67 protein-coding genes, 1 tRNA gene and 3 pseudogenes (1 of these 71 cut by a window edge) are annotated in these 52,741 nt (G+C 66.5%); 42 read left to right on the top strand and 29 right to left on the bottom strand.

The genetic code is table 11. The annotated features are described in order from the left end of the window. The 6 genes from FV217_RS07990 to FV217_RS07965 all read left to right on the top strand — a co-directional run. Window positions 1-91: the 3' portion of a formate dehydrogenase subunit gamma gene (locus FV217_RS07990; protein ID WP_147816661.1), read on the top strand. Its footprint begins 383 nt before the window's first position; only the last 91 of its 474 coding nucleotides appear in the window; the start codon falls outside the window, past its left edge; it ends in the stop codon at window positions 89-91. After that, window positions 88-1,647 (top strand): formate dehydrogenase beta subunit, encoded by a 1,560-nt coding sequence (locus FV217_RS07985; RefSeq protein ID WP_147816660.1) that lies wholly within the window; start codon window positions 88-90, stop codon window positions 1,645-1,647. The genes FV217_RS07990 and FV217_RS07985 overlap by 4 nt, the downstream gene beginning before the upstream one ends. A 10-nt stretch (window positions 1,648-1,657) precedes the next feature. Continuing rightward, on the top strand, window positions 1,658-4,519 hold the full coding sequence (gene fdhF, locus FV217_RS07980) for a formate dehydrogenase subunit alpha (RefSeq protein WP_147816659.1): 2,862 nt from the start codon (window positions 1,658-1,660) through the stop codon (window positions 4,517-4,519). Window positions 4,520-4,528: 9 nt separating this feature from the next. Then, window positions 4,529-4,819: a formate dehydrogenase subunit delta gene (locus FV217_RS07975; protein ID WP_147816658.1), complete on the top strand. Its 291-nt coding sequence runs from the start codon at window positions 4,529-4,531 to the stop codon at window positions 4,817-4,819. A gap of 105 nt (window positions 4,820-4,924) precedes the next feature. Further along, window positions 4,925-5,860: a LysR family transcriptional regulator gene (locus tag FV217_RS07970; RefSeq protein WP_147816657.1), complete on the top strand. Its 936-nt coding sequence runs from the start codon at window positions 4,925-4,927 to the stop codon at window positions 5,858-5,860. 145 nt (window positions 5,861-6,005) lie between these two features. Then, on the top strand, window positions 6,006-6,578 hold the full coding sequence (locus FV217_RS07965; RefSeq protein ID WP_147816656.1) for a helix-hairpin-helix domain-containing protein: 573 nt from the start codon (window positions 6,006-6,008) through the stop codon (window positions 6,576-6,578). Between the two features lie 38 nt (window positions 6,579-6,616). On the opposite strand, the gene FV217_RS07960 is transcribed toward FV217_RS07965, so the two are convergent. Next, on the bottom strand, window positions 6,617-6,997 hold the full coding sequence (locus FV217_RS07960; RefSeq protein ID WP_147816655.1) for a hypothetical protein: 381 nt from the start codon (window positions 6,995-6,997) through the stop codon (window positions 6,617-6,619). Window positions 6,998-7,617: 620 nt separating this feature from the next. Here FV217_RS07960 and FV217_RS07955 point away from each other — a divergent pair. Together FV217_RS07955 and FV217_RS07950 are read left to right on the top strand one after the other, a co-directional pair. Continuing rightward, window positions 7,618-7,875: a hypothetical protein gene (locus FV217_RS07955; RefSeq protein ID WP_147816654.1), complete on the top strand. Its 258-nt coding sequence runs from the start codon at window positions 7,618-7,620 to the stop codon at window positions 7,873-7,875. Between the two features lie 127 nt (window positions 7,876-8,002). Then, a complete protein-coding gene (locus FV217_RS07950; RefSeq protein ID WP_147816653.1) occupies window positions 8,003-8,332 on the top strand; it encodes a hypothetical protein in 330 nt (109 codons plus the stop codon). On the opposite strand, the gene FV217_RS07945 is transcribed toward FV217_RS07950, so the two are convergent. Next, window positions 8,329-8,622, bottom strand: coding sequence for a hypothetical protein (locus FV217_RS07945; RefSeq protein ID WP_147816652.1), 294 nt, complete (start codon window positions 8,620-8,622; stop codon window positions 8,329-8,331). The genes FV217_RS07950 and FV217_RS07945 overlap by 4 nt on opposite strands. A gap of 270 nt (window positions 8,623-8,892) precedes the next feature. Between FV217_RS07945 and FV217_RS07940 the strand changes: the two genes are divergently transcribed. The 7 genes from FV217_RS07940 to FV217_RS07910 are packed head-to-tail and all read left to right on the top strand — an operon-like array spanning window position 8,893 to window position 13,086. Next, window positions 8,893-9,357 (top strand): Na+/H+ antiporter subunit E, encoded by a 465-nt coding sequence (locus FV217_RS07940; RefSeq protein ID WP_147816651.1) that lies wholly within the window; start codon window positions 8,893-8,895, stop codon window positions 9,355-9,357. Next, window positions 9,354-9,614 carry a hypothetical protein gene (locus tag FV217_RS07935; RefSeq protein WP_246682738.1) on the top strand — a complete coding sequence of 87 codons (261 nt, stop codon included), beginning with the start codon at window positions 9,354-9,356 and terminating at the stop codon, window positions 9,612-9,614. Before FV217_RS07940 ends, FV217_RS07935 begins: the two co-directional genes overlap by 4 nt. Further along, on the top strand, window positions 9,611-9,904 hold the full coding sequence (locus FV217_RS07930) for a monovalent cation/H(+) antiporter subunit G (protein WP_147816650.1): 294 nt from the start codon (window positions 9,611-9,613) through the stop codon (window positions 9,902-9,904). The genes FV217_RS07935 and FV217_RS07930 overlap by 4 nt, the downstream gene beginning before the upstream one ends. Beyond that, entirely contained in the window at window positions 9,901-10,152 is a 252-nt protein-coding gene (locus tag FV217_RS07925) for a DUF4040 domain-containing protein (RefSeq protein ID WP_147816649.1), read from the top strand. Before FV217_RS07930 ends, FV217_RS07925 begins: the two co-directional genes overlap by 4 nt. Next, window positions 10,149-10,919 (top strand): MnhB domain-containing protein, encoded by a 771-nt coding sequence (locus FV217_RS07920; protein WP_147816648.1) that lies wholly within the window; start codon window positions 10,149-10,151, stop codon window positions 10,917-10,919. The genes FV217_RS07925 and FV217_RS07920 overlap by 4 nt, the downstream gene beginning before the upstream one ends. Beyond that, on the top strand, window positions 10,916-11,320 hold the full coding sequence (locus FV217_RS07915; protein WP_187272478.1) for a cation:proton antiporter subunit C: 405 nt from the start codon (window positions 10,916-10,918) through the stop codon (window positions 11,318-11,320). Before FV217_RS07920 ends, FV217_RS07915 begins: the two co-directional genes overlap by 4 nt. Then, window positions 11,317-13,086: a proton-conducting transporter membrane subunit gene (locus FV217_RS07910; RefSeq protein WP_246682737.1), complete on the top strand. Its 1,770-nt coding sequence runs from the start codon at window positions 11,317-11,319 to the stop codon at window positions 13,084-13,086. The genes FV217_RS07915 and FV217_RS07910 overlap by 4 nt, the downstream gene beginning before the upstream one ends. Window positions 13,087-13,174: 88 nt before the next feature. On the opposite strand, the gene FV217_RS07905 is transcribed toward FV217_RS07910, so the two are convergent. Next, window positions 13,175-13,357, bottom strand: a complete 183-nt coding sequence (locus FV217_RS07905) for a hypothetical protein (protein WP_147816647.1) — start codon at window positions 13,355-13,357, stop codon at window positions 13,175-13,177. A gap of 670 nt (window positions 13,358-14,027) precedes the next feature. On the opposite strand from FV217_RS07905, the gene FV217_RS07900 reads away from it, so the two are divergent. From FV217_RS07900 to FV217_RS07885, 4 genes are all read left to right on the top strand, one after another. After that, a complete protein-coding gene (locus tag FV217_RS07900) occupies window positions 14,028-14,333 on the top strand; it encodes an iron transporter (RefSeq protein ID WP_147816646.1) in 306 nt (101 codons plus the stop codon). Further along, window positions 14,330-15,910, top strand: a complete 1,581-nt coding sequence (locus FV217_RS07895) for a PepSY-associated TM helix domain-containing protein (RefSeq protein WP_147816645.1) — start codon at window positions 14,330-14,332, stop codon at window positions 15,908-15,910. Before FV217_RS07900 ends, FV217_RS07895 begins: the two co-directional genes overlap by 4 nt. Window positions 15,911-15,917: 7 nt before the next feature. Continuing rightward, window positions 15,918-16,256 (top strand): DUF3325 domain-containing protein, encoded by a 339-nt coding sequence (locus FV217_RS07890; protein ID WP_147816644.1) that lies wholly within the window; start codon window positions 15,918-15,920, stop codon window positions 16,254-16,256. Between the two features lie 166 nt (window positions 16,257-16,422). After that, complete coding sequence (locus tag FV217_RS07885; protein ID WP_147816643.1) at window positions 16,423-16,788, top strand: hypothetical protein; 366 nt, start codon at window positions 16,423-16,425, stop codon at window positions 16,786-16,788. Window positions 16,789-16,807: 19 nt separating this feature from the next. On the opposite strand, the gene FV217_RS07880 is transcribed toward FV217_RS07885, so the two are convergent. Together FV217_RS07880 and FV217_RS07875 are read right to left on the bottom strand one after the other, a co-directional pair. Continuing rightward, the gene (locus FV217_RS07880) at window positions 16,808-17,821 is read right to left on the bottom strand and encodes an NAD-dependent epimerase/dehydratase family protein (protein WP_147816642.1); all 1,014 of its coding nucleotides are present in this window, start codon (window positions 17,819-17,821) and stop codon (window positions 16,808-16,810) included. Window positions 17,822-17,888: 67 nt separating this feature from the next. Beyond that, window positions 17,889-19,526: an inorganic phosphate transporter gene (locus FV217_RS07875; RefSeq protein WP_147816641.1), complete on the bottom strand. Its 1,638-nt coding sequence runs from the start codon at window positions 19,524-19,526 to the stop codon at window positions 17,889-17,891. A gap of 434 nt (window positions 19,527-19,960) precedes the next feature. On the opposite strand from FV217_RS07875, the gene FV217_RS07870 reads away from it, so the two are divergent. Beyond that, window positions 19,961-20,194: a hypothetical protein gene (locus FV217_RS07870; RefSeq protein ID WP_147816640.1), complete on the top strand. Its 234-nt coding sequence runs from the start codon at window positions 19,961-19,963 to the stop codon at window positions 20,192-20,194. Window positions 20,195-20,225: 31 nt separating this feature from the next. On the opposite strand, the gene FV217_RS07865 is transcribed toward FV217_RS07870, so the two are convergent. Further along, window positions 20,226-20,945, bottom strand: coding sequence for a hypothetical protein (locus FV217_RS07865; protein ID WP_147816639.1), 720 nt, complete (start codon window positions 20,943-20,945; stop codon window positions 20,226-20,228). Between the two features lie 339 nt (window positions 20,946-21,284). On the opposite strand from FV217_RS07865, the gene FV217_RS07860 reads away from it, so the two are divergent. Then, window positions 21,285-22,868 carry a CHAD domain-containing protein gene (locus FV217_RS07860; RefSeq protein WP_147816638.1) on the top strand — a complete coding sequence of 528 codons (1,584 nt, stop codon included), beginning with the start codon at window positions 21,285-21,287 and terminating at the stop codon, window positions 22,866-22,868. Window positions 22,869-23,078: 210 nt separating this feature from the next. Here the strand turns inward: FV217_RS07860 and FV217_RS07855 are convergent, their stop codons facing one another. Continuing rightward, a complete protein-coding gene (locus tag FV217_RS07855) occupies window positions 23,079-23,891 on the bottom strand; it encodes an RNA methyltransferase (RefSeq protein ID WP_147816637.1) in 813 nt (270 codons plus the stop codon). A gap of 142 nt (window positions 23,892-24,033) precedes the next feature. Between FV217_RS07855 and FV217_RS07850 the strand changes: the two genes are divergently transcribed. The 5 genes and pseudogenes from FV217_RS07850 (at window position 24,034) to FV217_RS07830 (ending at window position 27,998) form a co-directional block, all read left to right on the top strand. Beyond that, window positions 24,034-24,108, top strand: a tRNA-Glu gene (locus FV217_RS07850). 105 nt (window positions 24,109-24,213) lie between these two features. Further along, window positions 24,214-26,004, top strand: a complete 1,791-nt coding sequence (locus FV217_RS07845) for a site-specific integrase (RefSeq protein WP_187272477.1) — start codon at window positions 24,214-24,216, stop codon at window positions 26,002-26,004. Window positions 26,005-26,658: 654 nt separating this feature from the next. Beyond that, window positions 26,659-26,922, top strand: coding sequence for a hypothetical protein (locus FV217_RS07840; protein WP_348641950.1), 264 nt, complete (start codon window positions 26,659-26,661; stop codon window positions 26,920-26,922). Next, window positions 26,904-27,719, top strand: a pseudogene (locus tag FV217_RS07835) (IS3 family transposase); the annotation flags it as partial. The gene FV217_RS07840 and the pseudogene FV217_RS07835, both read left to right, overlap by 19 nt. Before the next feature lie 72 nt (window positions 27,720-27,791). Continuing rightward, window positions 27,792-27,998, top strand: coding sequence for a transposase (locus FV217_RS07830; protein WP_147816634.1), 207 nt, complete (start codon window positions 27,792-27,794; stop codon window positions 27,996-27,998). A 465-nt stretch (window positions 27,999-28,463) separates the two neighbouring features. Here FV217_RS07830 and FV217_RS07820 read toward each other — a convergent pair whose 3' ends face one another. Together FV217_RS07820 and FV217_RS07815 are read right to left on the bottom strand one after the other, a co-directional pair. After that, window positions 28,464-28,853, bottom strand: coding sequence for a heme utilization protein (locus tag FV217_RS07820; protein WP_246682736.1), 390 nt, complete (start codon window positions 28,851-28,853; stop codon window positions 28,464-28,466). Between the two features lie 86 nt (window positions 28,854-28,939). Continuing rightward, entirely contained in the window at window positions 28,940-30,247 is a 1,308-nt protein-coding gene (locus FV217_RS07815) for a DUF2254 domain-containing protein (protein ID WP_147816633.1), read from the bottom strand. A gap of 103 nt (window positions 30,248-30,350) precedes the next feature. Here FV217_RS07815 and FV217_RS07810 point away from each other — a divergent pair, with 103 nt between their 5' ends. Then, the gene (locus FV217_RS07810; protein ID WP_147816632.1) at window positions 30,351-31,604 is read left to right on the top strand and encodes a sodium:proton antiporter; all 1,254 of its coding nucleotides are present in this window, start codon (window positions 30,351-30,353) and stop codon (window positions 31,602-31,604) included. A gap of 17 nt (window positions 31,605-31,621) precedes the next feature. Here the strand turns inward: FV217_RS07810 and FV217_RS07805 are convergent, their stop codons facing one another. Continuing rightward, window positions 31,622-31,840, bottom strand: coding sequence for a hypothetical protein (locus FV217_RS07805; protein ID WP_147816631.1), 219 nt, complete (start codon window positions 31,838-31,840; stop codon window positions 31,622-31,624). A 209-nt stretch (window positions 31,841-32,049) separates the two neighbouring features. Between FV217_RS07805 and FV217_RS23350 the strand changes: the two are divergent. After that, window positions 32,050-32,238: pseudogene (locus FV217_RS23350) on the top strand (hypothetical protein); the annotation flags it as partial. 99 nt (window positions 32,239-32,337) lie between these two features. Here FV217_RS23350 and FV217_RS07795 read toward each other — a convergent pair. From FV217_RS07795 to FV217_RS07785, 3 genes are all read right to left on the bottom strand, one after another. Next, window positions 32,338-32,523: a ribosome modulation factor gene (locus FV217_RS07795; protein ID WP_147816629.1), complete on the bottom strand. Its 186-nt coding sequence runs from the start codon at window positions 32,521-32,523 to the stop codon at window positions 32,338-32,340. A 125-nt stretch (window positions 32,524-32,648) separates the two neighbouring features. Next, window positions 32,649-32,849, bottom strand: a complete 201-nt coding sequence (locus tag FV217_RS07790) for a DUF3606 domain-containing protein (protein WP_147816628.1) — start codon at window positions 32,847-32,849, stop codon at window positions 32,649-32,651. Between the two features lie 48 nt (window positions 32,850-32,897). Further along, a complete protein-coding gene (locus FV217_RS07785) occupies window positions 32,898-33,557 on the bottom strand; it encodes a hypothetical protein (protein ID WP_147816627.1) in 660 nt (219 codons plus the stop codon). Window positions 33,558-33,629: 72 nt separating this feature from the next. On the opposite strand from FV217_RS07785, the gene wrbA reads away from it, so the two are divergent. Both wrbA and FV217_RS22775 read left to right on the top strand, forming a co-directional pair. Next, window positions 33,630-34,277 (top strand): NAD(P)H:quinone oxidoreductase, encoded by a 648-nt coding sequence (gene wrbA / locus FV217_RS07780; RefSeq protein WP_147816626.1) that lies wholly within the window; start codon window positions 33,630-33,632, stop codon window positions 34,275-34,277. A gap of 94 nt (window positions 34,278-34,371) precedes the next feature. Beyond that, on the top strand, window positions 34,372-34,536 hold the full coding sequence (locus FV217_RS22775) for a hypothetical protein (protein ID WP_187272476.1): 165 nt from the start codon (window positions 34,372-34,374) through the stop codon (window positions 34,534-34,536). Window positions 34,537-34,903: 367 nt separating this feature from the next. On the opposite strand, the gene FV217_RS07775 is transcribed toward FV217_RS22775, so the two are convergent. The 6 genes from FV217_RS07775 to FV217_RS07745 form a co-directional block, all read right to left on the bottom strand. Then, window positions 34,904-35,278, bottom strand: coding sequence for a VOC family protein (locus FV217_RS07775; protein ID WP_147816625.1), 375 nt, complete (start codon window positions 35,276-35,278; stop codon window positions 34,904-34,906). Between the two features lie 60 nt (window positions 35,279-35,338). Beyond that, a complete protein-coding gene (locus tag FV217_RS07770) occupies window positions 35,339-35,809 on the bottom strand; it encodes a CAP domain-containing protein (protein WP_147816624.1) in 471 nt (156 codons plus the stop codon). A gap of 269 nt (window positions 35,810-36,078) precedes the next feature. Next, complete coding sequence (locus FV217_RS07765; RefSeq protein WP_147816623.1) at window positions 36,079-36,405, bottom strand: hypothetical protein; 327 nt, start codon at window positions 36,403-36,405, stop codon at window positions 36,079-36,081. A gap of 145 nt (window positions 36,406-36,550) precedes the next feature. Then, complete coding sequence (locus tag FV217_RS07755) at window positions 36,551-36,751, bottom strand: hypothetical protein (protein ID WP_147816622.1); 201 nt, start codon at window positions 36,749-36,751, stop codon at window positions 36,551-36,553. Between the two features lie 7 nt (window positions 36,752-36,758). Then, entirely contained in the window at window positions 36,759-37,628 is an 870-nt protein-coding gene (locus FV217_RS07750; RefSeq protein WP_147816621.1) for a hypothetical protein, read from the bottom strand. 12 nt (window positions 37,629-37,640) lie between these two features. Continuing rightward, window positions 37,641-38,321, bottom strand: coding sequence for a hypothetical protein (locus FV217_RS07745; RefSeq protein ID WP_147816620.1), 681 nt, complete (start codon window positions 38,319-38,321; stop codon window positions 37,641-37,643). Between the two features lie 171 nt (window positions 38,322-38,492). On the opposite strand from FV217_RS07745, the gene FV217_RS07740 reads away from it, so the two are divergent. The 3 genes from FV217_RS07740 (at window position 38,493) to FV217_RS07735 (ending at window position 39,258) form a co-directional block, all read left to right on the top strand. Then, window positions 38,493-38,669, top strand: coding sequence for a transcriptional regulator (locus FV217_RS07740; RefSeq protein ID WP_246682735.1), 177 nt, complete (start codon window positions 38,493-38,495; stop codon window positions 38,667-38,669). A gap of 2 nt (window positions 38,670-38,671) precedes the next feature. Next, window positions 38,672-38,845, top strand: a complete 174-nt coding sequence (locus FV217_RS22770; protein ID WP_187272475.1) for a hypothetical protein — start codon at window positions 38,672-38,674, stop codon at window positions 38,843-38,845. Between the two features lie 83 nt (window positions 38,846-38,928). Then, a complete protein-coding gene (locus tag FV217_RS07735; RefSeq protein ID WP_147816619.1) occupies window positions 38,929-39,258 on the top strand; it encodes a hypothetical protein in 330 nt (109 codons plus the stop codon). 72 nt (window positions 39,259-39,330) lie between these two features. Here FV217_RS07735 and FV217_RS07730 read toward each other — a convergent pair whose 3' ends face one another. Genes FV217_RS07730 through FV217_RS07720 form a run of 3 tightly spaced genes read right to left on the bottom strand, consistent with a single transcriptional unit; the run spans window position 39,331 to window position 41,391 of the window. After that, entirely contained in the window at window positions 39,331-40,344 is a 1,014-nt protein-coding gene (locus FV217_RS07730; RefSeq protein ID WP_187272474.1) for a pilus assembly protein TadG-related protein, read from the bottom strand. Window positions 40,345-40,372: 28 nt separating this feature from the next. Then, window positions 40,373-40,894: a TadE/TadG family type IV pilus assembly protein gene (locus FV217_RS07725; protein WP_147816617.1), complete on the bottom strand. Its 522-nt coding sequence runs from the start codon at window positions 40,892-40,894 to the stop codon at window positions 40,373-40,375. After that, complete coding sequence (locus FV217_RS07720) at window positions 40,894-41,391, bottom strand: TadE/TadG family type IV pilus assembly protein (protein ID WP_147816616.1); 498 nt, start codon at window positions 41,389-41,391, stop codon at window positions 40,894-40,896. The genes FV217_RS07725 and FV217_RS07720 overlap by 1 nt, the downstream gene beginning before the upstream one ends. Before the next feature lie 867 nt (window positions 41,392-42,258). Here FV217_RS07720 and FV217_RS07715 point away from each other — a divergent pair. From FV217_RS07715 to FV217_RS07710, 3 genes are read left to right on the top strand one after another with little or no spacing between them, the layout of a single operon-like run. Continuing rightward, complete coding sequence (locus tag FV217_RS07715) at window positions 42,259-43,260, top strand: SDR family oxidoreductase (protein WP_147816664.1); 1,002 nt, start codon at window positions 42,259-42,261, stop codon at window positions 43,258-43,260. A gap of 36 nt (window positions 43,261-43,296) precedes the next feature. Then, window positions 43,297-43,854 carry a hypothetical protein gene (locus tag FV217_RS23750; RefSeq protein WP_348641952.1) on the top strand — a complete coding sequence of 186 codons (558 nt, stop codon included), beginning with the start codon at window positions 43,297-43,299 and terminating at the stop codon, window positions 43,852-43,854. After that, a complete protein-coding gene (locus FV217_RS07710) occupies window positions 43,803-44,159 on the top strand; it encodes a hypothetical protein (RefSeq protein ID WP_147816615.1) in 357 nt (118 codons plus the stop codon). The genes FV217_RS23750 and FV217_RS07710 overlap by 52 nt, the downstream gene beginning before the upstream one ends. A gap of 10 nt (window positions 44,160-44,169) precedes the next feature. Here the strand turns inward: FV217_RS07710 and FV217_RS07705 are convergent, their stop codons facing one another. The 5 genes from FV217_RS07705 to FV217_RS07685 form a co-directional block, all read right to left on the bottom strand. Beyond that, window positions 44,170-44,565, bottom strand: a complete 396-nt coding sequence (locus tag FV217_RS07705) for a DUF393 domain-containing protein (RefSeq protein ID WP_147816614.1) — start codon at window positions 44,563-44,565, stop codon at window positions 44,170-44,172. Window positions 44,566-44,596: 31 nt separating this feature from the next. Beyond that, entirely contained in the window at window positions 44,597-46,453 is a 1,857-nt protein-coding gene (locus tag FV217_RS07700; protein WP_210245126.1) for an ABC transporter ATP-binding protein, read from the bottom strand. A gap of 33 nt (window positions 46,454-46,486) precedes the next feature. Further along, on the bottom strand, window positions 46,487-47,122 hold the full coding sequence (locus FV217_RS07695; RefSeq protein WP_147816613.1) for an NAD(P)H-binding protein: 636 nt from the start codon (window positions 47,120-47,122) through the stop codon (window positions 46,487-46,489). Between the two features lie 16 nt (window positions 47,123-47,138). Next, complete coding sequence (locus FV217_RS07690; protein WP_147816612.1) at window positions 47,139-47,345, bottom strand: hypothetical protein; 207 nt, start codon at window positions 47,343-47,345, stop codon at window positions 47,139-47,141. Between the two features lie 89 nt (window positions 47,346-47,434). Next, entirely contained in the window at window positions 47,435-47,620 is a 186-nt protein-coding gene (locus tag FV217_RS07685) for a hypothetical protein (protein WP_187272473.1), read from the bottom strand. 502 nt (window positions 47,621-48,122) lie between these two features. Here FV217_RS07685 and FV217_RS07675 point away from each other — a divergent pair. The 3 genes from FV217_RS07675 to FV217_RS07665 are packed head-to-tail and all read left to right on the top strand — an operon-like array spanning window position 48,123 to window position 50,127. Continuing rightward, window positions 48,123-48,359, top strand: coding sequence for a hypothetical protein (locus FV217_RS07675; protein WP_147816609.1), 237 nt, complete (start codon window positions 48,123-48,125; stop codon window positions 48,357-48,359). Beyond that, on the top strand, window positions 48,356-48,808 hold the full coding sequence (locus FV217_RS07670) for a S24 family peptidase (protein ID WP_147816608.1): 453 nt from the start codon (window positions 48,356-48,358) through the stop codon (window positions 48,806-48,808). Before FV217_RS07675 ends, FV217_RS07670 begins: the two co-directional genes overlap by 4 nt. Next, the gene (locus FV217_RS07665; protein WP_246682734.1) at window positions 48,805-50,127 is read left to right on the top strand and encodes a Y-family DNA polymerase; all 1,323 of its coding nucleotides are present in this window, start codon (window positions 48,805-48,807) and stop codon (window positions 50,125-50,127) included. Before FV217_RS07670 ends, FV217_RS07665 begins: the two co-directional genes overlap by 4 nt. 26 nt (window positions 50,128-50,153) lie before the next feature. Here the strand turns inward: FV217_RS07665 and FV217_RS07660 are convergent, their stop codons facing one another. Both FV217_RS07660 and FV217_RS07655 read right to left on the bottom strand, forming a co-directional pair. Then, window positions 50,154-50,456, bottom strand: a complete 303-nt coding sequence (locus FV217_RS07660) for a hypothetical protein (protein WP_187272472.1) — start codon at window positions 50,454-50,456, stop codon at window positions 50,154-50,156. A gap of 106 nt (window positions 50,457-50,562) precedes the next feature. Next, window positions 50,563-51,006, bottom strand: coding sequence for a DMT family transporter (locus FV217_RS07655; RefSeq protein WP_147816605.1), 444 nt, complete (start codon window positions 51,004-51,006; stop codon window positions 50,563-50,565). Between the two features lie 167 nt (window positions 51,007-51,173). Here FV217_RS07655 and FV217_RS07650 point away from each other — a divergent pair, with 167 nt between their 5' ends. From FV217_RS07650 to FV217_RS07640, 3 genes and pseudogenes are all read left to right on the top strand, one after another. Beyond that, window positions 51,174-51,476: a hypothetical protein gene (locus tag FV217_RS07650; protein WP_147816604.1), complete on the top strand. Its 303-nt coding sequence runs from the start codon at window positions 51,174-51,176 to the stop codon at window positions 51,474-51,476. A gap of 55 nt (window positions 51,477-51,531) precedes the next feature. Continuing rightward, the gene (locus FV217_RS07645; protein ID WP_147816603.1) at window positions 51,532-52,179 is read left to right on the top strand and encodes an SOS response-associated peptidase; all 648 of its coding nucleotides are present in this window, start codon (window positions 51,532-51,534) and stop codon (window positions 52,177-52,179) included. A 147-nt stretch (window positions 52,180-52,326) separates the two neighbouring features. Continuing rightward, window positions 52,327-52,741, top strand: a pseudogene (locus FV217_RS07640) (IS481 family transposase); the annotation flags it as partial.

The raw sequence follows: 52,741 nt of genomic DNA, 5'->3' as shown, positions 1-52,741 counted from the left end.
CAACGGCCCTGCCGCGATGATCGGCGAGGAGCCCCTCGCGCGCCTCAGCGCCGACAGCCTGGACGCCGCTTTGAAGGAGTCCCGGGCATGAGCATTAAGATCTTCGTCCCCAAGGACGCCGTCGCCCTCGGCCTCGGCGCCAACCGCGTCGCCCGCGAGATCTTTTCCGGCGCCGAACAGCGCGGTCTCGACGTCGAGATCGTCCGCACCGGCACCCGCGGCATGCTCTGGCTCGAGCCGATGATCGAGGTCGCGACGCCGGAGGGCCGCATCGCCTACGGTCCTGTGACCCATGCCGACGTCGAAGGCCTGCTCGATGCCGGCCTGCATGAGGGCGGCGCGCATGCGCTGCGCCTCGGTAACCCGGAAGAGATTCCCTTCCTCAAGCGCCAGCACCGCCTGACCTTCCATCGCTGCGGCGTGGTCGATCCGGTCTCCGTCGAGGATTACCGGGCGCATGGCGGCTATCGCGGCCTCGAAGCCGCGCTGAAGCTCGAGCCGGCGAAAGTCGTCGAGCAGGTCAAGGATTCAGGGCTGCGCGGACGCGGCGGCGCCGGCTTCCCGGCCGGCATCAAGTGGAACACGGTGATGCTCGCCGAGAACGAGCGCAAATACGTGGTCTGCAACGCGGACGAAGGCGATTCCGGTACCTTCGCCGACCGCATCATGATGGAGGGCGACCCCTTCAACCTGATCGAGGGCATGACCATCGCCGCCGTCGCCGTCGGCGCGACCCGCGGCTACATCTATTGCCGTTCGGAATACCCGCAGGCGTTCCGCACCATGCGCGACGCCATCGCCAACGGCGTCAAGGCGGGCACCCTCGGCGAGAACATCCTGGGCTCCGGCAAGACCTTCCACCTGGAGGTTCGCCTCGGGGCCGGCGCCTATATCTGCGGCGAGGAGACCTCGCTGCTGGAGAGCCTGGAGGGCCGCCGCGGGCTCGTGCGCGCCAAGCCGCCGATCCCGGCCCTCAAGGGCTTCATGGGCAAGCCGACGCTGGTCAACAACGTCATGACCTTCACGGCGGTGCCGTGGATCCTGGAGCACGGCGCCAAGGCCTATGCCGAGTACGGCATGGGCCGCTCGCTCGGCACGCTGCCGATCCAGCTTGCCGGCAACATCAAGCAGGGTGGCCTGATCGAGTACGCCTTCGGCATCACGATCCGCGAGATCATCGAGGATTTCGGTGGCGGCACCTTCTCCGGCCGGCCGGTGCGGGCGGTGCAGGTCGGCGGCCCCCTCGGCGCCTACTTCCCCGACAACCTCCTCGATACGCCGCTGGACTACGAGAAGATGGCGGCGGCCAAGGGCCTCGTCGGGCATGGCGGCATCGTCGTGTTTGACGACACCGTCGACATGGCCAAGCAAGCGCGCTTCGCCTTCGAGTTCTGCGCCACCGAATCCTGCGGCAAGTGCACCCCCTGCCGCATCGGCGCGACGCGCGGCGTCGAGACCATGGACAAGGTCATCGCGGGCAACCGCCCCGAGGCCAACATCGAGCTGGTCAAGGATCTCTGCGAGATCATGACCGACGGATCGCTCTGCGCCATGGGCGGGTTGACCCCCATGCCGGTGATGAGCGCGATCACGCATTTCCCCGAAGATTTTACGCGCGGCAGCTCGCTGCCGATCGCGGCCGAGTGAGGAAGCAGCCATGAGCCTCATCAAGGAAATCGACTACGGCACGCCGATCCGCGTCAGCGAGAAGACGGTGAGCCTGACCATCGACGGCGAGACCGTCACCGTGCCCGCGGGCACCTCGGTGATGTCGGCTGCGATGCACATGGGCACCAAGATCCCGAAGCTCTGCGCGACGGATTCGCTGGAGCCGTTCGGGTCCTGCCGGATGTGCCTCGTCGAGATCGAGGGCCGCCGCGGCACGCCGGCCTCCTGCACCACGCCGGCCGAGGACGGCATGGTGGTGAAGACACAGACGGACAAGCTGCACCGCCTGCGTAAGGGCGTGATGGAGCTCTACATCTCCGACCACCCGCTCGACTGCCTGTCCTGCGCGGCCAACGGCGATTGCGAGCTGCAGGACACGGCGGGCCAAGTCGGCCTGCGCGGCGTCCGCTACGGCTACGACGGCGAGAACCACGTCAAGCCGACCTCCGAGAAGTACCTGCCGAAGGACGAGTCGAACCCTTACTTCACCTACGATCCCTCGAAGTGCATCGTCTGCAACCGCTGCGTCCGCGCCTGCGAGGAGACGCAGGGAACCTTCGCGCTGACGATCTCGGGCCGCGGCTTCGACAGCCGCGTGGCGGCGGGTCCGACCAACTTCATGCAGTCCGAATGCGTGTCTTGCGGCGCCTGCGTCCAGGCCTGCCCGACCGCGACCCTGCAGGAGAAGTCGGTCCACGAGTTCGGCCAGCCCGATCACTCGGCCGTGACCACCTGCGCCTATTGCGGCGTCGGCTGCTCGTTCAAGGCCGAGATGCAGGGCGACAAGGTCATCCGCATGGTGCCGTTCAAGGACGGCAAGGCCAACGAGGGCCATAGCTGCGTCAAGGGCCGCTTCGCCTACGGCTACTCGACCCACAAGGACCGCATCACCAAGCCGATGATCCGCGACAAGATCACGGACCCCTGGCAGGAAGTCTCGTGGGAGGTCGCGATCGATCGCGCCGCCTCCGAGTTCAAGCGAATCCAGGCGAAGTACGGCAAGGACTCGGTCGGCGGCATCACCTCGTCGCGCTGCACCAACGAGGAGGCCTACCTCGTCCAGAAGCTCGTGCGCGCCGCCTTCGGCAACAACAACGTCGATACCTGCGCCCGCGTCTGCCATTCGCCGACCGGCTACGGCCTGATGTCGACGCTCGGCACCTCGGCCGGCACGCAGGACTTCAAATCCGTCGAGAAGTCCGACGTGATCCTCGTCATCGGCGCGAACCCGACCGACGGCCACCCGGTCTTCGCCTCGCGCATGAAGAAGCGCATCCGCGAGGGCGCCCGGCTCATCGTCGCAGATCCGCGCAAGATCGACCTCGTGAAGTCGCCGCACATCAAGGCCGATTACCACCTGCCGCTGAAGCCCGGCTCCAACGTCGCGTTCATCAATGCCTTCGCCCACGTCATCGTCACCGAAGGCCTGATCGACGAGGCTTACGTCCGCGAGCGCTGCGACCTCGCCGAGTTCGAATCCTGGGCCCGGTTCATCGCCGAGGAGCGCAACTCGCCGGAATCGGCCGAGGCCTTCACCGGCGTCAATGCAGCGGACCTGCGCGCCGCGGCGCGCCTCTACGCCACCGGCGGCAACGGTGCGATCTATTACGGCCTCGGCGTCACCGAGCACAGCCAGGGCTCGACCATGGTCATGGGCATGGCCAACATCGCCATGGCCACCGGCAACATCGGCATGGTCGGCGCCGGCGTGAACCCGCTGCGCGGCCAGAACAACGTGCAGGGCTCCTGCGACATGGGCTCGTTCCCGCACGAGCTGCCTGGCTACCGCCACGTCTCGGACGATTCCACCCGCGAGAGCTTCGAGGCCCTGTGGGGCGCAAAGCTCGACAACGCGCCGGGCCTGCGCATCACCAACATGCTCGACGAGGCCGTCGATGGCGCCTTCAAGGGCATGTACATCCAGGGCGAGGACATCGCGCAGTCGGACCCCGACACGCATCACGTCACCTCCGGCCTCATGGCCATGGAGTGCATCGTGATCCAGGATCTGTTCCTGAACGAGACCGCGAAATACGCCCACGTCTTCCTGCCGGGCGCCTCGTTCCTCGAGAAGGACGGCACCTTCACTAATGCCGAGCGCCGCATCTCCCGCGTGCGCAAGGTCATGGCGCCCAAGGGCGGCTACGGCGACTGGGAGGGCACGGTGCTGCTCTCCAACGCGCTGGGCTACAAGATGGAGTACAACCACCCCTCCGAGATCATGGACGAGATCGCGGCGCTGACCCCGAGCTTCGCCGGCGTCAGCTTCGCCAAGCTCGACGAACTCGGCTCGATCCAGTGGCCGTGCAACGACAAGGCGCCCCAGGGCACCCCGATGATGCACGTCGACCGGTTCGTGCGCGGCAAGGGCCGCTTCATGATCACGGAATACGTCGCCACCGAGGAGCGCACGGGGGCGAAGTTCCCGCTGATCCTGACCACCGGCCGTATCCTGTCGCAGTATAATGTCGGCGCGCAGACCCGCCGCACGGAGAACTCGCGCTGGCACGAGGAGGACGTGCTGGAGATCCATCCGTTCGACGCGGAGGTGCGCGGCATCGTCAACGACGATCTCGTCGCCCTGGAGAGCCGCTCGGGCGACATCGCGCTCAGGGCCAAGATCACCGAGCGCATGCAGCCGGGCGTGGTTTACACGACCTTCCACCACGCCAAGACCGGCGCCAACGTGATCACCACCGACTTCTCGGACTGGGCTACCAATTGCCCCGAGTACAAGGTGACCGCGGTCCAGGTCCGCCGCACCAACCGCCCGTCCGATTGGCAGGCGCGGTTCTACGAGGAGGATTTCTCGTTGACGCGCATCGCCGAAGCCCAGCAGGCGGCGGAGTAAGCCCCGGCGATGAGTGCGCTCACCAACGATGAAAAGCTCGTCCGCATGGCGAACCAGATCGCCACGTTCTTCCGGACCTATCCGGAGGACGAGGCGGTCGCGGGCATCCACAAGCACCTCGTCGCCTTCTGGGCGCCGAAGATGATCCGCGCGCTCACGGCGTATTTGCCGGCGGGGGGCGACAAGGTCGATCCGCTGGTGGTCAAGGCACTTTCGGAGGAGCCGAAATCCGAGAGCCCGGTGCGGCCCGCCACGCGCGATCCGCAGCTCGTCGGCGAGGGCGCCAGCGACGCGGGCTGACCCCGACGCTCAACAGGCCGCGCCAAGCAGCCTGTTGAGCGCACCACGGCATCGCTCTACCACCGTCGGGTCCGCGCCTGCGGGCGGGCCGGCGCGGTGGACGGGGTGATCGAGAAGCTGGACTACCTGCTCGCGCTCTCCCGCGAAGAGCATTTCGGGCGGGCTGCGGAAGCCTGCAACGTCACGCAGCAGACCCTGTCCGCCGGCGTGAAGCAGCTGGAGAACCGCTTCGGCGTGCAACTCGTGCTGCGCGGCTCGCGCTTCCAGGGCTTTACGCCGGAGGGCGAGCGGGTGCTGGCCTGGGCCCGCCGCATCGTCGCCGACGCCCGCGCCATGCACGAGGACGTCTCGTCCCTGAAGCGCGGACTGACCGGCAACCTGCGCATCGCTGCGGTTCCGACCGCGCTGCCGATGGTCGCCGCGCTGACAACGCCCTACCGCAAGCGCCATCCCGGCGTACGCTTCACCATCGAATCGACGACCTCGGCCGACATCTTCCAGCTGCTCGACGATCTCGAGGCCGATGCCGGCCTGACCTATCTCGACAACGAGCCGACAGGCCGGGTGATCGCGGTCCCGCTCTATACCGAGCATTATCGTCTGCTCACGGCAGCCGGCGGCCCCTACGACGACCGTGACTCGATCACCTGGGCGGAGGCTGGGCGTATGCCGCTCTGCCTGCTGACGCCTAACATGCAGAACCGGCGCATCATCGACCAGCAGCTCCGTGCCGCGGGGGGCGAGCCGGCCCCGACCCTCGAATCGAACTCGATGATCGTACTGATGACCCATGTGCGCACCCTTCAATGGGCGAGCATCATGCCGGCGATTCTCGCCGACGCCCTGGGGCCGACGGAGGGTGTGCGCTCGATCCCGATCGTCGAGCCGGATCTGACGCATGTGATCGGCCTCGTCGCGCCACGCCGGGACCCTGCGACGCCGATGGTGACGGCCCTCGTCGCCGTGGCGCGAACCATCGCGGGCACCCTCGACGGCACCGGATCCAGCGGCGTGCGCCGGGCCGGAATCAAGCGGAGCTGACATCCGCAAATCCGGCTCGGACCGGGACTGTGTCGGCCGCGAACCGTTTGCCGGCCGGGGTGGCGTCGATCGGTGGTCTGCCAGATAAGCCCGTGCAGACGCGCGTGTCGCGCCCGACCCTCCAAGAAGGACTCGATTGCCGCCTATGAAGGCTTCCACGCTGTTTCTCGGGTTCACCCTCGTGGCGCTGGCCGCGGCGCTCGCCGGTTTGTGGCAGGCCTTCGGTCCCCGCTCCGCGACGACGCAGGCCGCCGTGCCGCCGCCCACCGTCGAAGCGCCGGCCCGTCGGCCGAAGCCGATGGAGCCGACGCTCGCCGAGCCGACGGAGCCCGGCGTGCGCTCTGTCTATCCGGGCGGCCGGCCGACGGCGGCGGCTCGGCCCCAATCGCCCGAGAGTGCGCCCCCGCCCGCAATGAGCCGGCAGGCACCCGTGGACACCGCACCTGCGCCGGCCGCGCCGGCACCGGAGCGTTCCGCCGCGCTCACGCCGCCCAGTCCCGACACGCCCGCCGAAGCGCCGATCGAGGCACCGGTAGCCGGCGAAGGTATCGACTTGAACACCGCGCCGGTGGAGGCGCTCAACGCGCTCGGCGCCGGGATGATCGGAAAGACGATCATCGCCAACCGGCCCTATGCCGCCCCCGAGGAGCTGCTCACGCGGCGCGTGCTCAAACGCCAGGACTACGAGACCATCAAGCCGAACGTCGTCGTGCGATAGGGAGGCTGCCGGGTGCTTGCCCCGGCGGCACGGGTCGTTCAGTGCAGGGCGAGCGAGGGACGAGGCGCTTCGGCTCCCGGCACCGACGGATCGGCGGCGGCGGACAGCCTCAGCGCATCGGCCGCCCGATGAATGCGCAGCTCCGCTTCCGTGGCGCGGGCTTCGAGCATCTCGGCCAGCCGTTCGCCGGCCTCGACCTGCTCGCGCAGGGAGCGGATCGTCTCGGCTGATGCCTGCGCGGTCTCCTCGGCCTGGTCCAGCTCGGTCTGCAGGGCTGCGTTCTCATCGGACAGCGCGTCGAGCATCAGGCTCATCCGCTCCGCCCGGCTCTCGGCCTGCGCCGTGCGCGCGTTGGCGGCGCCGACGCGCTCGACGACCATCGTCAGCAGCCCGAGCAGCTCCTGCATCCTGGCCTTCATCGAGGGATCTCCCGCAGCCGTTGTACCCCGCCGCACGCGACACAATCCATGGCATGCGCGATCGTGCTCGGCCAAGCTTCTGCCTTCGAAATCCCGTATTGCCGTCGATGCGGGTTGCGCTGCGGTCACGAATGGCTAAGCTTCTTTTGCGCTCCGGCGCTTTCGACCACCGATTCGACGGGGAGAGCCCCATGCTCGACGGGACGTGTCCGAAGCAGGACCGCGCCGACCCGGCGCTTCGCGACCCTGGGGGCTGATGCCTCAGCCAGGTTCGCAACCGGCCTTCTGGCTGAATCGTGTTCTCGAAACGCCGGATGAAACCCGGCGCTCGGAAACGCATTGACGCTCACACCCTGAATCCGTCCGCGGGTTCTCGTCGGGTCGCGCATGCGCCCCGGCCTTCATGAGCGAGGCGTTCGCGTTTCCGGCATGCCGGGCCGCGAGCGCAGAAGACTGTGTGCAACGATCCGTCCGGCTGCCGTCGACGTCATCAGGACGTCGCTGGCGGCAGGTGTGTGTCGGGTCCGGGCACGATCTGCCGGCGCCGGCCGGGTTACGACCCGCTGCGCAACCGTATCCGCGTCCCACCCCCTTGAGACTTCCCGAACGAAGGAGCCAGCATGCCCCTGCATTCCCGACGTCTTCTGAACAAGGCTGCCGTCGCCATCGAAGGCCGCATCTCGATCAAGCAAAATCCGGACCGCGACTGGCCGCGCGACCATGCCCGCCTCCGCGTTCTCGAACGGAACGGCAACCTGCGCTGGGTCGGCACCCAGGCCGGGCCGCATCTCGGCGGCACCTTCGCAACCTGGCAGATCACCGACGAGGGCCGCCATCGCGTCGCCGCCTGGGAGCCGCCGGTCCTCGAGATCGGATGATCGGGACCTGACGGAGCGGACGATCGCGGATTACCCCACGACCGTCCTCTTCGCCGGCCCTGAGACATCGCCCCGAAATGAGCGAATTCACCCGGCACCGTCGGCGCGAGTCGGTGGAGATGTCTTCATGCGGATGACGATCGGTGTGGCGGTGCTGCTCGCGGGTTGCGCCGGCGTCTCGGCGCAGGACGTGGATACGGGCCCCCGCCCGTCGGGCGGCCTGTCGCCGCTGCGGGCCGCGCCCTCGGCCCTGCCGCGGGCGAACGAAGACGCGCTCAACCGGCAGGTCGCCATGGACAGGCGCATGGATGCACGCACCAAGCGCGTGATCGGATCGGTCTGCCTGGGCTGCGGCGGCGCCGAGCGCCGGACGCACGGCAGGTCCGGCAACGGGGCGACAGACCCGGCGGCGGGCGAGGCCCCGGTCGCCGATCCGGCGGAGGCTCCGCTGGATTAGGCCGCACTCGCCGTGTCGGGGGCTTTCATTCCGGCCGGTGACGAGCGGAACAGTGCCGTGCAGGCCGTGTCGCGGTGCATGCTCAGGATCGAGGCGCGGTCGATGTCGGGATTGGCCGCGAGCACGCGGCGCACATCCTCGACGACCTTCTGGTAGCGCACCGGATCGTAGTCCTTCTCCAGCGGGCTGACGGCAATATAGGCCTCGACGACGAGGATACGTTCGCAGCGGTCGTGATCGAGTTCGACTGCGATCCAGGCGGATTTGATGAGACGGTTGGCGGCGAGCATGGGCGTTCCTCCAAGGCTGGAGCGCTTTCCGGCGACGGAGCTGCCGGTTCGTCGGCAGAAAGCGCGGCTCCCGTGGCCGCTTCTGTGGCGGCGTGTCGGGCAAGCATGAACCCTGCCGGATCAGGTGCCAAGGGTCATGCCCGGACCGATCACTGATTTCAGGGCCGTTCTGTTCTTGAGGCTGCCGGGCCTGGCCGGTCGGGACAGTGCGGAACCGTTCGAGGACAAGTCCGTTGCAGATCGCGAGCGTTGCCGGAGCGGGTCCGCCGGATGGTCGAGCTGGGTCGTGTCTGGGTCGTGCTCGCGGGCGTCTATCTCGTCCTCGCCGGTAGCCTGAATGTGAACGAGGTCGGCGCGGCCGTCCTCTGCGGGGGCCTCGGGGCGATCTGGGTCTGGCAGATCGGCCGTTGCGGCGATCATCACCTCGTGATCCGCGCCTCCGCCTTGAAACCGCTCCTGACCGCTCTCGCGAGACTGCCCGGAGAGACGTGGCGTGTGGGTGTCCACCTGATGCGGGCCATCGTGCGGGGCGACGTCGCCGGGGAGGACCGGGCGATGACGTCGGCTCGCGCCGCGCACTGTCCCCTCGACGGCGAGGGCCCACAGGTGGCCGGTGCCCGCGCCATCGCCGTGCTGGCGACCTCGCTGTCGCCGGACACCTACGTGCTGCGGCTCGAACCGGACCGCGGCTGGATCCGCGTCCACGCGATCCTGCCCACGGATGGCCGCGCGTGAATCCGCCGCTGCTCTGGGTCGCCGCGCTCTGCGCGCTGCTGCCGCCTCTGGGCATGGCCGTCGCGGCGGCCCTGCGCGGCACCATCGCGCAACGCTTCGCGGCCGCGCAGCTCGCGACCACGGTGACGGTGTTCGCCGTCGTGCTCACCACCTTCGCCATCGACCAGCCGTCTTCGATCGATCTCGCGATCGCCCTGGCGCTGCTCGGCCTGCCGGGCTCGCTCCTCGTTGCGGTCTTCGTGGAACGCTGGCTGTGAGCGGCAGCAATCTCCTGCTTTGGGCCGTCCTCGTCCCGACCGTCGCGTCGGTCTGGCTCGGCTGCCTCGCGACCCTGCGCCTGCCGACGGCGCTCGACCGTCTGCATGCGGTGAGCTTCGTCAACATCGCCGGAGGCGGAGGCCTGACCCTCGCCTGCTTCGTCGCCGACGGCGTCTCGGTACGCTCGATGAAGGTGCTCGGCCTGACGCTCCTGTTGATCGTCGCGGGCGCGGCGCTGTCGCACGCCACCGGCCGCGCGCTTTTGATCCGCGAGGGCCGCAAGGCGTGAGCGTGCTGCTCGCCCTGCTCCTGCTGCTCGCGGCGGTGACCGGCACCTGCATCGTGCTGGTGCGCGAGCCGCGCCGGCAGGTTTTCGCCATCTCCGTCAACGGGCTGGTGCTGACGCTGCTCTTCCTGGCGCTCCAGGCGCCCGACGTCGCGCTGTCGGAGCTCGCCGTCGGCACCGTCGTGGTGCCGCTGCTCTTCCTCGTCGCCATCGCCTCGGTGCGCACCAGCCGGCGGGGGGATGACGCGTGAGCCTGCGCTTGCGTCTGATCCTGCTCGGGCTCGCCACCCTGGTTCTGGTGCCGTGCTTCGGCTCGGTGATCGGGCACATCCCCGGCTTCGGCAGCGAGATCCCGGCCTATGGCGAGTTGATCAACCAGATCGGGCCGGCCGAAAGGCGGGTCGCCAACATGGTCAGCGCGATCAACTTCGACATTCGCGGACTCGATACGCTGGGCGAAGAGTTCATGCTGCTCGCGGCCATCGCCGGCACGGTCGTGCTGCTGCGCGGCCAGCGCGGCACTGATACCGCCGACACGGCGATCCGCCTGCCCGGCAGGCCTCTCGTGCCGCGGGCCGAGGCCGTGACGCTCGTCTGCCGGATTTTCGGACCGCTGATCGCGGTGTTCGGCCTCTACATCGTGCTGCACGCCACGGTGACCCCGGGCGGCGGCTTCCAGGGCGGCGTCATCCTCGCATCGGGCACGATGCTGATCTACCTCGGCGAGGGCTATGCCGGCTGGCGGCGCAGCGTGCTCAGCGGCTGGCTCGACGCCATGGAGGGCGGCGGCGCGCTGGTCTTCACGCTCTGCGGGCTCGGCCCGATGCTCGTCGGCGCGGCCTTCATGGAGAATGTGCTGCCGCTCGGGACCTACAAAAATATGCTCTCCGGCGGCCTGATCCTCATCGAGAATCTCGGCGTGGCGCTCGCCGTCACCGGCGGTTTCACGCAACTTTTCCTGGAGTTCATGGAGGAGACGCGCGAGCCGGCCGAGGGCGAGGATACGCCGAGCGAATGACTCCCATCATGAGCGGCCTGCCCTTCGTCGTCGCCGCCTGGCTGTTTACGGTCGGGCTCTACGGCATCGTCACGAGCCGCAACTACATCCACCTCGTCGGCTGTCTCGGGGTCTGCCAGTCGGCGACCTACGTGCTGCTGCTCGCGGTCGGCTATCGCTGGGATTCCGTCGCCCCGATCTTCTACGACCACCCGCCCGGGACACCCGCGGTCGACCCGGTGGTTCAGGCGCTGGTCCTCACCGACATCGTTGTCGGCGCGACCCTGACGGCGCTGCTCCTGGTCATGGCGATCCAGGTGCACAAGCGCCGCGGCACCCTCGACCCGGAAGAGCTCGCCCCGATGCAGGAGCAGCAGGCGACGGATGCCTGCAAGGGTCGGATCGAAAGACCGCAACGGTGAGCCTCCTCGACGCGATCCCGAGCAGCGTGCTGCCGCCGCTGCCGGTGGCGATCCCGCTCGCGGTCTGCGCCCTGATCCTGATGCTGTCGAAGCGCCTGCATCACTACATGCCCGACATCCTCGCGACGATCACGGCGCTCGTCGCCTCGGGGCTCTGCGTGCTGATCGCGCTGCGCGCAACCGAATCCGGACCGCTGGTCTACTGGTTCGGCGGCTGGACGCCGCGGGACGGGCATGCGGTGGGCATCGGCTTTCAGATCGATGCGGCCAGCGCCTGGATCGCGGCCTTCATCGGCCTGCTCTACGCCGCCGCCTTCGTCTTCGCCTGGGGCTACTTCACCAACGTGCACGGGCACTTCCAGGTGCTGATGCTGCTGTTTCTCGCGGCGATGACCGGCTTCTGCTTCACCCGCGACCTGTTCAACCTGTTCGTCTGGTTCGAGGTGATGTCGGTGGCGGCCTTCGCGCTCACCGCCTACCGGCTCGAGGGCTCGGCGCTCTCGGGCGCGCTGAACTTCACGGTCACCAACAGCCTCGCCGGCTTCATGATGCTCGGCGGCATCGGCCTGATCTACGCCCGTGCCGGCACCCTCGATTTCGAGGGCCTGCGGTTGGCGGTGGCGGCGAATGCCCGCGATCCGGTCGTGGCCGCCGCCTTCTGCCTGATCGCGGTGGCGCTGATGATCAAGGCCGCGATGGTGCCGTTCCAGTTCTGGCTCGCCGACGCCCATGCGGTCGCGCCGAGCCCGGTCTCGGTGATCTTTTCCGGCGCGATGGTCTCGCTCGGCTTGTTCGGTCTCGCCAAGCTGACCTGGGTCGTGTTCTCCGGCAGCGACCGCATCATGGCGGCGCTTGCGGACGCGATGATCGGGCTCGGCTCGCTCACCGCGATCCTTGGTGGGGTGATGGCGTTGCGCCAGCGCCACCTCAAGCGGATGCTGGCCTTCTCGACGATCAGCCATGCCGGCATCATGATCCTCGGCATCGGCGTGCTCTCGCAGGCCGGTGCCGGCGGGTTGCTCGTTTATCTCGTCGGCCACGGGCTGGTGAAGGGCGCGCTGTTCATGGTGGCCGGCATCCTGCTCGCCACCCGTGCCAGCATCGACGAGATCGGCCTGCGCGGCCTCGGGCGCGGCATCGAGCCGGCCGGCATCGCCATGGCGCTCGGCGGGCTGCTGCTCGCTGGGCTTCCCGTCGGGCTGCTCGACCAGGGCACGCATCTGATGCAGGGCGCGCTGGACGAGCGCGGCCACCGCGTCGCACTGGTCGCTACCGTCCTCGGCTGCGGCCTGACCGGGGCGGCGGTGTTGCGCGGGGCCGGCCGGATCTTCCTCGGCTGGGGCGCGGTCGCGGGCGACGAGGCGCGCGCCCCGAGCGAGGATGAGCAGGAGAAGGCGGACCGCCCGCTCTGGCTGATGCTGGCGCCCTGCCTTGTCCTGCTGGCTCTCAACCTCGCCGCGCCCGCCGGGCCGGTCGAAGACCTCGTGCGTAACGCCGTGCCGAATTTTCTGCACTTGACCGAGCCGCAAGCCGCGCTGCCGCACGGCATCGCCTGGCTGCCCTGGCTCTCGGTGGTGCTGGCCGTCGCGCTGGCCGGCTACGACCTCTCGCGCGGCCATCTGCCGAGGGCCTTGCTGAAGCTCGGCGGCGCTACGGCCAGCCCGTTCCGCCTGCTCGACGTGGCCCATAGCGGGCTCATCGGCGACTACGTCACCTGGATCGTCGTCGGCCTGGCCCTGCTCGCCGGCCGGCTCGCCCTGGCCTGAGCCCGCTCACGAGAGCGGCCCGGCTCCGAGGCGACGGAGCGGGCCGAGTGGATGCGGGGACGAGCCCTGACGACGTCAGTGCACCTGGTCAGTGCGCCTGGGCGGTCCGCATCGGCGCGAAGGTGACCACGTTGTCGTTGCTCGAAGGCTCGGGGGCCGGCTTGCCGGGCTCGTCCTTCGCGGCCTGATTGTGGCCGATCCAGCGCACGACCTTCTCGTCGCTGTGCCGGACGAGGCGGCGGCTGCGCTGCCGTGCCGCCCACGCGGGCAATGTCTCCAGATATCGCATCGGTCCCAACCCCATCGCCGTCGATGATCCGTCAAAGCATGCGAAATTGCGTGTTTCATCACCCAGATGGGGGATGCGGCGACGTCCCGGACGTGCGTCGACGCGCGATGCGCGAGAATGGGGTGTGGTGTGACCACGATGCCGACGCCGTGTGGCACCGCCGGGCGCGCGCCCGCGATTCCCGATCCGAGCCGGCCTGATGTGACGCGGCGGCGCAATTCGTCGGCTTCGGCGCTGGGCGCAGGGCCGCCGGAAACATTCGGGAATCATTCGCGGCGTAGCTTGACCATTACGAAGCGCCCCGAGATCCCCCCAGTCGGGTCGCGGAGTGGTCGGCGGACCTGACGGGGCTTTTCAGCTCCGCCGGTCCGTCGGCTCCGCCTTGCGCGACGTGCCTGCAGTCCGATCCGGCCACGCACAGCTGTGCTGCTCCCCGTCGCCGCGTCCGAGGGAGCCGTTCGCCCCGGCCGCAGACCGATCCCGGCGCAAAGCCTTAGAATCGTTCCATGAAATTCCTGTTGCGGGGTGCCCGAGCGGGCTGGTACCGCACGATCCACGCTGGCGTGGATGCCGACGGATCGCCCGAGCCGGAGACCTGCCGTCGACGCGCAGGAGCTTCGTCGGCGGTGCCGGTCGGCCTGTGGTGGAGCCGATGGGCACAGGACGGAGAACGGGGCGGGGATACCGTGCGGGGGTCGCAGGCCGCGTGCTGCTCGCCATCGTCGGCGGCTATGCGCTCGCGGCGCTCGCCACCGCCGTCCTCTCGCTGACGCTGCCGCTCGAACCGGCCGAGGCCGTGACCGCGGCGACGCTGCTCAGCTTCACCGTGATGGCCGTCGCCGTGCTGTTCGTCTTCGTGGCACGGTCGCTGCGGGTCGCGACCCTGTGGCTCGCGCTGCCGGTCGGCGCGCTGAGCCTGGGGCTCTGGGTCCTCATGCGGGCGGGAGCCTCGGCATGAGGAACGGCCTGCGCCAATCGATGGCGTGGCTGCACAGCTGGGCCGGACTCGTCGCCGGCTGGGTGCTGTTCTGCATCTTCGTGACCGGCACGGCCACTTACTACCGGGCCGACGTCTCGCGCTGGATGCGGCCCGAACTGCCGGTCGTCCAGCAGGTCCCGACGCCGGACGACCTCGCCCGCGCGGCCGAGACGGCGGTCGCCCATCTCAAGGGTGCGGCCCCGAACGCCATCGCCTGGTACGTGACCCTGCCGAGCGCCGCCGACCCGGCCGTGGCACTGATGTGGTTCACGGATTTCGCGCTGCCGCCGGGGACGGCCCGGCTCGACCCCGCGACGGGCGGCCCTCCCGCCGTTCGGGAAACCTTCGGCGGCGACTTCTTCTACCGCTTCCACTTCGAGCTGAACCTGCCCTCGACGATTGGGCGCTGGATCGCCGGCATCTGCGCCATGATCGGGCTCGTGACGCTCCTGTCCGGCATCATCACGCACCGACGGATCTTCGCGGATTTCTTCACCTTCCGGCGGCACGCGAAATCGGCGCAGCGCAGCTGGCTCGATGCGCACAACGTCGCCGGTGTAGTCGCGATCCCGTTCCACCTGATGATCACCTACACCGGCATCGCGACGCTGGCGCTGATCTACATGCCCTGGGGCGTCCTCACCGCCTACAAGGGCGACGCGATGCGCTTCTATGGGGAGACGGGCCAGATCACCGCTCCCCTGGCCCCGGCCGGCAAGCCCGGCACGCTCGCCCCCGTCGGCCCGATGGTCCGCCAGGCGCTCGAGCGCGTCTCCGAGCCCCTCGAAATGGTCATCGTCGAGATGCCGGGGGATGCCAAGTCCAAGGTCGTCGCGGTGTTCGAGGAGCCGCACGGGCTCTCCCACCAGCATCCGCAGGTGGCGTTCGCGGGCGCGACCGGCACGCTGCTGCAGGTGCTGAACCCGAACCTCAAGCCGGCGTCCAAGACCTTCACCACCATGGTCGGCCTGCACGAGGCGCATTTCGCCGGGCCGGCCCTGCGCGTGCTGTTCTTCCTGTGCGGCCTGACAGGCGCGGCGATGGTGGGCACCGGGCTGGTTCTGTGGAGCGTCGCGCGGCTGCCGACGCCCGGCGCGGCGCCGTTCTTCGGCCTGCGGCTGGTGCGGGTGCTCAATCTCGGCACCGTCGCCGGCCTGCCCGCCGCGGTCGCCGCCTACTTTCTCGCCAACCGCCTGCTGCCGGTGGGGCTCGGCGCGCGGGCCGATTGGGAAGTGGGCGTGTTCTTCGCGGTCTGGATCCTGGCGGCCGTCTATGCGGCCTTGCGTCCGCAGGCCGCTGTCTGGCGGGAGATGCTGGGCGCCTGTGCCGCCCTGTTCCTTGCGGTGCCGGTGGTGAACGGCCTCGCGACCGGACGCCATCCGCTGGCGAGCGCGGCCGCGGGCGATGCCCTCTATCTCTGGTTCGACGCGGCGATGCTCGCTCTCGCCGGCCTGTTCGCCATCGCGGCCTACAAGGCCCGCAGCGTCGAAGCCCCGGGACGGCGGCGGCCTCAGGCCGTCGCTCCCCTTCGAAGAAACGCCCTGGAACAGGCCTGAGACCAGCATGACGCCGATCGTCCTCCTCGCGAATCTCGCGCTGAGCTTCGCCGCGCTCGCCGCGCTCTGCCTGAGCATGAACCGCCACCACGCCGCGGCGTTCACGGCCAAACCCTCGCGGCGCACGATGCTCGGGCTGAGGGCGGCGGGCTGGGCCGGCATCGCCCTGTGCTTCGCCGTCGCAGTCATGGCGGAGGGCTGGAATTTCGGTCCGGTGCAGTGGCTCGGCTCGCTCTCCGGCGGGGCGCTCCTCGTTGTAGCGCTCGCCTCGTACCGCCCATCCTGGATCCGCCCGGCCGCGCTGCTCGCCCTGCCGCTGGCGCTCGTGGCCGCTTTCACTCTGTGAGACCGGGCGGCGACGAGCGTCGCTCATCGCCGTCTGCCCGCGCGACGGCGACTGTCTGCCGGACGCATGGATCCCGACCATCGGTCGGGATCCATGCACAAGGGTAGGACACGATCGTTGCTGCACCGCACTTGACCCGGCACGGTCGTACGGGTCACCAGAGACGATGCTCAAGCTCGCGCGCCTGATGTGCTGGACGCTCGTCGCTGCGCTCGTCTTCGTGACGCTGGCGCCGATCGGCCTGCGCCCCGTCGTCACCCAGGATGCGGACATCGAGCGGGCTCTGGCCTATGCGCTGCTCGGTTTTCTGCTGGCCCTGGCCTATCCGCGGCACTGGCTGCTCGCCTTCTGCGCCGGAATCGGCATCGCGGCCGGGCTGGAATTCGGCCAGGTCTTCACCGCGAGCCGCCACGGTCGCCTCGCCGACTTCGTCGTGAAGGCCGCGGCGGCCGGCATCGGCGTGGTCGCCGCGCAGGGGCTGCTCGCGCTGCGGTCCCGCTGGACGCGCCGGCGGGTCTGCCCAGGCGAGTAGACTCGCCCGGCCATCGTCCTCAGACTCCGTAGAAATCCCGGTACCAACGCACGAAGGCCGGCAGGCCGACCTCGATCGGGGTTTCCGGCACCGTGCCGACCAGGGCCTGCAGCAGCTCGGTGCTCGCCCGCGTGGCGGAGACGTCGCCCGGCGGCAGGGGCAGGGAGATTCGCTGCGCCGTCCGGCCGAGGGCCGCTTCAAGGATCTCGATCATCCGGTCGAGCCGCACCGGCCGGCCGCCGCCGACGTTGACGAGGCGATAAGGGGCCACCGGGCTCAGCGTATCCGCCGCACAGACCGGAGCGCCCGCGCCGGGCTGTGCCGGGATGCGGTCCATCACCCGGACCAGCGCTTCGACGAGGTCGTCGATATAGGTGAAGTCCCGCGTCGCCGAGCCGCCGGAGAACACCTCGATCGGCTCCCGCGCCAGGATCTTTTTCGTGAACAGGAACAGGGCCATGTCCGGCCGGCCCCACGGCCCGTAGACCGTGAAGAATCGCAAAGCCGTCGTCGGAACTTCGAAAAGGTGAGCGTAGGAATGCGCCATCGCCTCGGTGGCGAGCTTGGTGGCGGCGTAGAACGAGACCGGCGTGACGGCCCGGTCGGTCTCCCGAGACGGCGACTGCGTGTCGCCGCCGTAGGCGGAACTCGTCGAGGCCAGCAGCAGGTGGCGCACCGGATGCGCCCGCACGGCCTCCAGCAGGTTCGCGGTGCCGACCAGGTTGGATTCGACGTAGGAGCGCGGGTTCTCGATGCTGTAGCGGACGCCGGCCTGAGCCGCGAGATGGACGACGATTTCGGGGCGGGTGCGCGCCACCGTGTCGAGCAGCGCGCCTGGGGTTTCGAGCCGCGCCTCCACGGCTTCGAAGCTGGGGGAGGCGGCGAGTTCGGCGTGGCGCGCGCGCTTCAGGCCGACGTCGTAATAGTCCGAAAACGCGTCGAAGCCGGTCACGGCATGGCCGTCGCCCAGAAGGCGGCGGCTCAGGGCGTGGCCGATGAATCCGGCCGAGCCGGTGACGAGGACGCGTGTCATGCCGTTCCGCCGCTGAGAAGGAGCGCTCTCTTCCCTCACGCGGCGGCGAAACGCAAAGTCCCGGGCGTCAGAACACGTGGCGCAGGATGAAGAACAAGCCGCCGGCCAGCGTGATCGCGGCGGGCAACGTCAGCACCCAGGCGAGTGCCATGTTGCGCACCGTGGAGGCCTGCAGGCCGGAGCCGTTGGCCGCCATGGTGCCGGCCACGCCGCTCGACAGGATGTGCGTCGTGGAGACCGGCAGGCCGTAGACCTCGGCGAGCCCGATGGTGCCGGCGGCGACGAGTTCCGCCGAGGCGCCCTGGGCGTAGGTGAGGTGGGTCTTGCCGATCTTCTCGCCGACGGTGACCACGATGCGCTTCCAGCCGACCATGGTGCCGAGGCCGAGCGCCAGCGCCACGCAGACCTTCACCCAGGAGGGAATGAAGCGGGTGCCCTCGTTGAGCAGGTTCGCGTAGGTCTTGAGGGTGCCCTTGTCCGCGTCCGACAGGGTGGCGCCGGAGGCCGGGAGCAGGCGCACCGCGTCCGAGGCGAGGTACATGTCGTTGCGCACGTTCGAGGTCGCCGCCGCCGGGACCTGGCGGATCGAGCCGTAATTCTTCACCGAGGCCGCGATGTCGTTGGAGAGTGTCGCGAGGGCGGCGAAGACGTCCGGCGTGTTCAGGTGCTTGGTCTTCAACGCGTCGCCGACGACCTTGCGCGCCGCGGCGGCGTCGGTGGAGGCGGACAGGCCATCGGCGTGGCTCGCGAACACCGCGCTCGCGCCCTGCGACTTCTCGATGAAGGCCGGGGTGGTCTCGTCCGACATGGTGCGGTTGAGGGCGTAGGCCGTGGGCGCCGCGCCGATCAGGATCAGCATGATCAGGCCCATGCCCTTCTGGCCGTCGTTGCCGCCGTGGAAGAACGAGACCAGCGTGCAGGTCAGGATCAGCAGGCCGCGAATCAGGAGCGGCGGCGGCGCTTCGCCCTTCGGCGCCTCGTAGAGCGTCTTGTTCCGCACGGTGTATTTCAGGGCGAGGAGCAGCAGGGCGGCGGCCACGAAGCCGATCAGCGGCGAGAACAGCAGCGCCTGGAACACCTTGAAGGCCTGGGCCCAGTCGACGCCCGAGGTGCCGTCGCCGCCGCCCATCAGCTGGTTGGCGAGGCCGACGCCGAGCACGGAGCCGATCAGGGCGTGCGAGGACGAGTTCGGCAGGCCGAGCGCCCAGGTGCCGAGGTTCCACAGGATCGCGGCGATGAGCAGCGAGAAAATCATCGCATAGCCCGCCCCCGAGCCGACCTGGAGGATCAGCTCCACCGGCAGCAGCGTGACGATGGCGTAGGCCACCGCGCCGCTCGACAGCATCACGCCGAGGAAGTTGAAGGTGCCGGACCAGACCACCGCGACGAGCGGCGGCATCGAGTGTGTGTAGATTACGGTCGCGACCGCGTTGGCGGTATCGTGAAACCCGTTCACGAACTCGAAGCCGAGCGCGATCAGCAGGGCGAGGCCGAGCAGTGCGAAGGCGCCGACGGCGAGCGGCGATTCGCCGACCGCGTTCATATCGGCGATGAGGCTGACGACGGCGTAACCGAGCCCGGCGATCAGAATCAGCAGGAAGACGATGACGCCGCCGGGATGGATGCCATGATCCAGGCGCGGCCCGCCTTTGCTCTGAGCGGGTTGGCGCGCGTGGGATGACCCGGCGGCGATGGCGTCCGACATGATGGGCAGTGTCCGTCCGAAGTGATGCCGGTGGCCTACAGCCGCCGCATATCAGTTCGGTGACGAAAGCCGCCTGTGCTGCACTTCGGCGGGGATGAAAAGCGCGTGTGATTCGCATTCGCAGAACAGTTGACGGTTAAGCATCGGCACGGGCCGATCCGCCCGTCAGCCATGCGCCTGCTGCGGAGCATGATCGCCAAGTCTTTGTGTGCACCGCACGCTTAAGCAGTCGGGACTTGTTTCCCGGAGCAAGAACCCCAGCTATAACAGCATCATGACACCTGTGCGCTCGGTTTGGCGCGGTTTCGGTTTTTCGGCGTTCCCCTGGAGCGTCGAACAATCCCGTAACCGGCTTGGAGCAGGACAGGCGAATCTCTACGCGCCACCGGGACGGGTCCCGGGGCATTCCGATCATCTCCGCGAGTCCAACCTTCATGAACCAGCTTGTGCGCATGTCGCAGATCAGCGAGGCCGATCCGATCGCAGAGCCGTCCGCCAAGCTCCGTGTGCCGTTCGCGCAGTCGGGTGCTTTCGTCTGCAAGTTCATCATCGGCGAGCCGAACGATCAGGCGCTCTGCTGCGGCGCTCCCGTCGCCGACGGCAAGAGCTGGTGCGCGTTCCACCGGCGTATCGTGTTCGAGCCCGCCCGGCCCGGCCGGCTTCGCTGAACCGGATTAAGGACCGCCCGGCCCGGACCTCTCAGTCGAGGTCTCCGAACCCTCCGCCGCCGAATGGTGACAGGCGCTGCACACGGGTCCCGTCCGGGTACTCGTAGGTTCGCATGCGCATCACCGTGTAACCGGCCTCACGGGCTCGGGCGGCTCGGCTTGCGCGGTCTTCGTCGATCAGCCCGCCCCAGCCCGCCAGACGCCGGTTCGAGGCCGTGGCGGCGTAGGCCCGATACGGGCTGTAGGGTGCCTGGGGTTCCGCTGCGAAGGCGCGGCTGCTGCCGACGGGGCCCGACCTGTATTGCTGTGCCAACCGGCGCGCGGGGCGTTCGACGATCCGCGCTGGCCGCCGGGAGATGACCAGCGGCTTCTCGACCATGCGCGGCCGCACGACGGGGCGGCGCGACCGGTTCGACGCTTCGGATCGCCGGCTTGCCGCGACCGGCTTGACGCCGAGGCTGGCCGCCGCCCGCTCTGCGGGAGTCGTGGCCGGCGCCGAGGCCGTCTCCTGCGTCGGCTTTGCGGCGTCGGTTGGCGCCGTCGTCCCGGCCTTGCCCTCCACCGGCGTGACCGGGCCAGGTGTCTCCTTGACCGTGGAAGGTGCCTCGGGCCCAGCCGAGCCACGCACCGGCGGGTCGGTCCACGACGAGCCGGACGTCTCACCCGCCTTCGTCTGCGCGAGGACCGGGGCTGCACCGAGAAGGAGGCCCAGCATGAGGCTGAAGGCCCCGCACCGCGTTACGACCGACATGGCCACTCTCCCGAAACGTCGCGCAAGTCCCAGGCCGCCAAAAGGTGCCGTACCGTGGCGGAACGGCGTCGGGCTCGGGTGGCGAACGATCGTGAGATCATAACCAAAACCGGACCAGAGGTCCATCGAATCGGGTGGATGCGGACATGGAATTCGGCTGCCCGCGAGCCGTCCCGGCGTGAATGGCTGTGGCCGCGCCGGCCCGAGCCGTCCGGGCGGTCTCGCCGAACGGCCCCTGCCGCGCTAGACGGACAAGGACACCGTCGGCGAACGCGTCCACCGCAGCGGCAACCCTGCCGCCGGGGGCGTGCCGACGGCCAGCGGAGAACGGGCCACGGCATGCAGACGCCGCGTGAGATCGAACTGAAACTGGAATGCGACGGCCCTGACCTCACCGCGCTGGCCGGCCACCCCCTGCTTCAGGCCGGGGAGGCCACGACCGGCATCCTCGACACCACCTATCTCGACACGCCGGAGCGCGACCTCCACGCGGCCGGCCTGTCGCTGCGCCTGCGCCGGGAGGGCGAGCGTACCATTCAGACCCTGAAATCGGCCGCAGCCGTGGCGATCGGCCTGTTCGACCGGGCCGAATGGGAATGGGACGTCTCCGGCCCGGAGCCGGATCTCGCTCTGCTCGCCGACACGCCCGCCGCCGCGATCCTGGCCGCGGCGAAGTCGCCGGACCTGACGCCGTTGTTCCGCACCATGGTCGAGCGCAGCCGCCGGCCGATCCGCCATGGCGAGTCCCGCATCGTCGCGACGCTCGACGTCGGCCGGGTCGAGACCGCCAACGGCGACGTGCCGCTCTGCGAGGTCGAACTGGAGCTCGACGAGGGCAGCCCCGCCGACCTCTTCGCGTTGGCCAGGACGCTCAGCGAGAGCGCGCCGCTGCGCCTCGGCGTGCTGAGCAAGGGCGAGCGCGGCTACGCGCTGATCGCCGAGCGCCTGCGCAAGCCGAGCAAGGCCGAGCCCCCCGCCCTCGCTGAAGACATCCTCGCGGGCGAGGCCTTTGCGGCGATCGCGAAGGCCTGCCTGCGGCACTTGCGCCTCAACGAAGACGTGTTTCGGCACGGCCGCGCGCCGGAGGCTCTGCACCAGATGCGCGTGGCGCTCCGCCGCCTGCGCTCGGCTTTCACCCTGTTCAAGCCGCTGCTCCAGCACGACGAGACGGCGCAGGGGCTTCGCGAGACGATCAAGCGGGTCACCGAGCCGTTCGGCACCGCGCGCAACCTCGACGTCTTCCTCGGCGAGACCCTGCCCGCCGAGATCGAGCGCCGCCCGGACGAACCCGGCCTGCACGACCTGAAGGAGCGCCTCGGCGCCGAGCGCGAGGAGGCCTACGCGGCCGTGTTCGCGATCCTCGACGGCGCGCCCTGGCGCGGCCTCCTCATCGACCTCGTGATCTGGATCGAGGCCGGCCCCTGGCGCGCGGGCAAGGGTGTCGCCGGCCGCGATCGTGCGGCCCGCGATTTCGCCGCCACCGTACTGGAAAGGCTGCGCCGCCGCGTGAAGAAGCACGGCCGCCATCTCGCCCGGCTCGAGCCCGAGGCGCGCCACCGCGTGCGCATCGAGGCGAAGAAGCTGCGCTACGGCGCCGAGTTCTTCGGTCCGCTCTTCCCCGAGAAGAAGGCCGCCAAGCGCCACAAGACCTTCGTCGGTGCGCTGTCGGACCTGCAGGACCATCTCGGCGCCCTGAACGACCTCTCGACCGCGCATGAGATCGCCCACCGCCTCGTGGCGGCCAGGGACGGCGAGGGAGAGGACAAGGTGGGCGGAGGTGCCGAGCCGCCGACGGGCGCCGCTCTGTTCGCCGCGGGCCTCACCGCCGCGGACGCCGAGGCCGACGTCCACGCCGGCGCGCTCCTCCGGAAGGCGGACGCCGCGCACGAGGCCCTCGTCGACGTCCGGCCGTTCTGGCGCTGACCTAGATCACGCTGCGGTTTGATCGAATCGATCAAACCGCAGAAAACGTGATCGATTCAAAAGTTGAGAGCACGCTTCGCGCGAAAAACCGTTGCCACTTTTTCGCAGCCTGCTCTTGGACGCGACGCCTCAGTGCCTTCGACATCTGCGCGTCGCCGATGATCCCGCGGACGGCCGTGCGGCATCGCGACCGCGGGCCGTCCCGCGGTGTCAGCCGTTCCGGCCGCGGGTTAGGGCGTAGAGGCTGATCGCGGCGGCGTTCGAGACGTTCACGCTGCGGATCGCGCCGGTGAAGTCGATCCGGGCGAGCACGTCGCAGCACTCGCGGGTGCGCTGGCGCAGGCCCTTGCCCTCGGCGCCGAGCACCACGACCATGCCGGCCCGCTTCTCGACGGCATCGAGCGGCGTCTCGGCCTCCGAGTCGAGCCCGATGCGGGCGAATCCGCGGTCGCCCAGGGCGATCAGCGCCTCGGCGAGGTTGCGCACCACGATCAGCGGCACGTGCTCCAGCCCGCCCGAGGCGGATTTCGCCATGACGCCGGTTGCGTTCGGTGCATGGCGCGCCGTGGTGACGATGGCGGTCACGCCGAAGGCCGCGGCCGTGCGCACGATCGCGCCGACATTGTGCGGGTCGGTGATCTGGTCGAGGGCGACGAGCAGCGCGTCCTCGGGTACGGAGTCGATCGCCGGGGCCGGCAGGTGCTCGGCCTCGAGATAGAGCCCCTGGTGGACCGCGTCGGCCCCGAGCAGCGCGTTGATCGCGCTCGGCTTGACCAGCTCGGGCCCGATGCGCAGCGTGCCGAGTTCCTCCTTCAGCCGGGCGATGCCGTTCTCGGTCGCGAGCAGTCGGTGCAGTCCGCGCGCCGTGTTCGCCAGCGCCTCGGAGACCGGGTGCCAGCCGTAGAGTACGACGTGGTCGAGCCCCTCGCGGGCCGCCGGCCCGCCCGGCCTGTGGCCCTGTGGCCGGTGCCGGTACTTGGCTGCGCCCTGGAACCGGGGCGGGCCGTCGCGTCGGGAAGTCATGAACCGCTCGTGAAAAATGATGCCGTGCGGCGACAGACCGGCATCCGCCGCCCGCGTCAAGCCGCCCTCTCGTGCAAGAACCCGCCACGAGGCCGTTGCCGTAGCCGCCCGGGCCGACTATAGACCGATCCGCCTAGAGCAAGCGCCCTTCGTCTATCGGTTAGGACGTCAGCCTTTCACGCTGAAAAGGCGGGTTCGATTCCCGCAGGGCGCGCCACACAACGCCGAACGCGTTGCAATCTCAGAAGATATTGTTTTTCAGGTGCTTGCTGTCCGGCGCGTGCTACACTCGCGTGCTACGGGACCAAGTACGATGGGCCGCATGAAGTTCGTTCAGCGCCGCGCTGGCCGTTACGAGTTTCGCTTTCCCCTGCCCGACGATCTCGCCGGCAAACCGGTCCCGCATTTCTGGCCAGAAACTCTTGCAGTTCTGGTCAACGTACGGTCGGGCCGCTTCAAGACCGAACTCATCCGCTCGCTTCAGACCAACGACGGCCCGACTGCCGACCGGCGCGTGCTCTCCCACATCGCCGAGATGCACCGGCTTGTCGATCAAGCTCAGCGCTTCTTTCGCGACGGACCATCGCCTGGCGTTAGCCCTGATCAGATCACCGCGATGGCCCGTGACCACGAGATCCACCTTCTTGGCGCTGACGAGGCGATCCGAACGAAGGGCATCGGCCTCGACATGGCTCGCGACGACGGTCTGGCACCCCACGATGGGTTGGGCATGACCGACGACGACTTGGGCGCCTACCGAATGCTCGTCGACGAGCTGGATCGTTATACTCGGGAGCAGGCCGCGCAGATGCGGCCCGGCGAGTCCACTAGTTCGTTCGTCAACCGCGCCGTTGAGGCCCGCGGCTTCGTCCTGCACCCGGACGATCCGGCGTGGCGGCAACTTGAGCTCGCCTTCGTCAAGGCGCAGCGTAGCGCCCTCTCCGGCATCAGGGCACGCCTCGCCGGCGACGAGGTGCTAGCCCCGGAGCGAGATAGCGAGCCGACCGCCATGGTTCTGACCGCGGCCTTGAGGCTGTGGAAGGAAGCTGGCGGCGCCGGGGCAAGGAAACCTCAGCCATCCTCCGTCGCTGAGGCCGAACGGGCTGCTCGGCGCTTCGTCGAGCTGCATGGTGACTTGTCGATCACCGCCGTCACCAAGGCTCACGCCCGAGCGTTCCGTGATGCCCTGGCCCGGCTGCCAAAAGCGTTGCCGGCCCGGCTCAGCCGGCTGCCCCTGCCGAAGCTGCTAGAGCAGGATCTGAGCAAATACCCACGGCGCAACGCCCAGACGGTCAACAAGACACTCGCCCTACTCAGCGGCGTGCTCGCCCGCGTCGAGCGCGACGGCTACTTCGAAGCTTTGCCGGCGTGGTCGAATCCCTTCCATGTTGGCTTCGACGTCGCTCCGGCCGAGCACGCGCCATACGAACCGTTCAGCACGGCGGAGTTGCAGCGCCTGTTCTCGTCACCGGTGTTCGGAACCGGCGAGCGGCCGCTCGGCGGACGGGGTGAGGCGGCCTTCTGGTTCCCGATGATTGCGCTGTTCAGCGGCGCCCGGCGCACCGAGATCGCGCAACTGAAGGTCGGGGACATCCGCCAAGGCGAGGGTGGGATCTGGTACCTCGATATCACCAACGAGGGCACCGATCAGAACTTGAAAACCGTCTCTTCCGCCCGCTCGGTGCCAGTGCATCATGAGTTGACCCGGCTCGGGCTTTTGGATGTGGTTGCGGCGCGCGCCAAGGCGCAGCCTACGAACGCGCCGCTATGGCCGGCGTTCGCCCCGCCCATCGACCCGAAGGCAAAGGCGTGGACGAAGTGGTTCGGGCGCTACCTCGGCGTCCACGTCGTCGATCACCCGGCCAAGACGTTTCACTCGTTCCGTCATACCTTCAAACGCGCTTGCCGGGAGGCGGGGTTAAGTGAGGAGGTGCATAACTCGCTGACCGGTCACGCTGGCGGCGGGGTAGGCAGTCGCTACGGGCGTGAGCGGCGTGCAGATGGCACTCTCGACCGCGGGATATCGCTAGCTCGTCTGCAGGCTGAAATCGACAAAATCGGCTATCGCAATGTGTCACTTCCAGCATCATTGCTGCCCATCATAGAAGTTTAGCTAGTGTCCCATCCTTTCCTGGGCACCACTTTGATGGTGTTTCTACCAAGAATATCAGATAGTTAGGCCCTGACAGATGGTGCTCGTGGTGACACACGAGGTGACACACCGTGTCTCGATGGCTCCTTGATACCGGTCTGATTCGCGTGACGATTCGATACGTCAAAGCTCTCAAGCCAGACGGTCCGCTGTTCTATGATCGGCGCATCCCTAAGCACGCTCAGCCACACTACGGTGGCAAGGGACGCTTCCGAAAAAGCATAAAGACCCGAGACATCCACGAGGCAGCCCGGAAGGCCGCGAAGCTCGCCAAAGAGCATGATTCGCTGTGGCGCTCTCTCGGCTCCAAGGAGGGCCAGCGGGCAGCTTTGACGACCCCGGAGAACCGTGACGCCGCTAGGGCGCTGCTGGCATCTTTCAGTCTCCAACCTGGGGCACTGTCTTCGGGCGCTCCACGAGAAGTGGGCCACGACCCCTCGGACATTTTGGATGCGTATTTAGAGCGCACTCACGGCGATGCGTATCTAAGAGCACGGCACGAACCCGAACGGACACCTCGAATAACCGCGTAATTGCGCGGTCTGGCCGTTGGTTTGACGCGGCCGGCAGCTTTTGGCGTGATCGGACTGGCTTTCTGGCAGTCTGGTGGTGGTCATGAACGGGCTCGGGGGCCCATCCCAGATCCGGATCTGGGTCGAGAAGTATCAGGCTGGTGGCCTGGATGAAGACGTCGCCGCCGCTGATCTTCTTCAGGTCTACGAGGCTCGCATTGCTGCGCTCGAGCGGCTGGTCGGACGGCAGGCCCTCGAACTGGAGCTTTTAAAGGGGGCTCTGCGGCCCGCAGCCCGTCCGAGAAGCGGGCCTACCTCCGCGATCATCGGCCCAGCGGACTCAGCCTCGCTGCGGGATGCAGGCTGATGGGACTGGCTCGCTCCACGTTCTATGATGTGCCGGTTCGCGCGGTGGACGACACCGCCATCGTCGAGGCGATGGCGGTGATCTGCGACGCGTTCGAGCACTATGGCTGGCGTCGCGTCCAAGCGGCACTCCGTCAGAATGGCCTGCAGGTCAATCACAAGAAGGTCCGCCGCCTGATGCGCGAGCATGACCTTCAGCCGAAGATGCGCCGCCGCGTCACGAAGACGACCGACAGCGATCACGATCAGTCGATCTTCCCAAATCTGGCAAAGGAGGCGAGCATCGACGGTCCCGACCGGCTGTGGGTGGCGGACATCACCTACGTGACCATCATCGGCGGCTTCGTCTACGTCGCCGTCATCCTCGATGCCTGGTCAAGGCGGGTCGTCGGCTTCGCCCTCAGCCGCGCGATCGATGCGCGTCTCACCCTGGCCGCCCTCAGCATGGCGATCGAGGCCCGCAAGCCTTCAAAGGGTTGCATCCATCACTCCGACCGTGGATCGCAGTACGCTGCCAAGACCTACCGCGATCATCTCGCCAAGAACGGCCTCGCCGGTTCAATGGGACGACGCGGCAATCCATACGATAACGCCAAGGCCGAGAGCTTCATGAAGACGCTCAAGGTCGAAGGCGTTTATCCCATGGCCTTCGAGACGTTCGCCGACGTACTCGAAAGCTTGCCGCGCTTCATCAAAGAGACCTACAATACGCGACGGCTTCACTCAGCGCTGGGCTATCTCAGCCCCGCGCAGTTCGAGGATCAACAGACCCGGCTGACGGTCAAACTATCAACCTGATCCCGTCCACCCCGAGGGGCCCACTCCACCTTCACGGCCGAGCGCTGCCAGGAATGGTGCCTCGTCCATGGCATGCGCCACCGCGTCGTCGAGAAGTTGCCGGACCAGAAGGGCTTCGTCGTCTTGGAGCGGCGCTGGGTCGTCGAGCGCACCTTCGGGTGGCTCAGTCACTGGGGCGGCCTACACCGCGAGCGCGCCGGCCGCCTCGACGTCGCAACGGGTCGCCTCGCCTGCGTTGCCAGCCTCATGGCCGCCAACGCCCTCAACAACCCAGCCTGAAAAGAACCGCATCAAACAGGCTCTGAGGGGGCGAGCCTTACCCTGTCCGCCGACCCTGCTCGGCCTGCGCCCGCCACGCATCACGCTCGGCGCGGGCCTGGGCGAAGTTGACCTGCAGCTCTTTCATCCGAGCATGCAGCCATGTCTGCGTTAGTTCACTGTGTCTGCCGCTGGCGGTTTCGCCGCCCCCTCACCGGAGGCCGCGAACGATCCATGCACTCCCGGTAGAGGCGGGCGCCATGGTTGTAGAGCGACAGCCCCTCGGGGTTGGGCGCACTGAAGAGCCTGGACCGAGCCTCGTCGCGGCATGCCGCGTCCTGCGGACTGGTAATCGGCTCATTCTGCGCTGAGGCGGTGCCGACGAGGCCAAGGAATAGGAAGACGATCAGGGTTGAGCGCATGCCCGTCAACGCAGGCGAGGTGCGATCTTCGACCAGAGGATGTGCCAAGCCAGACCTCCGAACCCTAGCCTGCACGCCGAGCGTTCCAGCTACCGCTACACGCGACCAGCCCACCGCTGGTGCGCCACGTACCGGTCCCGACGCCTTGCCGTTTGAGCCTGCCGGTGATCGGTACCGTGTTCGACCCTTTGGTGATCGTTGCCCGCACGGCGCCGTTGGCTGAGACGCCGCCAGCGATGTCGATCTCATCGCCTGGGATCGAGGCATCACTGCCCTTGATCTGCACCTGATAGCTCGTGCTGACCGAGCATGGCCCATCGCTGGTGACGGCCGTAATCGTCCATGAGCCGTCGAATTGGGCTGGTACCCGTACTTTTCTCGTAGCCGCGTCGGCCGTGGTCTGGACGCCTAAAATCAGCGCGGCCGTCGTCATCGCGATGAGGATACGTGGCATATGGGGCTCCCGCACGAGGGCGGGGGGAAACCCGACCAGCCCAGGACGCTACGTTCCGAACGCGTGAACGGTTTCGTCGGCTACCGCTATACGGCCGCGCGAGCATTGCCGAGCATATGGCGGCAGCGTCCATATCGGTTTTCCAAGTCAGCAAGGTCATCAGGATCGTCGACGTCGCGGCGGGCGGCGGCAATAACGAGATCTGCATGCCTGCGGAGTTCGGCGGCCCTGTTCGTCAGTCGCTCGACTTCGGCAACTCGGGTGAGCACGTCGAGCATCCGGGCCAGCACGTGCACTGAGCCGGCGGCATTCTGACGGATCATGTGGAACATGGCATCGCATAGGCCATCGTAGTTGGTCACCGGCACGACGAGCACGGCCTCGCCGTCGCGCGTGACCGTCCCGGTCGGCAGGTGACGTGACGCCACACGGCACAAGGAGTCGCCGAGGTGGTCGACGACGCTTCCAGCCGTGAACGGGTCGTTGATGCCCGGTGAGAGCGCCCGGACCGCGATCTCGACGAGCTGCCGGATTGAATATTCCAGGTCCTGGAGGGCAGCCGGGCGGCGACCAAAGGTCAGCGCCCGGCGAATGGCCTTGTCGGCGTCGGCGTCGGCGACGCCGGCCGAGAGATGGGCGACCGGGATCCCGCTCGGCACGTAGTCGCCGGGCCGGATCCGCAGCGCGACAACGACGCCATGCTCGTGCGCCCAATCCGCCAGGCCTTCCTCGTCCACGGCTTGAAGGTACCCGCTGCCGGACACGGTGACCCCGCCTCCCTCCGGGGGTCGTGCCGAGCACGTGATGCCTGCGCTGTCGCGGGTGCGAGCCTCGACGGCGGAGCAAAGATCGCGATGGACCGCATCGACCACCGTCTCGACGTTGATGCTGGTCGCGATGTGGTGGACGAACCAGACCAGGGTGGCGAGCGAGAGCAGCGCGAGCACCATTGCCCCGGTGATCGCGAGGTGCGGGACGAACGGGCTCTCCTGCACCGTGCGTACCGTGCGCAGGACCATCAGGGCATAGGCAAAAGTGCCGAGGAAGATGCCCAGGACAACCTGATTACGGGCATCCCGCGTGAAGTTGCGCAGCAACCTAGGGCCCATCTGGCCGGAGGCGAGCGTCAAGGCCGCGATGGTGATCGAGAAGGTGGTACCCGCCACCCCAATGGTCGAGGATGCTACAGCACTGAGGAGCGCCCGCGCCCCCTCGGCGCCGCCGGAATAACCCCAATTCTGATCAGGTGAGGAGGCATCATAGCCGGCGATGTGGGCCGTCTCCAGCCATACCGCGAGCTGAGCCAGTCCGACGCAGCCGAGAACGATCAAGGTGGGTCGAAGCCAGAACTGGTCACCCAGGAACTCAATCCAGGCTCGTAAACGCGCCTTCATGCATACTCCTGACGTTCGCCTGGGGCCTTCCGCCGATTGGTTAAGCTGCAGGGCGGACCCGCCGCCCCGTGTTGCACGTTGAGGCGCGGGAAGGACCATAGCCTTGATCTCGGTCTTCGATTTGGCGGCAATGCTGCTGACGCTGTCTGCGCTGTTCGGCTGGCTGAACCGTCGCTTCCTGCGCATGCCGCATACCATCGGCCTGCTCGTTATGGGGCTGCTCGCCTCGCTGGCTCTCGTCGGCCTCGACCTCGCCTTCCCAGGCCAGCACCTCTACGACGACCTCATTAAGGTCCTTGGGCAAGTCGACTTCACCAGCGTGGTGATGAACGGCATGCTGGCCTTCCTCCTTTTCGCCGGGGCCATGAGCCTCGATCTGCGGGCCCTTCGTGACCGTGCCCTGGCAGTGGCGACCCTCGCCCTCCTCGGCACGCTGATCTCGACCGTTTTGGTCGGGGGCGCCTTCTGGGCCGCCACCCAGGCGCTGGGCAATCCGATGCCCTTTGCCTGGGCGCTGGTGTTCGGGGCGCTCATCAGCCCGACCGACCCGGTTGCGGTGCTGGCCACCCTCAAGAACGTGCAGGTCCCCGAGGCCCTTGAGATCGAGATGCAGGGGGAGGCCCTGTTCAACGACGGCATCGGCATCGTGCTGTTCACAGTCCTCGTCGCCTTCGCCTCCGGGTCGGGGGGAGAGGCGACCGGCGCGGGCGGCGTCGCGACGCTCCTCCTGCACGAGGCCGGGGGCGGCTTGGTCCTGGGAGTGGTGACCGGATACGTCGCCTACCACGCGATGCGGGCCATCGACGACTTCCCGGTCGAGGTGCTGATCACCCTTGCACTCGTCACCGGCACCTACGCGCTCGCCCAGAAGCTCGGGGCGAGCGGACCGCTGGCGGTGGTCGCGGCCGGCTTGCTCATCGGCGAGCGCGCGCCGCGCCACGCGATGAGCGATACCACGCAAAAATACGTCTCGGCGCTCTGGACCCTGATCGACGAGGTCCTCAACTCGGTCTTGTTCCTGCTGATCGGGCTGGAGGTCCTTGTGCTCCGGTTCCAGGTCTCGGGCCTGACGCTCGCCGCCTGCGCCGTGCCAATCGTGCTACTGGCCCGTCTCGTGGCCGTAACGGCGCCGGTTGTGCTCTTCCGCTGGGGCGGCAACCTCTGCCTTGGCAACGTCCCGTTCCTGACATGGGCGGGGGTGCGCGGCGGCATTTCCGTGGCGCTGGCGCTCTCCATTCCCGAGAGTGACGCCAAGCCGGCCATTCTGGCGGCGACTTACGCAGTGGTGCTCTTCACTATCATCATCCAGGGCTCGACCCTCGGCATGGTGGCGCGCCGGACGCTGAAGCACAACTGAATCTCCAAACGACCGAACTATCCAGCTCGTCGCCCTCGCTCCGCCTCTACCCGCCATGCATCCCGCTCGATGCGGGCCTCGTCGAGGTCGGCCTGCAACTCTTCCATACGGGCGTGCAGATCGCCGGCATCCACGGCCGTCTCGATGAGCAAGTCCTGCGCTTCGGCAAGCTGGCCACGTAGCTCTGCGTTCTCGACCGCGAGGGCGAGGATCAGGGCGGCCGTGTCGTCGCTCATACCGTCCTCGAACCAAGCAGGGCAGGTCCGATAGCAGGCGGTGCAGGGGCGACCTTGCTTCGAGTTGGCGCGCGTTGCCAAAAAAGCGCGGACAAGGGCGAGCGGATGCCGGCGAAGGAATCCATCAAGCTATTAACCCAAGCTGTTGAGCGCCTCTTAGGACCTTCTCGCTATCCCTGGTTGCGGATCAGCAAGCAGGGGAATGTGCCGTGGCACTCACCGGACGGTTCTGGTTCAAGAAGACTTGGAGAGGCAGGCTCGTCCTTCTCGTCGAGGAAAAGCGTCCTCGGTGGTTCAGCAGGAGTGATGCCTTCACGTTGCGGTGGCGCGATGCTACGCTGATGGACTTCGCAGAGTCGGCGCTGCGGCCTTTGCTCAACCTAGAGCATTCGTTACGGCCACCAACGTCGATGACGCGGGCTCCGGGCTTGCACGTCATTGATACCCCGAAGCCCAGTCAGCTCGCTGCAGCGGCTTAGCGAATTCCGTTTCGGCCTTCAGGTCCGGTGATCGTCGCGATCGTCAGGCGCCTCACCCCGTACGGCCGCATCGTAGCCGGCAAGCCAGAGATCGTGTGCCTCAATCCCCTCGGCATAGGGACAGGCCTCCCGGCTGATTCCCTTGCCGGGCGCGTAGAAGCCAAGCGCGTAGTGATCCAGATTGTCGTCCGGCGGCTCTGTCACGGGCTTCCCATCGAGTAAGGTTTCTGAGCGCGACTCCTGGCTGCAACCTGAAGGTTTCCATCCAGAGGGGCAGTGCGGTAGCCTTCAGCAACTGTTGCACAATCCTAAAGCGAGTTCGGCCAGCCTCAAACGATGCCGTTGCTATGAAACGGCCAGGGCTTTCCGAGATGTGCCGCGACCTTCGCGGGCTCATGTCCGACGGCCTTCACAGCCGCTTCGATCTGCTCGGTCGGCACCTCGAGGCGCCGGGCCCAGTAGGCCAGGGTCCAGGGCTCCGAGACGTTGACGGTCGTCGGCTCGTGGTCGGCTTGCGCGCTCTCGCTCATCGTGATCCTTGATCGCTTGTCGGCGCTAACGCGTGCCGGCCCTGAAGGTCACGCCTTGTCGGTTAGAATGTTGGGAGCCGCCGCCTCCCATTCCCGCTCCCGCAGCATCCTGGCACTCAGCGCCTCCGCGGCGTCCTTGGTCGGCTCGCCCTCTGGCGGCGAGGTGCCAAGGGCCCGTCGGGGCCTACCGTGCGATAACGCGTGGACGAAGGCGGTGACGACCTCGTCGAGTTCGCCGGCCGTCACCGCATTGGTCTTCAGGCAGTCGCGCCGTCCGCGCAGCGCGAGGGCGAGGCTGCCCACGCAGGCGCAGCCGAGTGCCGTACGGGCTGCAGCCGAGAGCGGAAGACGCTCCGCAGGCAGGCTGCGCAGGCGGTCTATCCGCCGGGCCGCAGTAGTCTCAGCCGCGTGGAAGGTGCGGGCGTCCGGGAACATCTTGGCGAGCTCGGCCAGGATGTGAGCCCGGATCGCCGCGAGGCGGATCGGACCGATTTTGCGAACCGTCGTTAATTCGGCCGGCGTCGCGAGGGCCATTCGGCCCATGTCGGTGAAGCCCGCTTTTCGTAGGCGTCCCCGCACGGTTGCCGTCAGCAATCCCCGGCCGAGACCGGCGGCGGCGAGCCGCTCCGGCGCATCCGCAGGCAGGTTCTCGAACAGCGGCAGTCTCGCGCAGGCCTCATCGAACAGCACCGGCTGGGGCATCGTCATGCGGCTCTTTAGCAGGCGCCGGCCGGATCAACCCCCACGGCCCTAACTGGGAAGCTCATCAGGATATTCGCCTTGCCTCATTCCGCGCCCGAGCCCGTCCGTCTGCTGATCGCGTTCTATTCGCGATCCGGATCTGTCGAAACTCTGGCTGTGGCGGCCGCGGAGGCGGCGCGGCAAGCCGGTGCCACGGTACGCCTGCGGCGCGCTCGCGAAGTCGTCGATCGCGAGACCATGGCTCAGGTGAAGGGTTGGGCCGAAGAGGCCGAACGTCAGAATGCGCTCTACGCGGCCCCGACCCACGAGGATGCGGAATGGGCCGACGCGATCCTGTTCGGGACGCCCTGCTATTTCGGCGCGATGGCCACCGAGCTGAAGGCGTTTCTCGACCAGCTCGGGCCACAATGGAAGCGCGGCGCGCTGGCGGGCAAGGTCGGCGGGGCCTTCGCGGTCGCCTCCTGGCCCCATGGCGGATCGGAGGTCGTGACGCTCTCGCTCTACGCTCCGATGGCGCATCTCGGCATGGTAATTCTGCCGCCGGGCTATACCGATGCGGCGATGCTGGAAGCAGGCTCGCCCTACGGCGCGTCAGCGATCGTCGGCGCCGAGAACCACGACCCGCGCCCGGAGGATCTTGATGCGATCCGGCATCAGACCCGGCGCACGGTCGCGATCACCGGCGCACTCGTCTCTGCCGGCGAGATGCCGAGTCATCGCGCCTGATGTATGCTTCCACGTCTGGCCGCTGGCCGCCGGATTGCTGGTCTTGGGGTTCGGATCCTTTCGCTCCGTTGACACGAGCATCCGCGGCGCCGCGATGAAGCCCAGCACGGTCGCCGTCCTGCTCGGAGCCGCCTGTGCGATGGTCGGGCCTGCCATCGTCCACGCCTTCACCAACGATCCGTTCGATCAGGCTGTGCTCTCCCTACTGATCGCCGGGTCGTTCGTCATTGCAGTGCTGTTCGGGGTCCGGCGCTTATGATGGGTCGAATGGCCGCCTACTCGCAGCGTGGTCTGTGCCTTCACCTCCGCTAACTGGGTGAAGATGCCTCGCCCCTTTCTCCTTCTCATTGCCTTCATCGCCCTCGGCATTGCCGTGCTCGGCTCGCTTTTCATGCGAACCGGGCCAACCGATAATCAAGCGAGGAGCCCGCACGAGATTGGACGACAGGAAAATGGGTTGGTCAAATAGCAGCGCCAGAGACAAGGCGTCATGTCATTCGCGGGTAAGACCGTATCGCGCCGTGACACACCGGTTAATCTACATCGACGGCGTGCCCCGCGAACTCTTCGGCCTGCGCCCCAACCGAATGCGCGCCGTGGCCGGGCCGGGCTGGAGCGTGCTCACGTCACCTAGTCGGCTGACTCCGTGCGGTAAGCTTGTTTCCGTCCGGATCGCGAAGGTAAGCGACGAAAGACCCGTTCGGGCGCTCGGACGGTGGGCTCTCGATCGCCGCACCACCATGCGCGGTGCCGGCCCCGTGCCACGCAAGAACATGATCACGGCTTGCCGCGGCGATACCGACGGTCCCACCGTTGGCTGCCGTCGCCGGGTTGCCATCGATCGGTTTTGTGATCATCAACCGACCGCCCTCGTGGAAGTAAATCAGCCTTCCTCTGGCATCCATCTCGCCGGGCTCGCCTCCCAGAGCGGCGAATGTAGCATCGTAAAAGCCTCTGGCCCGCTCCAGGTCGTTGCTGCCAATCATGACGTGAGTGAACATGCTCTCCTCCCCAAAGAGACACGGCGATCACCATCGCGATCGGGTCGCATCCAGCACGGCCTACTGCGAGACCACCAGGGCCCAGAACCGGCCGTAGGACGATCCCGGCGCATCGGCGTGGGCAATCCCGATCCGACGAGCCTGGGGCAGCAGCAGGTTCGCGTTGTGGCCAGATGAGGCCTGCCACATCGCAAGCGTCTGATCGAAAGTGGCGGTCCCGGCTCCCAGGTTCTCGGCCTTCAGACTCCTTCCAAGCCCGGTCAGCGCCATGCGCGCCTGGAACGAGCCGCCGGCATCGTGGCTAAGAGACCCAGCCGCGGCGTTCGCTCTCGCAGCATAGGCTGCGGCTCTGGTTAGGCCTGTGTCGACCTGGACAGGGCCAAGGCCATATTGCGCCCGGTACCGGCTGATCGCCGCCGCGGCGGCACGTTCGTTCAGTACCCCGATACGGCTTGGGGCCCCGGTGGCCGCGAACGCTCCGCTCGTGGCGATGACGACTGGGATAAGCAGGGCTACGAGGCGTCGGCGCATGGAGAAAGGCCACCTTAGCATTGAATCGCGCTTGCGAAGTGCCCCATCCTGAAACGGTGACCCTTCGAAAATCTTTACGGCGATTACGCGCCGTCGGAACGGCAGGCGCGAGGCGATCTCTGGTGCAGACCGGAACGGACGACGACTTTGCTATTTGCCGCCATCGGCTTCAGCGAAGCCGGCGTTCCGCTTTTTGATCTTGTTCGAGCGGTCAGCAAATTTCGCCTATCGAACCGTGGGTTTTGTCGTCCCGCAAGCTCGTGAGCAACTCAGGCGATCTTAGGCCCGCGACTGGCTGCTTCCATCACTTCCATTGTCCGAAGGATCGCCATACCGACCACGTTGGCATCGGCCTCGCCCTCTGGCGTATCCGGTAGGATCGCGACTGTCTCGACGTCGCCACCACCCTCTAAACCCACGACAACCTTGAACACCGGCCCCTGCCTCGTGTCCTCATCGAAAACCAGGGTGACCTCATAGCCGGCGGCTTGGCCGAAATGACGTAAGGCTCGAAGTTCGGTGACGGACGCAACGGCCGGCGGAGCGTCGTCGGGCTTCGGGCGGGCGCCGAATGTCGGGCGGATCACATTGCTCATGCCGCCCCGTAGCGCGATCAGGCCAGAATGTTGAGCGGGTGCACGCGTCCGTCGACATGCTTAATCGGTTCGAAACTCCTCAGTGCATTCGAACCCCGCACCCTCCTGATTTTAAGCCAGGCGTGCCGCTTGAGGCCATGTCGCTCTACGCCAAATACCCAGCAGCTTTCAGATCCCGCTCCACGCTCTCGTAGAGCGTCGGGAACGCGTCATCGTTCTGCGCGTCCGGAGGCACCACCGGTGCCATCGGCAGGAACGCCATGATCGGCAGAGCGACGGCATCCTGATCCTGCTCAACGAAGTGGGGCGCTATGGCCCAACGGGCTGAGAACCAGCGATTGAACATCGGCGCCTCATGATCTTCCACAGGCACAACGTTCATGGTCAAGCTTGGCTGCATCGCCTCGTGATTTCCCATGGCCGCAGGAGCGGCGGGCTGTTTTGGCCACTTGCCGATCAATGGCCCGCGGCACGTCGATTGTAGCCGTAGGCTGCGCTGCAGCCTGGAACACCGCATACGCCTCCTCGTGTGCCTCGATCGCTGCGAGGATCGGGTCGACGTGAAAGGGCACCCGGTCGCCGTCATTGTTAATCGGTACCAGCGAGACGGAGAAATTCGGGATTATGGCGTGCGACATCGTTCGGGCTCCAGAGGGCTCGTGAGGGGAGCCGCTGATTCTATTAGTTAAGTCGTTGATAAGTTTGTGCTTTAATGCGCTCATGGGCTCGAAAAGGCCGGCCTGATTCACGGTGGCGGCCGTGCCATCGACGAGACTGGCGAGATCATCGTGCGAGCCCTCCGGCGAGAGCCCAGGTCGGGTGGTCGCCCTCCGGCCTGTACAGGTCGGGGGAAAAGGTCCAGAGGCGGGGCGTGATCGCGTTGAGCAGGTCGAGCGAGACGTCGGCGGGATGGATCGCAGGCCATCGTCGAGGAACTGGTCGGCCTCCGCCATGACGTCGCCGTGGACGTATTCGGCAAGCGCCATGTTGATGACGGCCGCACCGATTTCGGACTGCGTGGCGGGCGACAGGCGATGCCATGCCTGCGCCGGCGTGAACGGCAGCGGCAGGCGCGACCAGAGCGCGGCATGCTCGGGGATGCGGTCGCCATCGTCACCACGGAGGTCGGCCGGGACTGCGCTCGATGCGGGCAGGGTGCTGGCGGCCACCGCGGCGCGGGCTCCGCCGATGACGCAGCGGCGGCGATAGAGGACATTCGACATTGCGGTTGCTCCTCAGTGCGCGGCAGCGAGACGGGCGGCCTTAGCGGCCTCCCACACGTCGCGGAGAGCAGCGGAGAGGCACACGCCCCAGGTCGAGCCGGTAGCGGCGCGGATGGTCTTAGCCGACGCGATGGCGGCGGCCATGATAGCGCGGCGATCATACTGGCCGGCGACCACGAAGGCCGAGGCGCGGGCCGGCTTGTCCGTGAGGTCAGCGGCCACCGTGGCGCGCTCGATGCGGCTGCCGATGGTGCTGCAAGCGAGCAGTTCGACATCGCGAGCAACGGTGGCGCGGCTGATCCAGGCACTGAGACAGGCGGCATTCTCCGGCTCGAACGCCTCGACGCCGAGGGTATCGACCCGGCCTGGCACGCGGCGGATGGCGACGAGGACGACAGGGCCAGCGACCAGGGCGGCGCGATCGACGCTCGACACCCGCACGAAGGTGTGGCGCTCGCCCGAGCGGCCGGTGAGGCAATGGACCGGCTTCTCGCCGAGGATGACGCCGGCGCGCGAGGACTTGATCATCTCCATGCGGGGCTGAAAGCCAACCGGGCGGGACGCCTCGATCTCGGCCTTGCGGGCGGCCCAGCGCTCGCGACTTTCCTGCTGTCGGATGCTCGGTTGGCCCGAACGGTATGCCGGGAAGGCGGCGGCGAGGACGTTCGAGGGGAGGGGGGAAAGGGCGGTCATCGACTACTGGCCTTGTGCGTTCGACCTGATGTCATATATAAAGAATTATGTTTGACCATTGGTCAATAACGAGATATAACGTTGGTTGAAAAGTATATAACTTCGGCTCAATGCCGAGCGGCCCGCGCCCTGCTGGAGTGGACTCGCGAGCACCTTGCCGAGGCATCGGGCGTGTCAAAAATGACGCTGGCTGATTTCGAAACGAGCAAGCGCAGTCCGTATCCGCGCACGCTGGCGGACATTCGCCGGGCTCTGGAAGCCGCCGGCCTCGAATTCATCCCCGAGAACGGGGGAGGGGCCGGCATCCGGTTCCGGCAGCGCACCGACGGCACGAACGAGGAGCATTAGCCATGACGCCAAACGACAAGTCAAAGCCGCCACTGTCCGGTGAGGCCGAGACCGATCAGGCGAAGCAAGCCGTAATGAACCAGGCGCCGGACACGCCTCCGGACAAAGACAAGCCCGACGAGGGCAAGCGCCCGGATCAACTCACATCCGAGAATGATGGCGGTGGAGAAGGTTAGAAGCTACTGGCAATCCCGAAGGCCATCGACGCAGATCGATATCCACCTCGATACTGGGGTATCGCGCCAAAAGGCTCAAAAGAGTGAGTGGCCAGCCGAAATCCACGGACCGTCTAGCCGAGGTCGAGCAACTGACCGCGGCGCTTACCGATCAGATCCTCGACGCGCAGATTATGAACCGGCCGATCTCCGAGGATCTGGTTCAGGCGCTCGCCAAAGCCGCCCGCCTGTTGCACGACAACGATATCCCATGGCCGCCAATGCTGACCCAGGTGCTCAACGAACTGGTGCAGGATCGAACTGAGCCAGAACCGGAGCCGGAGCCTTCGATCGATCCAACCGATGACTCGGCGTTAAAAGGGCTGTCACGCTTCCTGGGCGTCTTTCGTAGAGAGAAGGGCCAAGCCGAATAGTCCGACGAGGACCTGGCGGCCGGATCAACTCACGACCGAGAACGACGACGGTGCCCAGGGGTAGACATCCTACTATTTTGTCAGAACCACGCTGCTGGTCGCCTGGGATCCGGAACCGCTCGAGCCGGTACTGCTTGGACAGGTAACATTGAAAACCGCATCGTTATAATCACGATCGTCCGACACTCCTCCCATGTCATTCCAATAGTAGTTCACCGTTTTGCCGGCCGACTGAGCGCAGTTGATTGTTCCATTGCTGACGGGCCCAAGCGATAGCGGGCAGGATCCGTTATTTACTGACGTCGAAGCGCCAACTGTCGTTTGCAAACTACAATTGAAAAGTGACAGTATACTTGGATAGGCGACCGACGATGGAGGAGATAAGTGAGAATAGAAAAAATTTACGCTTCCTTGAGACTTACCGTAACCGTTCTTACCGTAGCCGCTTATACCGCCGGTGACATTCTTGAGGGCAAAGCCGATTTTTTGGCCAGTGCCAATGATGGCCGAGATGTCCTTCTGAGAGCTGCCGCCAGTATTCGAAAACAGCAAGTTCAACGCCGAATCGCTTGGAACGCCATTGTTGTTGGGCACGACGTACCAGTAAATGCTGTTGGCATCAGCCGCATTGCTGGCGAAGCTTGAGAGCGAGAAAGCTACTTTGTAGCCGGCACTTCGCGCCTCTGCGATGACGGTGATGTCCGTCGCATTTTTCAGGATCGCCATGATCGAGTTCGGCAAGCTCACCTGCGCCGTCACGGCGACGCTGTAGACGGCGGTACCCGAGGCACTGGAGGTTGCCGTATAGCTCACGCCCGACGCGTAAGGCATTCTGGCAACGGCGCTCGCCATGAAACGGTTGGCGACGGCCTGAGCCGTCGAGCCTGTCGCAGCCGACACGTAGACGGACGCACCAGCAAGCGCTGCGGAGTCGGCCGCCGCCTGCAACTCCGCACGCAGCTGAACGGCCCGCATCATGTCGAGGCCTGCGCCAGCCATCAGCATCATCGGTATAGCCATCACCGCGAACCAGATCGCGAAAACGCCACTCCGGTCGTGCCGGAAACGGCCGAGGGTGTGACGCATGGAGCGACATCCGGTCCTGCTCATCGCCTCAGCTGCCATAGGTCACTGCCGTCCCCGAGCGTGGCCGCGCCAAGGCGGTAGCGGTGAAGGTGACGTTCAGGCTTATCGGAAAGGTCAGTGGGGAGGAGTAGGCGTAGCTCGCCGCGACGACGATTGCGCTGTCGCCCGCGGTGGGCGTGACAGAAGTGGCCGTGCTCGTCGCGTTCGTGATTGCCGCAACGACGCCGCAGCTCGTGTCGGTCCAGTCGATCTTCCGCAGACTACCCGAATAGCTCACGCTCGCGATCGAGGCCTTGAAGGTGCTGCTCGCCAGCGGCAGCAGAGAGAGCTTTCCGGCCTTGCAGAAGTCGGCGAGTTCGGACGTCGTAACAGCATCCTGCTGCGAGACCAGATCGGCGAGATTACGCGCGGCGGCCACCGTGAGCATGCGGGCACGCGCAAAAGCGAAGACCTGGAAACTGCCAAAGATTGCCAGCAGCATGAATGGTGCGATCAGGGCGAACTCGACGGCGCCTATGCCACTGCCGTCACTTCGAAAGCGCCGGAGCATCAGTAGCTCTCGTTCTGGAATGTCAGCGTGGTCAGCAACAGGATGTTGCCGCCGAAACCGGCCGCACCGAGCAATCCCGAGATGTAGGACGGTTTGCTATAGCCGAGCTGCAGCAGAACCTCGGAGCCCGCGCTACCGGCGCTGAAGCCTGTCTTGCTTAGCGTGCCGGTAGCCGACGTCGTGGCGGGAGTCAGGCCTGCGAAGCTCGTACCCGACTGGACATTGTAGATGATGCCGGCGCAGGGAATGAACGGCGATGCCTTCGCGCAGACCGCATTCTTAAAGGCAGTTTCCGTTACTGAACTAATCCGGATAAGGCGGCTGGCGTCACGCGCCGCATTGTCGAGGGTGCTGAGCATTAGGAGGCAGAACCCAACCTCGATCCAGGCGAAGATCACTAAGAGAAAGACCGGCATGATCAGCGCAATCTCGACAGCGGTAGCCGCCCGCTGGTTGCAGATAAAGCTAAGATAAGTCTTTTTGCAGTAATTCTTCATGATACAATCTACGGCGAATCAATATAGCAACCGGAAACTCCTGCATTAGCTTAGATCATACCCGTACAAAGTTAATTGCTTATAAAAATAATCGCGTATATTTTCAAAAGCATTCAAAGCAATACGCAAAAAAGCATTCCATTTCTGGAATAATCGCACAACGGTCTGAAGTGGAGGGTAATGCACGATCGTGAGGTTGGACTAACATCGCGGAAGTTGGTGGAGTCCGCGCTATCGCCTGGATTGAGGAGCTCCACAGCCGATTTGCGGCATTGTTCCATCACCTGCAGCGCAGCGCATTATGCCTATCCTCAAACCGCTCACTGGCGAGACTGTCGAGATCACGGTGCCCGGTCCTCGGACGCGGGCCAGACAGTGATGACCAACGTCTCAGCCTCAAATCCGCACCGAAGACTCCCATCACCCGTGCTCGTGATTACGCCCCGTCGATGATTGGCCTTCCCTTTTACCGAGTGCTATTCGCTGCCGGCTTGACACTGTCCGGTGCTGTTGTGACAGCTCGGGCCGTCAACAACGAACCGAACGATCCCTGCGAGGAGCAGCGGCATGTCTATGCGTGCGCGATCTTCCGCAGCCCCCAAGCTGCTGCTTCCGTTCGCCCAGGACAGACCAGGGCGCCAGTGATCGCAGCCATTGCAGGGGCGTTCTATCCGAAGGCGAGTTGGTCCCATCGAGTTCGCGACACGCAACACCTCGGCCTCAGCGCTGGATCAGCACGCGGGTGCCATCCGATATCTCCGCTATCACGACGAGTTAGCCTTCACGGTTTCCGGACCTGCGACAGAGCAGTCCGAAACGATCGCTCGCATGCACGGTTTCCCCTGCTCAGCCAAGCAAGGAGCCGCAATGGGTTCGAACGATCAGATGCCCCTGTCCCGTCGTCAGATCGTAGGAGGCGTGGGAACGGGCCTTGCGGTTGCTGCAGCTGGTTCGGCCCAGGCGCGCGAGGCGGCTCCTGCCGCTGCGCAGCCATTGATCGATCCCATCAGCCAGTATCCGAAGCCGCCGTTCGCAAAGCAGTCACAGCCGTGGCCGGGTCTCGCCGGCCGGATGGAGCCGAAGCCGGATCACGGAGAGACGAGCTATCGCGGATCCGGACGGCTCGCCGGACGCAAGGCTTTGATCACGGGCGGCGACTCCGGGATGGGCCGGGCAGCGGCAATCGCCTTCGCGCGCGAGGGTGCGGACGTCGCCATCAACTATCTGCCGGATGAGGAGCCCGATGCCGCGGAGGTGATAGCCCTCATCCGAAAAGAGGGGCGGATCGGCCTCGCGGTTCCCGGTGACCTTCGCGACGAAGCGTTCTGCCAGGATCTGGTCGCGCAGGCCGTGAAGGGCCTCGGCGGCCTCGACATCGTGGTGAGCAATGCCGGCCGTCAGCAGGCCCACGCCTCCATCCTCGACATCTCCACCGAGCAGTTCGATTGGACGATGAAGACCAACATCTACGCACCGTTCTGGATCATCAAGGCGGCGCTGCCACACTTGAAGCCGGGCTCGACGATCATCGCGAGCACCTCGGAGCAGGCCACCGATCCGACGCCCGACCTCTACGACTACGCACAGACCAAAGCCGCGACGACGAACTTCGTGCGCTCCCTCGGCAAGCAGCTGGCGCCGAAGGGGATCCGGGTAAACGGGGTTGCCCCTGGACCGATATGGACTCCGCTTCAGGTGTCCGGCGGAGCTTCGATGGACAAGCTTGAGAAGTTCGGCGCTCAGACACCGTTCGGCCGGCCTGGACAGCCGGTCGAGCTTGCCGGGATCTACGTGCAGCTCGCTTCGGCGGAAGGCAGCTACGCCACCGGTCAGGTGTACGGCTCGGCTGGTGGCAACGGGCTGCCATAGCTCGTTCTCGGCAGATACGTTGGCCAAGCAAATCGGATCTTCGTCGATTATCTCCGAAATCACAGAGGGGCGACCGCGTTCGCCGGCTTCTCGACACGCGACCGCACGGGTGCGCCGGTATTGGTGCCAGTGATATGGGACCAGTTGCCGGCGCCAGGCTCGGGCGGCAGGTTCACGGTCGAGACACTCGTCAGCCGCTTGCGTGCTGTCCGACGCACGCCCCGAGCGGGCTTCGCCGACGCGGCACATCCTTTGGAGCATGTGCCAGTGGTCCGGAGAAGGTCTTTCAGCACGACCCAACGCTCCGGGTGCACTTCATTCAGGATCCGGTGTCGATGGGGCCGCAAGTTGTCTTCACGCGTTATGGCAGCAGCCGGGACCGTCCGGCAGGAGGCACGACCCAATGAAAAAGCTCGCCGCCCTAACTGCCTTGGCACTCGTGATCGTGGGACCGGCGCTTGCGCAGGGTACTCCTTCGAACAGCTCATCCGCCGCTTCTGGCAACGCGGAGGACAACAACAAGCCGAAGTCGAACAGCTCAGGTGGCGGCGGATCTGGACAGTAGAACGATCACTGACCTCAAACGGCCGATAGCTTGGCAGGCCTTGATGCAGTCTCCGCACGGCAGGACCGGACTGATCTTGCTCGGCTGCCTGACGGGGCCACCCGCCGCGTTCGTGGCGCTATCTCCGGTGATCGCGCTCGTGGGCTACACGACCGGCTGGTTCGGCGCGGAAGTAGTCGGCAACATCGTCGGGTTGATCCTGCTCGGTGCAGTCGTAGTGGCGGTGTTTGTCGCCGCGGTTTTCGCCGTGGTGGCCGCCGTCCTCACGGTCGTCGGCACGGCGGCCGTGACGGTCGGTAGCGCGATCGCACACATCTTCTCGCGTCTGCGCTGAACAGCAATCGTCAGCGGAACCGTCGCGCGCGCATGAGTAGCCTCGCCAACCGAGGCCGAAGGGGCAGAAAGATGCGATAGGCCACTTCGGCGACCGGCAGTATCGGCTGGAACCCGAACACGCGCAGGCTGACTGCACGCCCGAGCCAGCGCCAGCCCGGCAAGGTGCACCAGAGTTCGGCGAAGGCCGCAGCGCCGGAACTCAGGCGCCCTGTCGTGTCCCGCACATGGAAGCGGGCCTGGGCCGCGGCACAGTTCAGACCGGGACCCAGGGTGTCATCTTTTTCGAACGAGCTCAGATCAATGAACCTAACGCGGTCGGCGCCGCTGCAGCCGCGATAGTGTCCGATCTCGGTCCGGCAGAGGGGGCAGGCGCCGTCGTAGTAGACGGTCAGGGTCTCGCGCATCGCGTTCCTCTCGTCGGCGCCAGTCGGCCGCTCAGCGATAGCCGGCGGCCTGAAGCTCGAACAGTTCGGCATAGCGCCCGCCTGAGCGGACGAGCTCGATGTGCGAGCCGGCCTCCTGCACCCGTCCCTCAGCCAGGACGACGATGCGGTCGGCCTGCCGCACGGTGGAGAAGCGGTGGGAGATGAGGATCGCGGTGCGCCCGGCCGCGAGGTCGCCGAAGCGGGCGAAGACCTCGGTCTCGGCCCGCGCATCAAGCGCCGCCGTCGGCTCGTCGAGGATCAGCACCTCGGCGTCGCGCATGTAGGCGCGGGCGATTGCGATCTTCTGCCATTCGCCGCCGGACAGGTCGACGCCGTCCTCAAAGCGCCGGCCGAGGCGCTGATCGTAACCGGTCGGCAGCTTCGCCACCACGGTGTCGGCCATCGCCCGTGAGGCGGCGCCGCCGATACGGGTTGCGTCGGCGCGCGCGTCGATACGACCGACGGCGATGTTGTCGCCGGCGGTGAAGTCGAAGCGGACGAAGTCCTGGAAGATGACGCCGATCCGGGCGCGCAAGGTATCGAGATCGTAGTCGCGCAGGTCCCGGCCATCGAGCAGAATGCGGCCCTCGCTCGGGTCGTAGAGGCGCGAGAGCAGCTTGACGATGGTGGTCTTGCCGCTGCCGTTCTCGCCCACCAGCGCCACGACCTCGCCGGCCCGGATGGACAGCGACAGATGGCGCACGGCCCAGCGTTCGGCGCCGGGATAGCGATACCCGACATCCTCGAAGACGAAGCCATCGCGGATCGGCTCGGGAAACGCGGCAGGCCGCTCGGGCGACCGAATGCGGGGAGCGACGGCGAAGAAGGAAAAGAGGTCGTCGAGATACTGCGCCTGGCCGGTGAGCTGTGAGACGCCGAGCAGCAATCCCTCGACGAGACCGCGCAGCCGCAGGAACGCCCCGGACAGGAAGGTGAGGTCGCCCACCGTCAGCGTGCCGTCGAGAGTGCGGACCGCGATCACGGCATAGGCGAGATAGTAGGCGAGCGTACCGAGGCTCGCGAATGCGCCGCCGAAGCCGGCGCGTCGCACCGCGATTTGAGTGTTCTCACCAAGAATGCGGTTCGCCAGCACGCCGAAGCGATCGGACAGGAAGGCGTCGAGGCCGAAGAGTTTGACCTCCTTGGCACTCTCGGCCCCAGCGCCGAGGTAGCGCATATAGTCGCTCTCCCGGCGCTCGGGCGAGCGCCGGTAAGCGAGCCGGTAGCTCTGCCGGTTAAAGTGCAGTTCGTTGAGGAAGGCCGGGATCAGTGCGAGGACGAGCAGGACGACGAGCCAGGGCAGGAACGCCACCACCGCCGCCGCGAGGGAGATCGCGGTGAGCAGATCCTGCCCATGGCCAAGCAGCTGGCCTATCAGGTTGGAGCGCCAGGCGACCTGCCGCCGGGCGCGCTCGAGTCCGTCCTGTACGCCGGGGTCTTCGAACTGCTCGAGATCTAGTGTCGCGGCATGGGCCATCAGCCTAAGTGTGATGGCGTTGCCGGTCCGCTCGGACAGCACGCCGTCGACGAGGCTTGTAGCCCGCCCCATGAGGTCGGAGGTAACCGCCAGGGTGAACTCGATTCCGATTAGGAGCGCGACGTGCCGGAGCCGGGGATCGGCGAGCCAGTCGGCAGTCGCAGAAGTAGTCGGATCGGATCGGCCGGCCACGACCGTGTCGATGACGAGTTTCGCCACGTAAAGCATCAGAGCCGGCAGGGCCGCACGTACAAGCCGCAGGCCAATGCTGCCGAGCGTCAGCACGCGGCTTGTCGCCCAGGCCACGCGGAACAGGGCCGGCAGATGCCGCAGTGCCCCAAGGCGCGCGATGAAAGCGCGACGAAGCCGCTCGGTGGGTGATGGCTTCAACGACGATCCTGAATCGATAGCGGACGTTCTTGCCTAGTTGACGAGGACAACCGCCTTACGGATGTAGGCCTTAGACGCGATGTCCCGGACGATGAAATCGGCCACATCGGCGCGGGCGATTCGACCGTTCCGCCACGAGGACGGCTGCTCCAGGACCTGATATCGGCCCGTATTCGCGCCGCCCGTCAGTACGCCCGGCCGGACAAAGGTCCAATCGAGGCCGCTCTTGCGAATGCGCATCTCCTGCGCGTCCTTGTCGTCGTAGGCCCTCCCGAATACGAGCTGGAACGGCAATCGCTGCAAGAGGCCGACTGCGGCCCGGCTGTCACCGGTTCCGAAGCCGGTCACTGCGATCAGACGGCGCACGCCGGCCTTCTCCATGGCCGGCACGAGCAGGTTGGTCGCATCCGAGAAGAGATGCACCGGCCCGAACAAACTCTTGAACGGGACGCCCAGCGCCTGGACCACCACATCGATACCGTCCAGCGCCGCTGTCACGTCGCCGCCCTTCAGCGCGTCCCCGGTGAACCGCTCCGGATCGGGATCTGAAAGAGGTATCTCGGCGGCAGAGCGGGCGAAGGCCCGCACTCGGTGTCCGGCGGCCAGAGCCGCCTTGACGGTCTCCAGGCCGATGCCGTTGCTGGCTCCGAGGACAAGGATGTGAGCCATAGTTGCTTCCTCTGCGCTATTTGGCGGCGTCCCGCGAACGCTCGGGCATGGTGACATGCTGGCTGTCGGAGACCTTACGGCCGTTCTCCAACTTCTGGCTCTCCGTGGGGTCGAGCGGTGCACTGAGTGGCGCATAGGTGCCGGCGTGCTGCTGCTCATCATTCGTTTCGCCGTCTTCCGTGCGCCTGTCGGCGGGCGTGCTGTCGGTCTTGCATTGGGACACAGGCCCCTCCCTTGAGTGGTTAATCCGCCCACTTTCGATGAACCGGCGACAGCGGTACCGCGTTTCGAACGCGTTCTGCCGTCCGCCCCTCAGCTCGGCTGCTGCTCGGTATCCTCGACCTCGAGATCATCATCAGGCGGCAGGGACGAGTCTGGCTCGGGCTGCGGGTTGGCCTCGATCTCCACCTCGGTCGCCGGATCGATCTCACTATCGCGCTGATCCTCGGGAAGGGCGCCGGAATCCTCGCCGGGCATCGGCGTATTGGCTGTGGTCATGGCTGCGTGTTCTCCGCTGATGTGCAGAGCGGCAAGCAGATGCGGCGGCAACCGTTCCGGCCCAGCAGTGTCGCAGTCCGGGAGCGCGGTTTAGTTTTGCAATTGGTGCGATCGATCTGGATCAATGCTGCCAAAGCGGAAGCCTGCGTTCACCTGCGTATATCCATGAACGGCTTCGTCATTACCGGCCTACCTTTGGCATCGTAGACATCGACCTGCCACGCCGACCAGTCGAGCCGTTCGCCACCCTGCATAAGTTCGAACGCCACCCTCTCGGCATGCAGTCGCATGAGTGCCATCGTCGGCAGTCGCTTGCCTCGCAGATCGGCGACGAGGTCGTATCCATTGGTGCAGTGGAAACGGTAAAGCCGCGTTGGCATTAGAGATCTACCCCGCGCTCCACAGGCGTCCACCGCTCGTTCCCGATCTCGGCCGCGATCGACAAGCCGCACATTCGCGATCGTGCTGTTCCTGTTATGTTCTAGAGAGAACAGGAGTCGCGATGCACGCCCACCCCAACGAACCACCTGTGGAGATCCGGCTGACGGAAGCCGAGACGATCGCGCTCGCCTACCGGCGGGCTGCACGCGGCGACACCTGGGTCGCCCTTGTCCGCGCGGTCGAGGACGCGTTGGCGGATCTTAGCGAGGCCGAACGGAGGACGATGCAGCGGGACCGGCTCATCTCGTACGGATACATCCGCGGCAGCGTATCCACCGCGGCGGGCACCGCCGAGTGAATCCGCTTGCGGTCGACGAACTGATCCTCGGAAGCTCCGACGCGGTTCGAGTGCCGGTGATCGGGCGAGCGCTATGCGCCGGCTTCCCGAGCCCTGCCGACGATTTCATCGAAGGGGCGCTGGAGCTGCCGCGCTGGTTGGTACCGAACCCGCCGGCGACCTTCCTGATGCAGATCCGGGGTGATTCGATGCGCGGTGCAGGCATCCACGATCGCGATCTGGCATGCATCGACCGCAGCCTGCGCGCCGAGAACGGCAGCGTCGTCGTCGCGGTGGTCGACGGGCAACTGTCCTGTAAGCGCTACCGGACCGTCGACAACCGCGCCCGACTCGACTTCGACAATCAGGACATGCCGGCTTTCAGCGTCGATGAGTACGGCGAGGTAGAGATCTGGGGCGTGCTGCGCTTCTCGATCCGATGGCACCTGGCGCGCGGACGGCTGTCTTGAGCCGGCCGCTGGCGCGCCGGTCCGAACGAACCCGCGCGATCGCGCTTATCGACGGCAACAGCTTCTACTGCTCCTGCGAACGGGTATTCGACGTGAAGCTGGCCGGCGTGCCGGTGATCGTGCTGTCCAATAACGATGGATGCGCAATCGCCCGCACTGCCGAGGCCAAGGCCCTCGGGATCAAGATGGGCGATCCCTACTTTAAAATCCGCGACCTCTGCCGGGCTCAAGGCGTCCGTGTCTTCTCCTCGAACTACACGCTCTACGGCGACATGAGCGCTCGCACCAACGCTGTCTACCGGGGCTTCGCACCGGCCATCGAGATCTACTCGATCGACGAGAGCTTCCTCGACCTCACCGACGTGCGCCCTGACCGCCGCATCGAACTCGCTCGGGACCTCCGCGCGACGGTGCGGGCCTGGACCGGCATACCGACCTGTGTCGGCATCGGCGCCACCAAGACACTGGCCAAGCTCGCCAACCACATCGCGAAGTCGATCTCGCCGCTCGACGGCGTCTGCGACCTGACGGACCCGGACGCTTATGCGCATTGGCTCGGCCGGATCCATGTCGGTGAGGTCTGGGGCATCGGCCGGGCTTCGCTCGCGAAGCTCGAGGCCATGGGCGTCGATACCGTGGCGGACCTGCGTGACCTGGATCCCCGGCCAGTGCGCAAGGCGATGACGGTGGTGGGCGAGCGCATCATCCACGAGCTGCGCGGCGTGTCTTGCCTGCCGCTCGGCCTGATGCCGGCCCAGCGTAAGGGTTGCGCCGTTACCCGCTCATTCGGCAGCCGGGTCGAGGATCGGGCCAGCCTGGAGCAGGCGGTCTCCGCCCATGCGACGCGGCTTGGCGAGAAGCTCCGTCGCGAGGGTCTCGGCACTGACCACGTCACCGTCTTCTTCCATACCTCCGAGCACGACCGTGACCACCCGCAGCGCTCGGTCTCGACGGTGGTGACGCTACCCGAGGCGTCGAACGACAGCCTCGTGCTGATCAAGGCGGCGCTGCACGGCATCGCGAAGACGTGGCGCCCGCAGGGCGATCCGCCCTGGCGCTACAGCAAGGCCGGCGTCATCACCGTGGACCTCGTGCCTCTGGTCGCAAGCCAACGAGCGCTGATCGGCCAACTGGACCGCGAACAGGGTGCGGCCCTGATGGCGGCACTGGACGCCTGCAACGCCCGCTTCGGCCGCGGAGCTGTCGTGCCAGCGCGTCTGGGACTGGAGCGAACCCGCACGGGGTGGTCGACGAAGTTCGAAATGCGGACGCCGCGTTACACCACGCGGATCGACGAGCTGCCTGTGGCGTGGGCATAATCGATGATCGGCTCAGGCGCTCCGGTTCATGGCGGCAACGGGGCGCCCCACGGCCGGATCGTCTGGTCCTGATAGCGGACGGCTTTGAACCGTAGCGCTGTCGCAGCAGACAGCCCCCCATTCTTGTCGCGAGCGGTGACCGTGGTGGTGCGTGTCATGCCTGGAAGCGGCCGCTCCTGGGTGAAGCCTACCAATGTCTCGACGACAAGCGCACGTGCGGCGCCCGCTCCGTCGAGATCGGTCCCCTTGGGATCCGGGCTTACGATCGCTCCCTCGCTCGAGGTGACCTCAATGTGAAACTGCGGCGTCGCTATCTCGTTCACGCCCATAGAGCCGTGAATGGCAACCAAGTACCCCATGCCTTTGACTGATCAGATCTACTGCTGATGGGAAACCGATCAAATTATTGGGTCGGCGTGAAAAGGCTGTAGCTGCTCAAAACACGGCAACCAGCGTAACGCCAACGATCATCAGAAGGCCACCACCGAGACGCCAGCCATTAGCGGTGTGCTGTTCGAAGCCGATCAATCCGAAGTGATCCAGAACGACCGATGTTACCACTCCCGCTGTGACCAAGAGGCCGAGGAATGGCGCAGCCCCGATCTTCTGGGCAACGACGAACTGCGCCAGAATGATTCCGCCACCAAGAACCCCTCCGAACCAAGCCCACCATGGCATGTGCGATACTTGATCGGCCGTCGGCCAAGTCAGATGGCCTGAGATAAGACCGATCGTAAGAATGCACGTAGCGGTGCCTGCCGCGACAACCAGACCAGCGGTCAATGATTGCGCTAGCCCTTTCGATAAGGCGCCATTGAGCCCAGCCTGTACGGCGTTGGCGATCCCCGCCATCAGAACGAAACCGTACAAGTACCACATCTGAAACCCATCGCATCGGCAAGCCGACTAGTTAGGGCGAAGTGCTCCATCTGTGCGCCCACCGTTCTGCGTCAGTTTCGCCGTCCATTGATCGGCGAAATCTCAGGACTGAACCTTGCTGCTGGCGGACCGTTGCCCAGGCCCTGTTCCCATGTCGGAGGCCATAGATGTCCAAAACGATTTCGGCAGAGTTCGAAACCCGCCGCGATGCCGAGATGGCCGTCGAACGTCTCGTTCAGGAATACGGTCTCGATCGAAGCTCCGTGAGGATCGTTGCGGCGTCGGATGAGAACACGGCAGGGACGCAGGCAGCAGGAGCCGACCTCGAAGGCGGCCAGCCAAAAACCGAGACTGCAGGCGAGCCGGCTCTGAATGGCAAGGTCAAGGTCTCTGCCGATGTTGCCGAGGCCTCCGCCGACAAGGTCGTTTCGTCCTTCGAGGGCTATGGCGGAAGCAGCATAAGCTCCTAGTCTGGTTTACTTTTTCAGACCCGCTGATCTGCGCGAGGACGTTGACGATACGCCAATGTGCAACCTCTACAGCCTCTCGTCGAATCAGCAGGCGATCCGCGACCTGTTCAGGGTCGAGACCGATCGTGCCGGCAACCTGCCTTCGCTGCCCGGCATCTTCCCGAACTACGCGGCACCGATCGTCCACATGCTCGACGGCAAGCGTGCCCTCTCAATGTACCGCTGGGGCATGCCGTCGCCGAAATTCGCGCTGAAGGACAAGAAGACCGATCCAGGCGTCACCAACGTCCGCAATACCAAGTCGCCGCACTGGCGGCGCTGGCTCTCGCCCGAACACCGCTGCCTCGTGCCGCTCACGTCCTTCAGCGAGCACAACAAGGCGGCAGGCGGCGACATCTGGTTCGCGCTCAGTGAGGAGCGCCCGCTGTCCTGCTTCGCCGGGATCAAGCTCGAAGGCTGGACCTCGGTTCGCAAGGTGAAGGACGGCGAGACGACCGACAATCTCTACGCCTTCCTGACGACCGAGCCGAACACCGAGGTCGGGGAGATCCATCCGAAAGCCATGCCCGTGATCCTGACCACGGATGAAGAGCGCGAGGCCTGGCTCCAGGCGGACTGGTCCGAAGCCTCGGCCCTGCAACGGCCCCTGCCCGACGGCGCGCTGACGATCGTGGCGAAGGGGAAAAAGAGCGACGGCGTATAGCCTGCGATTGCGGCTGCGGATGGTGCCGAGCTATCAGCTTCCATCTGAGATTACCCAGAGAGCCGATGAAATGGCGATTTCGCAATCTAGATGTTTGATCCCAGGGTTTGATGGGGCACTCTTCACGCCGGAGTGGAGGGACGCGCTATGGGCCAAGTTCTTCACGGCAGCGCCACAACGACGGAGGCGGTCCGTCGAGCGATCCAGCATAGTCAAGCGAGCCTGAGGGCGCTCTCGAAGCGCTACGGAATCAACCCAAAGACGGTTGCCAAGTGGAAGAAACGGACCTCAGTCGCCGATCAGTGCACGGGGCCGAAGGCTCCTCGCTCGACGGTGCTGTCACCCGAGGATGAGGCGGTGGTGGTCGCCTTTCGTCGTCACACGCTCCTGCCCCTCGACGACTGCCTCTACGCGCTCCAGGCCACGATCCCACATCTGACCCGCTCGTCGCTGCATCGCTGCCTGCAGCGGCACGGGATCAGCCGATTGCCGGAGGTCGACGGCGACAAGCCCAAGCGGTCGCGCTTCAAGGCCTATCCGCTCGGCTACTTTCACATCGATC

It is taken from the genome of Methylobacterium sp. WL9, assembly GCF_008040035.1.
In the GTDB taxonomy this organism is placed as follows: domain Bacteria; phylum Pseudomonadota; class Alphaproteobacteria; order Rhizobiales; family Beijerinckiaceae; genus Methylobacterium; species Methylobacterium thuringiense.
Note: the sequence above shows the minus strand (reverse complement) of the source record. Positions and strands in the feature narration are given on the sequence as shown.

Coding starts and splice junctions, on each gene's coding strand:
- FV217_RS07985 (WP_147816660.1), top strand. CDS start 88: ATGAGCATTAAGATCTTCGTCCCCAAGGACGCCGTCGCCCTCGGCCTC.
- fdhF (WP_147816659.1), top strand. CDS start 1,658: ATGAGCCTCATCAAGGAAATCGACTACGGCACGCCGATCCGCGTCAGC.
- FV217_RS07975 (WP_147816658.1), top strand. CDS start 4,529: ATGAGTGCGCTCACCAACGATGAAAAGCTCGTCCGCATGGCGAACCAG.
- FV217_RS07965 (WP_147816656.1), top strand. CDS start 6,006: ATGAAGGCTTCCACGCTGTTTCTCGGGTTCACCCTCGTGGCGCTGGCC.
- FV217_RS07960 (WP_147816655.1), bottom strand. CDS start 6,997: ATGAAGGCCAGGATGCAGGAGCTGCTCGGGCTGCTGACGATGGTCGTC.
- FV217_RS07955 (WP_147816654.1), top strand. CDS start 7,618: ATGCCCCTGCATTCCCGACGTCTTCTGAACAAGGCTGCCGTCGCCATC.
- FV217_RS07950 (WP_147816653.1), top strand. CDS start 8,003: ATGCGGATGACGATCGGTGTGGCGGTGCTGCTCGCGGGTTGCGCCGGC.
- FV217_RS07945 (WP_147816652.1), bottom strand. CDS start 8,622: ATGCTCGCCGCCAACCGTCTCATCAAATCCGCCTGGATCGCAGTCGAA.
- FV217_RS07940 (WP_147816651.1), top strand. CDS start 8,893: ATGGTCGAGCTGGGTCGTGTCTGGGTCGTGCTCGCGGGCGTCTATCTC.
- FV217_RS07915 (WP_187272478.1), top strand. CDS start 10,916: ATGACTCCCATCATGAGCGGCCTGCCCTTCGTCGTCGCCGCCTGGCTG.
- FV217_RS07900 (WP_147816646.1), top strand. CDS start 14,028: ATGGGCACAGGACGGAGAACGGGGCGGGGATACCGTGCGGGGGTCGCA.
- FV217_RS07895 (WP_147816645.1), top strand. CDS start 14,330: ATGAGGAACGGCCTGCGCCAATCGATGGCGTGGCTGCACAGCTGGGCC.
- FV217_RS07890 (WP_147816644.1), top strand. CDS start 15,918: ATGACGCCGATCGTCCTCCTCGCGAATCTCGCGCTGAGCTTCGCCGCG.
- FV217_RS07885 (WP_147816643.1), top strand. CDS start 16,423: ATGCTCAAGCTCGCGCGCCTGATGTGCTGGACGCTCGTCGCTGCGCTC.
- FV217_RS07880 (WP_147816642.1), bottom strand. CDS start 17,821: ATGACACGCGTCCTCGTCACCGGCTCGGCCGGATTCATCGGCCACGCC.
- FV217_RS07875 (WP_147816641.1), bottom strand. CDS start 19,526: ATGTCGGACGCCATCGCCGCCGGGTCATCCCACGCGCGCCAACCCGCT.
- FV217_RS07870 (WP_147816640.1), top strand. CDS start 19,961: ATGAACCAGCTTGTGCGCATGTCGCAGATCAGCGAGGCCGATCCGATC.
- FV217_RS07865 (WP_147816639.1), bottom strand. CDS start 20,945: ATGTCGGTCGTAACGCGGTGCGGGGCCTTCAGCCTCATGCTGGGCCTC.
- FV217_RS07860 (WP_147816638.1), top strand. CDS start 21,285: ATGCAGACGCCGCGTGAGATCGAACTGAAACTGGAATGCGACGGCCCT.
- FV217_RS07855 (WP_147816637.1), bottom strand. CDS start 23,891: ATGACTTCCCGACGCGACGGCCCGCCCCGGTTCCAGGGCGCAGCCAAG.
- FV217_RS07845 (WP_187272477.1), top strand. CDS start 24,214: ATGAAGTTCGTTCAGCGCCGCGCTGGCCGTTACGAGTTTCGCTTTCCC.
- FV217_RS07840 (WP_348641950.1), top strand. CDS start 26,659: ATGAACGGGCTCGGGGGCCCATCCCAGATCCGGATCTGGGTCGAGAAG.
- FV217_RS07830 (WP_147816634.1), top strand. CDS start 27,792: ATGCGCCACCGCGTCGTCGAGAAGTTGCCGGACCAGAAGGGCTTCGTC.
- FV217_RS07820 (WP_246682736.1), bottom strand. CDS start 28,853: ATGCCACGTATCCTCATCGCGATGACGACGGCCGCGCTGATTTTAGGC.
- FV217_RS07815 (WP_147816633.1), bottom strand. CDS start 30,247: ATGAAGGCGCGTTTACGAGCCTGGATTGAGTTCCTGGGTGACCAGTTC.
- FV217_RS07805 (WP_147816631.1), bottom strand. CDS start 31,840: ATGAGCGACGACACGGCCGCCCTGATCCTCGCCCTCGCGGTCGAGAAC.
- FV217_RS07790 (WP_147816628.1), bottom strand. CDS start 32,849: ATGAGCGAGAGCGCGCAAGCCGACCACGAGCCGACGACCGTCAACGTC.
- FV217_RS07785 (WP_147816627.1), bottom strand. CDS start 33,557: ATGACGATGCCCCAGCCGGTGCTGTTCGATGAGGCCTGCGCGAGACTG.
- FV217_RS22775 (WP_187272476.1), top strand. CDS start 34,372: ATGAAGCCCAGCACGGTCGCCGTCCTGCTCGGAGCCGCCTGTGCGATG.
- FV217_RS07775 (WP_147816625.1), bottom strand. CDS start 35,278: ATGTTCACTCACGTCATGATTGGCAGCAACGACCTGGAGCGGGCCAGA.
- FV217_RS07770 (WP_147816624.1), bottom strand. CDS start 35,809: ATGCGCCGACGCCTCGTAGCCCTGCTTATCCCAGTCGTCATCGCCACG.
- FV217_RS07765 (WP_147816623.1), bottom strand. CDS start 36,405: ATGAGCAATGTGATCCGCCCGACATTCGGCGCCCGCCCGAAGCCCGAC.
- FV217_RS07755 (WP_147816622.1), bottom strand. CDS start 36,751: ATGTTCAATCGCTGGTTCTCAGCCCGTTGGGCCATAGCGCCCCACTTC.
- FV217_RS07750 (WP_147816621.1), bottom strand. CDS start 37,628: ATGTCGAATGTCCTCTATCGCCGCCGCTGCGTCATCGGCGGAGCCCGC.
- FV217_RS07745 (WP_147816620.1), bottom strand. CDS start 38,321: ATGACCGCCCTTTCCCCCCTCCCCTCGAACGTCCTCGCCGCCGCCTTC.
- FV217_RS22770 (WP_187272475.1), top strand. CDS start 38,672: ATGACGCCAAACGACAAGTCAAAGCCGCCACTGTCCGGTGAGGCCGAG.
- FV217_RS07730 (WP_187272474.1), bottom strand. CDS start 40,344: ATGCGTCACACCCTCGGCCGTTTCCGGCACGACCGGAGTGGCGTTTTC.
- FV217_RS07725 (WP_147816617.1), bottom strand. CDS start 40,894: ATGCTCCGGCGCTTTCGAAGTGACGGCAGTGGCATAGGCGCCGTCGAG.
- FV217_RS07720 (WP_147816616.1), bottom strand. CDS start 41,391: ATGAAGAATTACTGCAAAAAGACTTATCTTAGCTTTATCTGCAACCAG.
- FV217_RS07715 (WP_147816664.1), top strand. CDS start 42,259: ATGGGTTCGAACGATCAGATGCCCCTGTCCCGTCGTCAGATCGTAGGA.
- FV217_RS07705 (WP_147816614.1), bottom strand. CDS start 44,565: ATGCGCGAGACCCTGACCGTCTACTACGACGGCGCCTGCCCCCTCTGC.
- FV217_RS07695 (WP_147816613.1), bottom strand. CDS start 47,122: ATGGCTCACATCCTTGTCCTCGGAGCCAGCAACGGCATCGGCCTGGAG.
- FV217_RS07685 (WP_187272473.1), bottom strand. CDS start 47,620: ATGACCACAGCCAATACGCCGATGCCCGGCGAGGATTCCGGCGCCCTT.
- FV217_RS07675 (WP_147816609.1), top strand. CDS start 48,123: ATGCACGCCCACCCCAACGAACCACCTGTGGAGATCCGGCTGACGGAA.
- FV217_RS07660 (WP_187272472.1), bottom strand. CDS start 50,456: ATGGGCGTGAACGAGATAGCGACGCCGCAGTTTCACATTGAGGTCACC.
- FV217_RS07655 (WP_147816605.1), bottom strand. CDS start 51,006: ATGTGGTACTTGTACGGTTTCGTTCTGATGGCGGGGATCGCCAACGCC.
- FV217_RS07650 (WP_147816604.1), top strand. CDS start 51,174: ATGTCCAAAACGATTTCGGCAGAGTTCGAAACCCGCCGCGATGCCGAG.
- FV217_RS07645 (WP_147816603.1), top strand. CDS start 51,532: ATGTGCAACCTCTACAGCCTCTCGTCGAATCAGCAGGCGATCCGCGAC.